Origin of the sequence: Nitrospira sp. KM1, assembly GCF_011405515.1 — a bacterium.
GTDB lineage: Bacteria > Nitrospirota > Nitrospiria > Nitrospirales > Nitrospiraceae > Nitrospira_C.
Window position 1 is genome coordinate 344,634 of sequence record NZ_AP022671.1, and the last position, 57,671, is coordinate 402,304.

The window sequence follows — 57,671 nt, forward strand, 5'->3', positions numbered from 1 at the left end:
TGACGGCGATGATCGGCGTGGGTCTGATTTCGGGCCTTTGCAGTGCCGGTGTCCTCGCATTGATCAATCGGTCCCTTCAGGGAGGCCGCGACCCGGAGGGGTGGTTGGTGCTGGGGTTCGTAGCCATTGTGGCCGGCAAACTGACGTCCCAGGTGGCTTCCCACATCATGTTGACCCGTTTCGCACAGGACACGACGCTCGAACTGTCGTTGACATTGTGCGACAAACTCCTCAAAGCTCCGTATCAACAGACGGAATCGCTGGGACCTGCCCGCATCTTCGTAATGTTGAGCGATGATGTCAGCATGCTGGCCTGGTCTATCCAGTGCCTGCCGCAGCTCGCTATGAACAGCGCGATTGTGGCAGGTTGTGGAATCTACCTCGCCTGGCTGTCCTGGCAGACGTTTCTTCTGGTCGTTGCGGCGACGATATCGGGAGCCGCCGGATACCACTGGCTTCATACGAGGGCCTTCAGCGCAATTTTTGCGTCCCGGGAGGCGCGCACGCAGCTGTTCAAACATTTTCGTTCTCTGACCGATGGATTAAAAGAACTCCTGATGCATCAGGGCCGCCGGGGAGAGTTTGTTCATCACGAAATCCGCGAGGCAGCGGAACGATACCGCCGTACCAGCATGCAGGGGGCACAACAATACGCCCTGGCAGAGGCCTGGTCCCATCTGGCGTTTTACGCCATGATCGGAACGATTCTCTTCATGTTTCCACATTTCCTGGCCCTGTCTCCCGAGTCCCTTATCGGATATGTGGTCGTGCTGTTGTATATGATGGCACCGATTTGGGGCATCATCGGATCGCTGCCAACTATTGAAAAAGGGCAGGCGGCTTTCGATAATATCAAACGGCTCGGTCTCATGATGGACCAGCAGTCGACGGAGTCGGACGTTCTTCCCTTACAACAGACACCCAAACGAACATCCGTGGCATTCCGTGACGTGGTCTTTACCTACCCTCAGGATGAGAAAAGAACTCAGGCATTCTCGCTGGGTCCGATTAATCTGGAATTGCATGCCGGGGAAGTGGTATTCGTCATCGGAGGCAACGGTAGCGGTAAATCCACCTTCGTCAAGGTGTTGGCCGGCCTGTATGTTCCCACGCGCGGAACCATTTCATTGGCCGGCACACCTGTCGGAACGGCCAATCGGACATGGTACCGCGAGCACTTCTCGATCGTCTTTTCAGATTATTATCTTTTTGAAAAGCTGCTGGGTCTCGAAGAGGCGGCGATCAGCACGGCGGCCCGGTCCTATCTGACACGATTGGAGATCGATCATGTCGTCTCGGTTCAGGATCGTGCGTTTTCGACGGTCAATGTGTCACAAGGTCAGCGCAAGCGTCTGGCATTGGCCACCGCCTATCTTGAAAACCGACCCGTGTACGTTTTTGACGAATGGGCAGCCGACCAGGATCCACAATATAAAGAAGTGTTCTACAAACAGGTGCTCCCCGATCTTCGTACTCGCGGTAAGATCGTCGTGGTTATCACCCACGACGACCGATACTTCCATCTCGGGGACCGGGTAATCAAATTGGAAGATGGAACCGTCACGGAACAGCACCGGCCTCCGGCTTCTCTGCTGCATGCAGGAGGCGACGGCCGATGACCGGTCCATCCGCGACGGCACGTAAACGCATTGACTTCCCGTTCGTGTCTTGTGATCGGGCTATTGGGAACTCCGCTCCGATCATCCCAATTGAGAACGATCAGATTCATCTCTGGGGATATAGGCTGGATGGAACCGCAACCAGCATCGAACGATGTCACGGTTGGCTTGATCCGTCCGAGCAAGCACGAGCCGCCAGGTTCATTCGTCTCCTTGATCGAACCAGATTTATTCAAGCGCACGGCCTGTTAAGGACCGTGCTCGCGTCTTACGTGGCTTGTCGACCGGAAACGATCCGTTTCGGATACGGTCGGCACGGAAAACCGTTTCTCCTCGAGCGAGAAACAGCCGATTCGTCTATCAAGTTCAATATGGCGCATTCCAACGGCCGCATGCTTGTCGGTGTGACAAAGGAACATGAGATCGGCATCGATCTCGAACAGGCCCGCGACGGCGTTGAAATATTGAAACTGGCCGAGCGCTTCTATGCAAAGTCCGAGCATGCGGCGCTCGCACGGATGCCGGCATCGGATCAGCCCATTCGGTTCTTTAAATATTGGGTCGCCAAAGAAGCGGTACTGAAAGGGCAAGGGGTCGGACTTCAGTCATTGCAGGAGTGCGAGCTGATCCCTTCATCCGATGACTGCCATGCGCTCGTGCGCACGACCTCCGGATCCACCCTTCAGCCAGACTGGACAGTTCGATGGTTACCGTGCGGAAACGAGTGGGCAGGGGCTCTTGCACGGCAAGGGTCGCATTGGAAACTGACGATCATTGATATAAACAGCTAGTCCCGACCCAAGCAATCATCAGCGCTCTCTCGATCGCAGTTCCTGGAAGAACTGCTGAAGAAGCGACTGGCACTCACCCTCAAGCACGCCACCCACGACTCTGACCCTGTGGTTCAATCGCAAATCGTTCGCAAAATTGAGCACGGAGCCGCACGCGCCTGCCTTGGGATCCGGCGCACCGAATACCAGCCTGGGAATTCTCGCCAGAATGACCGCTCCCAAACACATCGGACAGGGTTCTACGGTCACGTACATCGTCGTACCGGTCAATCTCCAGGTGTTCAACTCTCTTGCAGCCGTACGAATCGCAATGACTTCGGCATGCGCTGTCGGATCCTGCCGGGTTTCACGAAAATTATGCGACCGAGCGACAACAGTGCCCTCCCTGATAATGACCGCTGCGATCGGCACTTCTCCGAGTGCGGTTGCCAGCGCGGCTTCCTTGAGCGCCTCGCGCATGAAGCCCGTATCATGTGAGGAAGGCTCTTCGATCATATCGTTGCTCCAGTCTGCGCTCGTGAAACGTCCCGCACGGCAGACGGACATTTTGGGGTGTGACGGTTGCAGAGAAAACCACTCAGATCAAGACTATGGGTTCTAGTGCTGACTGACAAGATAGAGTGCACCGCTTGGTTGCGGTCGTCCTCCGGGAGGTTCAAGGCTGATGGCAAACCTCTTCGCGCGTTCGAAGTCCGGCATTTTTTTCATGAGAAGATGCGCCGTGTCTCCCGAATTGATGTGAAAGATCCCGACGCTCTTGGGCGATTGGTCTATCGCCCATACCTGATAAACCATCCCGTTTTCACACTCCGGAAGATTCACGGCATACAGCCACATCTTCTGCGAAGGCTTGTCGAATAGAACAATGCCCGAAGCGGTTTTGGCCTTGTCAGATCCGGCCATGGAAACAACCCGGACATCCGGCTGACGCAGCAATGCGGCAAACTCGTCTCGCGGCAGGCTTCCTCGGCCGCCGGCAGAGGGGCCTCTCGCCAGAAGAGTATGCGCCTGCTCGAGATCCGCCTCCCGCTGCACCGCTTGTTGTTTCAATTCCGCAATGTCGTTGGATTGTTTCTCAGCCTCAACCTGCAGAACCGTCAGCGCCTGCTCCTTCTCTGAAACCTCGCGCTGCAGTCGAGCGACCTTTGCACTCTGCTCCTGGAGAGACGCCTCGAGCTGGTAGAGTTTCGCCTCGTCGTCGGCAACTTTGGTGGTATAGATCCATCCTGCATAGCCTGCCACGAATAGAACCGCGGCGGACGCAAGCCCGATCGCCCAAGGCAGGGAAAGCGATCGGGCTGGAGCCACAGGAGGAAATAAATGATTCATCCATTCGCCGGGCTCGAGACTGGATTTGGTCTGCGGTTTTTGCGTCTCTTCCGGCACGGCGGCAGCGGGATTTCTGGCCGCCATGATCCTCGCCTTGAGCGCTCGGGGAGGCTGCGTCGGGGTCAAACCGAACGGCAGCAACCCGGCCAACGATTGATATTCCTTCAACGCCCCGTGACACGTAGGACAGCCGGAAAGCAAGTGTGCTTCCAAAGCCTGCCGCTCCGACCGATCCAGAGCACCGGTGGCATAGAGTGGGACGGATTCTTCCAGTTCTTCGTGAGTCATAAGAGATCGCCCTGATCCCAACAATGTCGCAGCGCGTCGCGCAGCTTGGACATCCCCAATTTGATCCTCGTCTTCACTGTTCCAAGCGGTTGATTCAGCCGCGCCGCAATCTCATGGTGCGAGAGCCCTTCATAATAGGCCAGTTCGATTGCCTGTTGCTGAGCGGCAGGCAGTCCCGTCATGGCGTTCCCAACCGCCAGTCGTACGTCCTGATCAGCCTGAGTCTCAAAAGGGCTGGGGCCCATATCGCGAGCGCGTGATGTCATCGCATCGTCCAGCGTCGCGGTCTGCTCCGGACGGGCCGCTCGTGAGCGGAGGCGGTCGATCGCCCTGCTGCGGGTGAGCGTGATGAGCCACGCCACCGGCGTCCCGCGGCCCACATCATAACGCGACACTTTACGCCATACCTCCAGATAAACATCTTGGAGGAGTTCCTCGGCTTCGTCTCGGTTTCTAAGTATCCGATACGCCAGGGTGTAGAGCAGTGTGCTGGAGTGATCATACAGTTGACTGAACGCCTGCTGATCTCCCTTCCCAACGCGCACAAGCAATGCCGGATCGATCTGCGTTGTGGCGCGCCGGGTAGGGATGTCCATAGGCTGCATCAGGAAAGCAGGAAACGAATCGCCGCACGTTTCGCCACAACTATAACATCTACGGACGGATACGACAAAAGGATCTTCGATTAAGTGGTGAAGAATATTGATGAAACGTGCAGGCAGACAATCGCTGTGAGGTCAAAAGTACCTGGCAAGGTAGTCCGCCGCGTCTTGAGCCCCGGAGCAGGTTGGAGGAGAAGCTGGAGATGACGTCTCCATGGAAACGGACAAGGCCATCTCCCAGCGACCGGCAAGAAAGTCCTCAAGCAACAGTTCATTCGAGCGTCCATATCGTCGCATGAAATCCACGAGGGGCTGCTCATCTGCAAAATTATGCCGGCGTACATAGACAATTGGAATATCCAAAGCCACCGCTTCCACCACGGTTCCATAGCCTGGCTTGGTCATCACGACATCCACCGAGGCAAGGAGTGTCTTAAAGGAAAATGGCATCGATGACAGCTGACGAATGCCGGAATACGCATGAGGAAGAACTCCATCGACGATAAAGCGGTATCCCTTCATGTTGTGCATGGCATTCCATGGAAGGGTAGTCAGCGGAATTCCGCCGAACCCCACTAGAACCAGCCGCTCCTCCGCCGCAAGACCCAAATATTCGCGGACTTCCTCGCGTTGTGAGCGAGACGGTTCTGCGATCGGACGAATGTCCGCTACCGTCTTGTACGGACTCAGGGGCAAACCGGGCGCGATTCGAAGCGCAGAATCAGCGCGGCCGTAATGATTCTCGATTGTGGCAACCAGCGCCTGCTCCGATGCTGCATGAGGCATTATATACGGCTTCAGAATTTCGGCCCACGTGAAATTGGCAACGCCGATCGTAGGAATTCCGGTTTCTCGACCGGCCGCGCAAGCCAGATAGGGAGTGTCCGCGATGATCACACTCGGACGAGCGGCTTTGAGGTCTCTCACCTCGCATGTGAGACGCTCGTCCCATTGGGTATGAAAATGACGGTGCGCCTCCCATGTTGCCGGCACATCAATCTTCAACGGGCCTTGTTGCACACATCCGATATCCTGTTGAACGGAGTGCAATGTCCAGGGAATAGTCAGCCGATCATGGAAAAAAGAGGTCGGAACGCCCGTTCGGAGGATGACGTGCAATCCGGGAACGCTCCGGCCCAATGCATTCAACACAGGAACGACCTGTGCGGCATGTCCAAAGCCGTGTGCAGAGATGGCGGCCCAAATGAGCGGCAAGGGTGGGTTCTCTTGTCTATCAACTGCTGGAAGCGTCCGATTCCATAGGTGCGATGTTGTACATCAGCTCGAGGTCGAATTCTTCGACCAGTTCGTTGAAGGCCCCTGCCCCCATATCAGACCGTACTTCATTCATCACCAGGTCGATTGCGGGAGCAGCGTGTTGCCCGTACTGACTCACCGCATGCTCAATCCGTTTCCTCGCATCGTCCAGATTCATGATGTCCTCCGCGCCAATTCATCCGAGTGTCCTGATCAAATGCTGCATCTCGGGAACGAGATCTTTTCCCCCGTTGGAGCGCCCGGAGAGCGCCGCGTCGATTCCGGCCTGAATAACAGGCTTGGCTTCCGCTTGTCTCCCAAGTCCGATGAGCGCCCGGCCGAGAGCAAGATGCGAGGCGACGTGGGTCGGATCCAATTGAGTAGCGACCGTGAGATGTTCGACGGCCTCCTCGACATTGCCCCCTTCCTGCAATATCTTATTGCCCAAGCCGTATCGTCCGAGAAATCCCTTTGGATTTTTCTCGACCATCTGACGAAATGCAGCAATATCCATCCTGTCACCTTTCTCAAAAAAGATGACTATAGCATTGTGAAACGGCCATCGGCCAGACGGGATGCGGAGAATGTTCGGCGGACTTATGGTTTGGTGACGGTTGAGACGGGCACTTTGGATGAAGTTCCTGGTGCAGTCCGGCGGGCCTTGACTGTCACGCTCCGTATGGCCGGATCCGGCAGAGGACTGCTGCTGGCGACATAGAAGCCTGTGTCACGGACCATTTGACTCATCAGTTGACCGAGACAAGCCTCGGTGACCTGACCCTTGAGTTCATCGATCATGATAGGCGATGCGGCGAACAAACTGTAGTGCGCGGTACCGGCGGAATTGGCTTCATACCGCTTCACCTGTCCGTCCCAACGCTCGAGTTCGAGCGTGACGTGAGCGGCAAAATCATATTCGAGACCGATGGCCGGCGAAAGAAGAAACATCGACGCTCCGATCAGAAATCCTTTCCATGCCGATTCCCCCGAGTGCGGGTCGATGCTTTCGTCGAATGAAATACGGGCATTGATGATCTTCTCTCCTGATGAAGGGAGGTTTCCCCCGAGCGGGACAAGGGTCGAGAAAAGGCGTGTTTCCTGAATGGTATTCAGGACGCGTCGTTCTACCTCGGCGGGAGGGTTCTGAGGCGCCCCGTTTTGAGCCACCCGTAACCCTTCAATGACGAGAGGCACGCGTTCAGCAGTCGGAATCGCGAGTGACGGCGACTCAGACTGCGGCGACATCGGAGGATTCACGTCGATCCATCGCAGACAACCGGACAGTGCGGCTCCAACCATGATTGCCATGACGGCATGGCGGACTGAACGATGTGGCATGCTCATAATTTCCTCAAAAGAAAAATGAGAATCCTCCGAATGGAAGGCTCGCGTTCAAGCCAAGATTCGGGTATTTGGTTCCCGCATTGGAGATATGGTGGAAGCGGTACCCCACGTTGATCGCCGCCTGTTTCGTAATGAAATAGGAAAATCCGAACCCGGCGGTCAGAACGAAATTGAACTGCGTGGATTCCTCTGGGATCTTACCTCCGAGGTCCGTCCAGAATGGCCCTCCGGCGAATTCCATGTATGGACGGAAGCGATCGAGTGCCACGAACATATATTTGATTTTTGGCGTAAAGCCGATGCCGTGAGTCAGGATCGGCTCCTGGAACTGGATGTACACCATTTCCGCCCCAATGGAGACTTGTCCGCGATACCAGCTATTACCGACGGGATCGGTGATGGTGATCATCCAGGAAGGCATAACGGCCGGTCCCTGCTGCTTGGTCGTATGATCTTCGGTCAGTCGGTGTGGAAGGAGGTACCCGGCGCTCAATCCCACCTCCTGGGTGCCGATGGTAATGTGCGGTCTGTCCTCGTCAGAGGCGTGAGCGACGGTCTCTGCCATGAGCAATCCCGCAATCAAGACGAACAGCGCTCGAAAGATCAAAGGCATTCCGACATCCGTGTCAGTGTCCCGGCAGCGCGTTCTCGGTACTATCGACGCAGCAGGAGAGTGTTATCGCCAACGTACCAGACAGGCCCGCACAGTCCAGAAAATCTCAATCTTTGGTTTGTCCGGAATGCAAGAAATGCTGGACGTGGTACGATGATCTTAACTCTGCTAGGAGGCTGCGGAAAAACCCTGTGGGTACGCCGGAATTGCACTGGCCGAGACGTCTGGAATAACAGGCGTACGCCATGCAGGATACTCAAAAAGGCCAGATTTCTCACCCACCCAACCCCGGCGCGCCAAGACGCGCCATTCCACGAACAAGGCCGCAGCGAGGTCCGCGGCGCGAAGAATAATGAGCGCCACGTTTACGGACGGGCGCGAGTCGGTGAGCGCCCAGTGTCTTGAGGCGAAGCGTAGCCTTTCTCACCCACCCGCCCACCGACTGTGGGAACAGTCGTTTTCCCGGTCTCACCCGCCTGCCCACCGACTGAGGGAACAGTCGTTTTCCCGGTCTCACCCGCCTACCCACTGACTGGGGGAACAGTCGTTTTCCCGGGCCGTACGTTGAGCCTCTGAGGTTCACGCCGTGCCGAATAAGGCACGGCACGCCTGTGAACGCCGCCGAGATGGTGAGGCGGCAGTGTCCCGTGAGAACGCCGCTTGGTGAAGACGCGTCTCGGCGCGTCCGGGCGGGTGGGTGATATGAGCGACTTTTTCAGCATCCTGCTAGGAGGGATCGGAAGGAGGCGTGGTGCGTGTGATGGAGGCGAGCCGTTGATTGTCGGTGTGAAATTCAGGAAGGTGGTAGCGTGAGTCGATGGCCACGACGCGTTCCAAACAGCGCCGGACCGAGACCGGATCCTGCAGCGCGTCATACACTCCGGCAAGATGGCGGAGGACTGCGGCTTGCGCAGGCTCATTTCCCAATTTGATGTAATGTTCCCACGCATTGTTGAGGCTGCGTTCGGCATCCGTGAGGTTGCGTTGGTCGAGCAGACATTTACCGAGTTGACTGTATGTGGCAGCCAGCCCCTCTTCATTACCGACCGTGCGATGGCACGCCAGGGCCTTCTTGAACGACTCGATCGCCTGCGTCCATTGGTGATCGCGCGCCTCCTGCAGTGCAAGGTTGTTATAGAGAATGCCAAGCGCCCGGTCGTCCTGCAACCGGGTCAAGAGATCCAGCGCTTCGAGGTAATAGGGTCGGGCCTTTTCCGGATGGTCGCCCCCAAAGAAGAGATTACCCAGATTGACGAGCGTGTGAGCGATCGCGTGCGTATTCTGCTCTGAACGTTGGAGGGAGAGAACTTCTCGGTAACACCGTTCCGCCTCAGAGTAATCATTCAATAGCGCGCAGGCGTTTCCGAGATTCCCGAGCGAATTGGAGAGTTCGCGCCGATTAGCAGAGAGTCGATCGTCGGCAACGGCCGCCTCCCAGGCGGCACGGGCTTGGACGAGGTCGCCCCTGTGAAGAAAGATTCTTGCGCGATGCTTATGATCATCAGACATGGAGGATGTCCGGATCTCGCCTAACCGTCATCAAGTCAGATGGATCGAGTCTGCAATGGGTCGTCCGCGTTCCGATCTCCTCTTTTGAAATACTCCTTTGTTCGCATAGTGGTCAGTTCCCCAGCTAGTCCCCGCCCTTCGGCGTATCACGACGGAATTCGATTTGAATCTCATCCTCCTCCGTCAGACCAAGTCCCGCTTTGAACGATTCGTGTAGTTCCGTGATTTGCTCACGATCGTCATCCAGATCACCGTCAGACGCCGCGAGATAGGCCTCACATAAATTGATGCCGGTTTGAAAATGACGGGCAATGGTCTCCTCTGTAACCTGTTGCCACGTGATGTAGATACAAAAGGCTTGGAACGAACGTGCCCTGGGATGACAGTCGGCAAGGGCCAACAGTTCCAGATGGGCGTGCCGGGCAATCTCCCCGGCGTTGGACGAAAAGGTGTCTTCCAAATCCACTGCGGTAGACCAATCCGAACCCAACTCAGACTTGCATCGTTCAAATGCGGCACGAGCGGCGAGTGCGGGATCAAATTGCATAGATCATCCGTCGTGGTTTGAAATTGCCAATGCTCGCACAAGCTCTTGAGCTACAAGAACCGGCCTGCTAGAGTCATCAAATGTAACAGGCAGAGTGCACGAGGACAAGCGGGAAGCGAGAGAGAACCGGCGGTCAGAGCGCTACCCGCGGTTTCGACGGCCTCTCATTCAACACGAACTGAGGAAATCATGGCAGTCGCATCGGTAATGCTTCCCATTGGGACCTCGGCTCCGGCATTCAGGTTGCCGGACGTGACAACCGGCAAGACATACTCTCTCGAATCATTCTCAGGAAAAACCGCTCTCCTGATCATGTTCATCTGCAAACACTGTCCCTATGTTCAGCATATTGAAGAGGAACTTTCCAAACTCGAATCCGATTATATGAACACGGATCTTGGGATCATCGCCATCAGCAGTAACGACCCGTCCTCATATCCCGATGACGCGCCGGAACAGCTCAAGGCAATGGTCGCACGTCTCCATTGGAGTTTTCCGCTGTGTTTTGATGAGACACAGGGAGTGGCAAAGGCTTATCACGCAGCCTGCACGCCCGATTTCTACCTGTTTGATGCCGAACGAAAGCTTGCCTACCGTGGGCAACTCGATGACAGCCGTCCGGGAAACAGGACACCAACGGACGGCCGACACCTTCGTGCGGCAATCGATGCCCTCTTGAGTGGTAAAAGTCCCTCGAAGGACCAAAAAGCGAGCATCGGATGTGGCATCAAGTGGAAACCCGGCAACGCTCCTCCATATGCGTAATGTCCTGTTGATGTTGCGCGATGATCTCCGCATCCATCGTCGTCACTTTACCGTTTCGCCTTATATGTTGCTGGTGATCGGGATAGCCGTGTGCGCCTGTGGCGGGTCCGTCCAATCGGTCAGAATCACGGCGGAGGATTTTCGATTCGTACCAGAAGTACTTCGTGTCAAATCGTCTCGTCCCCTCGTTATTTCTATATATAACGGCGGGCGCGAAGAGCATGAATTCGACAGCCCCGTTTTGATGTACAACAATCAATCCGTGTCTGGCAGATTCTCCGGTTCATCTGTCGGATCCGGAGGATCTGGCGGGATCGTCCTCCGAGCCGGGGAATCGTTTCGTTTCGTCATGTCGCCGCCAGCCGGTACGTATCTTTATACCTGTCGCCGGAAAGGGCATGCCAATATGACCGGCACATTGATCGTCGAGGAATCATGACCGAGTGCAGCAAGCATATGCCTGTCCAGACCGTCGCGAGTGCAGATGAGTGACGATTCCTCGAGCTCCGACGGGCTGTCCGAAACCGGCCGCGCGATCCGCTACCACCTGCAAACGAAGCATCATTTTCATCGTTATGCGAAATCACTGGGGTATCTGGATTGGACCAATCAACCGAATCCGTTCAGGCGCTATGCAGGAGCGAAGCTGTGTCCGCTGCCTCTCCTTAGACCGGACGATGAACCGCCATCGCCCCGCTACGACGAGTTGTATCAGTGGCACACAGTTCCTTGCCGACCGCTGACGATTCGGTCCCTTTCACGATTCTTCGAACTCTCGCTGGGGCTGTCAGCCTGGAAACGTGCAGGGGAATCGGAGTGGGCGCTGCGGATAAACCCCTCATCGGGTAACCTGCATCCTACGGAAGGCTACTTGCTGATCCCGGATGTGCCGTCGCTCCAATTGGACCCCGGTCTCTATCATTATGCCCCAAAGGAACATGGTTTGGAGCAACGATCGACTATCGAAGGTGCATTTGTGGCTCAAATGTTGGAACCATTCCCCAAGGAATCATTCTTTATTGGATTCACATCGGTGCAGTGGCGGGAGGCCTGGAAATATGGAGAGCGGGCATTTCGCTATTGTCACCATGACATCGGCCATGCCCTGGGTGCCTGCCGCATCGCCGCCGCTTCGCTCGGCTGGAGAATGCTGGTGTTGGATGCGATCGATCAAACCGCATTGGCCGCGTTGCTTGGCACCGATCGCCGTGAAGATTTTAGCGACGCAGAACCGGAACATCCGGATTGTCTGGCGGTCGTGTGGCCGCAGCCCGCCCAGCGGAAAAGCGATGCCATCATTCCATGCCATCTGGATGTCCGCCAAGCCTGCCCCCCATCCCGTTGGGCATGGCACGGAACAGCCAACCGCCTTTCACCTCAAGAGCCTGTACGTTGGGATATCATCGACGACGTCTCGCAGGCTACATGGAAAAACGAGACACGACAATCAGCGGGGAGGACTCCGTCAGCGGATATCCGGTCTTTCGGCGAACAGGATTCCCCGAACTACGAGCACCTTGCTGCATCGATCATTCGACAGCGGCGCAGCGCTGTGGCATTCGACGGACTCACGTCTCTTTCGGCCGCCTCATTCTTCCGCATGCTTCGACTCACGGTCCCCGGCATTGAATATCCGGTGTCTAATCGGCGGGTGCCATGGGACGCCTGGCCGTACGATCCCACAATGCACCTGCTCTTGTTCGTTCACCGAATCGAGGGATTGACTCCCGGCCTCTATTGCCTGGTCCGCAATCCTCGCCGGATGGATTTCCTTCAACAATGCATGAACTCCGAACTCAATTGGGTCATTCCTCCCAATTGCCCGTCGGATCTTTCACTGTATTGGCTCCTTGAAGGAGATGCGAAACGGCTGGCAAAACAGGTGAGCTGCCACCAGGACATTGCCGGTGACGGCGCATTCTCGCTGGGAATGATCGCAGAATTCGAGGGGACCTTGCAGGAACGCGGTGCATGGTGGTATCCACGCATGTTCTGGGAGTCTGGGATCCTTGGGCAGGTGCTGTATCTGGAAGCCGAAGCGGCCGGTGTCCGCGCGACAGGAATCGGCTGTTTTTTCGATGATCCAGTTCACGAGATTGTCGGAATCAAGGGTATCAGTCTGCAATCACTCTATCATTTTACGGTGGGCGGACCGGTGGAAGATGTACGTCTGCTTACCTTGCCGGCGTATTTCCATATGAGCCAATGATCAGCTGAACCAATTTCATCAAGGCATAGACCTCATGTTTAAGATAAAGAAAAAGACCGAGAGACAGAAGCCGCCCGTCTTGTATAACGTCATCGAAGACTATTCGGAGTTCGACGCGCCAGGAAACGTGACGGCCTGCGCCACCACATTGCCTGAAGATCCCGCCATCCATGCAAAAGTCTTGTCGGAAAGCTACGACATTCCTTTGGAGAGGATGATGAACCTGCTTACGGAAGGCGGGGTGTACGTCTATCCGAACGTCGAAGGCCTGTTGACCCGAGGACTCTTCGCCTGCGTAACAAAGGAAACCTCCGGCGGCCCGAAACAGACGTTCGTGTTGGATGTGATGCAGTTTGCCGATACGGAACTCTTGGCTCGAAGCCGTTCAATTCCACTGCTGGATGCTGCATGGGAAGTGTTCCGGCGGACCCTACCACCGGAGCTGAAGGATAAACTGGATCAGAAAAATCTGGGGTTGGATTACCGGACATTGGACCGGGCAGTCGCCAAAGGCGGTGACATCAAGTACATCGACTTTCGCAAGGACTGGTCTCCACACTTCAAGCGGCTCTGCATCATGCCCGACGGCCGCCTGGTTGAAACCGGAGGCCTCGAAGAATTCTCCAGACTCCATGGCATTACAACGGCGCAGGCCAAGCTTCTCGTCGAACAGGGAGGCACACTGGATGTGGGAGACGAAGTTCTTGCCTGCCAGATCATCAATGGCCAGCCCGCCGTCGCCAGATTCAGCGCGAACAATTACAACAAGGCCAAAGAACTCGTTGCCTCTAAAAGAGTTCACTTGATGGATGCGTTAAGCGAAGTGGCGTATGCCGATCCGGCCATGATGAGGGGCCTCATCCGAAAAGAGCTGTCCGGGGCTCCCTGAGACAATTCTTTTATTGTGTCTATGATCGTATCGCCCGACTGGCAGGGGAGGCAGTGCGAGCGCGAAGGTCGTCGGGAGCCGCCTGACCCCGCAGCCAGGCTATGCGTGCTCCCAAAAGAGAGCCGCTGGTATTCGTCACGACGTCGAAAAGGGAAGGAAAGCGATTGTGGCAATACACCTGATAGTACTCGATACTGCACGACAGCAGGATTCCGGCGCATCCGGCAAGAAGCAGCTGTCGTCCCGGTGCGCGTGCGCGTGATCCAGACACACAGTTGATCAAATAGCCAAATGGCGTAAAGAGCAGGGTATTTCCCGCGACATCGATAACAATCTCGACCAAATATTTGGGAGACTGCAGATCGTCAATGGTAGGCATCCACTTGATGAACTCCCAATGTGAATGACCTACGAAGTTCCTGAGCGGAAGGATCCCCAGTCCGATGATGACAACAGTCCATGCGACCAAGAACAGTATGTGGCGCATGAATTGACCCTGTGGATCATTGTGCATGGCGTGAGCGATCACAGAGTGGTGACGACCTCGCCGATGAGGTCCGGAGGGGATTCTGGGCAATCGTGATAAGAGGAAACTATCGGCGGCGTGTTTCGCTATCGAGCAAGCTCTTCTTTGACCGCATCCACCAGTTTGTTGAGATCGAAGGGCTTTTCGAACACCCGTCTCGCCCCGAATAGCTTGGCCACGTCCAAAAAATTTCGGTCTCCCTGGGCACCGGTCATGGCAATGACTTTGGCATCCATGTATTCACGCGTCAGTTGCAGCGTAGCCTCGAGACCGTCCGTTCCCGGCATGAGGATATCCATGATGACAAGATCCACCCGATTATTTTGGTACGCGGTCAATCCCTCTCGGCCGTCTTTTGCCTCGATGACGTGATGTGTGGCCTTCTCAAGAATCTCTTTGAGTAGATGCCGGATGGAATCTTCATCGTCGATGACCAGGATTGTAGCCATAGAAATAGCGCTCCTCAGTGCTGAATAGTACCTGCAATGCCGCAAGGTGTCTAGGAGAAATCAAAACCGGCAATGATTGAGTTTCGAAATGATTGTGCCGATATTCAAAACGTGGGTTGTGCTCATATTCACCGCGTGCGCCAACGAACTCAATCGTTGTCTTTGACATCTCAGCGCCGGCATCGAATTTCCTCCCACGCACGCGGGACAGCATCTCAGACTTCGATAGCACGCATACGTCAATATTGTGACTGTGCAATACCCGTCTGAACCCGGTCAGAGAAAAAATGATTGACCAAGTGTGCACGGTTTGATACAAGCCAGTGGACCTGCAATCCGCACGAGCCTCTTCTCGGAGTCTTCGCGTGTCCCCCGTTGAATGGAACTGGACAAGACGAACGCTACTCAAGACCTCTGTCGCAGGGCTCTTCATGCTCTTGGGCAGAATGGGGCGCCCTTCTCCTGTCTATGCACGGGAATTACCCGAAGGAGAGCTCGCGTTTTACAATGTTCATACCGGTGAGCGGTTGCGCGTCCGGTTTCGCGACGAACAGGGTGGCTACGACCTCTCCGCGCTCGACGACATCAACCATATCTTGAGATGTCATCACACTGGTGAGGTGGCCTCGATGGACACCAAGCTTGTCGAGCACGTCAACTTGGTGCAAAAAACCCTCGGTGGAGATGGCGAGATTCATGTCATCTCCGGCTATCGATCTCCCGAATACAATGCGATGCTGGTGAAGCGAAGTCGTCGCGCCGCCCGCCATAGTTTTCACGTTGAAGGTCAGGCGCTGGATTTCTACATTCCCGGCGTCAAACATCGTGCCATTCGGCAAGCGGCGCTGAAACTGCAATACGGCGGCGTCGGCTATTATCCAAGGTCCGGATTTATCCATCTCGATTCCGGCCCCTTCCGTTCCTGGTAATATCCGTCATCATCGGTCCAACGAAGGAGTCATGGGTATGCGGCAATTGCGGTTGGCGACACAAGCATCGACTGTCGCAATCTTGTGTCTCTGCATCGTTGGGGCGCAGGCGATGCCTGACCTGTCGCTGGCGTCTTCACAATCCGCCGTGCAAGATGGAGCCCAAGTGTCCCTGGAATATACCCTGAGCCTTGACGATCACACCATCCTTGAATCCAATGTTGGAAAGGAGTTGGTTACCTATCGACAAGGAGGCCATGAAATCGTGCCCGGACTCGAAAAAGGGTTACTGGGTGCGAAGCCTGGTGACAAGAGGCACGTTGTCGTCGCCCCGGTCGACGGATACGGAGAGGTGGATACCAAGGCGATTCAAACGGTCAACGCATCGTTGGTTCCGGAAGAAGCCAGGAAGGTGGGTGCTCAACTCGAGGCAAAAGGGCCGGACGGCCAGTCGGCATTTCCACGCGTAACCGCAGTCTCCGGCGACACGGTGACTCTCGACTTCAATCATCCCTTGGCCGGCAAGACCCTCATCTTCGACGTGACGGTCGTGAACGTCACGCCGGCGGCGCCATGACCTCGAGGGCCTCACTCGGCTTTCAGCAGCAGGACTGAGAGCGGGGGAATTGTCAGACTCAACGAAGCCGGCAATCCATGAGAAGGAACGCCGTGAGCTTGAAGACCTCCGCCGTTGCCGATATTTCCTCCGCCATAGATTGATGCATCCGTATTGATCATTTCCCTGTAGTATCCTTCATGAGGGACCCCGATCCGATAGTCATATCGGGGGACCGGCGTGAAATTGCACACGCACAGCATGGTCCGATGAGGCTGCTTTCCCTTCCTCAAAAATGCCAAAATGGAGTGGGCCGCGTCGTGAAAATCCAGCCATTGAAATCCGGTCCACTCATGATCAATTTCATGGAGGGCCGGTTCTTCACGGTAGAGCCTGTTCAGGTCCCTCACCAGGCGTTGGAGTCCTGCGTGTGACGGGAGTGCAAGGAGATGCCAGTCGAGACTGGAATCATGATTCCACTCCCGCCATTGCCCGAACTCGCCGCCCATGAACAGCATCTTCTTTCCCGGGTGGGCAAACATGAACCCGAACAGCGCGCGCAAGTTTGCAAAACGTTGCCACTCGTCGCCCGGCATCTTGTCTAGCAGAGATCCCTTCCCATGCACGACTTCGTCGTGTGACAGCGGCAGCACGAAGTTTTCATTGAAGGCATACAGTAAGCCAAACGTGAGTTGATTTTGATGATACATCCGATGGATAGGTTGCCGGTGAAAGTAATCCAGCATGTCGTGCATCCATCCCATGTTCCACTTGAACGTAAATCCGAGCCCTCCGCTGTACGTCGGGCGTGACACGCCGGCCCACGAAGTCGACTCCTCCGCCAGCATCATGGCTCCTGGAAAGTCTCGATGTACCAGGACGTTCAAATCTTTCAAGAACAGCACGGCATCGAGATTTTCGTGCCCGCCGAATTGATTTGGAATCCATTCACCCGCCTTTCTCCCGTAATCCAAATACAGCATGGACGCGACGGCATCGACGCGCAGCCCGTCTATATGATACCGGTCGAGCCAGAAGAGGGCGCTATTCATGAGAAAGTTCCGAACCTCCACTCTCCCGTAATTGAAAATTCTGCTGTGCCAATCAGGATGATAGCCGAGACGCGGATCCGCATGATCATAGAGATGAGTTCCGTCGAATTGGGAGAGGCCGTGCGGATCATCCGGGAAATGCGCCGGCGCCCAATCCATCAATACGCCCAGTCCAGCCTGATGGGCCGCATCGACGAAAGCCATGAAATCTTCCGGCGTCCCGTAGCGGCAGGTGACTGCAAAATATCCGGTCGATTGATATCCCCAGGAGCCGTCGAACGGATGTTCGGTGATGGGCATGAGTTCGACGTGGGTATACCCCATATCAACGACATACGGGATCAATTTGGCCGCAAGTTCCCGGTACGTCAGCCACCGGTGGTCCTCTTCCGGGACGCGCATCCATGAACCGAGATGCACTTCATAGATGGAAATCGGAATTGACAACGGATCGTTGGTCGCCCGCTGTTGCATCCAGTGACCGTCGTTCCACATATATTGCGAAGTATCTCTTGCGACGGATGCGGTTTTCGGGCGCAACTCTGAGGCGACGGCGTATGGATCGGCTTTCAACAATACGGCATCACGGTCACGCGGGCGTATTTCATATTTATAGAGTGTCCCATCGGTGAGACCGGGGATGAACAACTCCCACAGTCCTGTTGCACCCCGGCTGATCATAGGATGCCGGAGGCCGTTCCACTGATTAAAATCCCCGACCACGCTGACCCTGGCGGCGTTCGGTGCCCAGACGACGAAATGCACACCCTGCACTCCATCCACCGTGCGGCAATGAGCGCCCATCGTGTCATACGCACGGAAAAACCGCCCCTCGGCAAACAAGTGCAATTCAAAATCGGTCAGAAGAGGTTGAAAGCCGTACGGATCGTACCGTTCCGACGTGTTCCCGTTTCGATCGGTCACGCGCACGCGGTAACGATGAACAGGTACACGGGGAACCGTCGCTTCAAACAAGCCCGACTCATGGATCCGGGCCATGGGGACGGACGAACCGTCACGGTGATCCAGGAGAATCGAGACAGCCGCAGCGTCGGGAAGAAAACAACGGATCTGTGTTGTTTCCGCTCCGGTGGAAGAATTACGATGAGGTCCCAGAATGGTCAGCGGATCCCAATGGCGCCCGTTTGCCAGCCGTTCGATCTGCTCAGAAGTCAAATTGGACATAGGTCTCATCCCCTCATAATGATCTATCGGTATGGTACGGACATGGAGCCGGTAATGAAAGAGAAAAACAGTCGGCGCCTACGCATCAGCGGCAGCGGACGTGCGGAGCGGTTCTCACAATATCTTCTCCTCAATTGTGCTCAACGTCATTCGATCGTCTTCCCCCTTCTGTCTTCTGCACGGTGTACACATGACTGACGTGTCGCTCGCCCTCATCATTTTCGGCGTCATCTATCTTGTGATCGTGACCGAACGGATTCACAAAACCATCATGGCGTTGACCGGCGCGGCACTGATGATTGCGCTCGGTGTGCTGACCCAGGAGGAAGCATTCTACTCCCGTGAGTTCGGAGTGGATTACAACGTGATTTTTCTCCTCATCGGTATGATGGTGATCGTCAATATCGTACGAGAGACGGGACTGTTCGAAGTATTAGCCATCTGGGCGGCTCAGCAGGCTCGAGCCCAGCCCTTTCGCATGGTTGTCCTCCTCGCCGTCATGACAGCCGGCCTGTCGGCCATGCTCGATAATGTTACGACCGTGCTCCTCATGGCTCCCGTCACGCTTTCTATGACCTCGCGGTTGAACTTGAATCCGGTCCCTTTTCTCCTCATGGAGGCCATGGCGTCAAACATCGGAGGCACGGCAACGCTTGTCGGAGACCCGCCCAATATCATGATCGCAAGCAAGGCACAATTGGGCTATCTCGACTTTCTCGTAGTGCTCGGTCCAATCGTCTGCATCATCTTGGCGGTATTTCTTGCGGCGATGCGCGTACTGTTCAGCCGAACGCTGCACGTGGATGATGGCCTCAAACACGCCATGCTGACCATGCGCGCGGCCGATGCCATTCAGGATCGCACCCGGCTGGTCAGGTGCATTTGGCTGCTTGGTCTCGTCAATCTTGCGTTCTGCTTTCACGGATGGCTCAATCTGGAGCCGGCCACCATCGCCTTGCTCGGGGCCAGTCTGTTCATGTTGCTCGGTGGACAGCCGCATGGGCAGGACAGGGCCGAGGATCTGGCCTATCTGACCGATGTGGAATGGAAGACGATCTTTTTCTTCGTTGGGCTGTTCATCCTGGTCGGCGGACTGGTGAAGGTCGGGGTTATCCGCCACATCGCGGACCACCTGGTTCAGATGACGAGAGGTGATCTCGCGGGATCAACGCTGGTCGTGCTGTGGGGATCCGCAATTCTTTCATCCTTCCTCGATAACATCCCTTATGTGGCGGCTATGAATCCGTTGATCGTGGATATGGCGCGATCTCTTCATCCGGAAATCGCGGACTATACCGTCCTCGTGCATCAACCGGATATTCTCCCGCTATGGTGGGCATTGGCACTCGGAGCCTGTCTGGGAGGAAATGGTACGATTATCGGAGCAAGTGCAAACGTGGTGGTGGTCGATATGGCCAGAAAAGCAGGCTTCCAGATCAGCTTCTGGGATTTCTTCCGATTTGGGTTTCCCGTCATGCTGGGTTCGGTCGCCTTAAGCAGCGCATACCTGTGGCTGCTGTTTCTGCGCTAAGACCGCCTGCCCACAAGAGCAGGCGGCCTTCAACAGAAGATCGGCTAAAGCGAGGATTCGGCGGCGCGACGGCCATACTGGACCAGGCGATCGTATGAGGCGCTGCAATCCGGGCAATAACTGTCTGAGAGCAATATATCCTTTTCATGAACCACATACCGTTTGGCGTAGTCCGTAATGCTACACCACTGGAGGTGGGCGGAACCGTCCCAATGCTCATCCTTGACCTTACGGCAGACCGTGCAACAGAACGAAAGATGGATATCCGACATCAATGACTCCTCTGTTCCTCATGTGGAGATGCAGCGTCTGAATCAGACCGATGGCCCAACCAGTCGGTCTGCCGGAATCGTCGACCCTAGAGCGCGGCAATCGGAGGGCGGAACAAATTTAATTCGTGGAGACCTGGGCGATACGTCATTGCCAAAATGGTATCAGACGTCACCACAGGGATAGGGGAATCTATCGAGATAGTGGCGGGAACTGAAAACTCCTCTAACGCCTGCGCGTCGATAGGATCGAATTGAAGCTGTAAGTCCCAGAGCGTCATCGTCGTGCCGAACATCTGCATCGCGATACAGACACAGACGCAGACGACAAAAATCCATCTAAGCGGGCGGACCGAAAGACCAGGTGCAAATCGCATCAAATGCCCCCAGGACGGGGCCGATTGTAGGTATTGGAGGGCCGTCTGTCAATGGGATGATTGGGTATTTAGGGTAGGGACTTCACTGCAGCCAGGACCACGTAGACATAATCGCATGGCGTAGTCGGTCTCACGCCCCCTTCTGATTGCAGTTCGGCATCGTCGAGATGGATGAGCGGTAACAGTGAGCGCACAAAAGACCAGGACAACTTGGTATTGTACCCGGTTTCCTTCAATGCCTCAGTTCGGCAAACTGATGCCCGTCGACATCCGTCCTGTCGGATCGGTTGGCCTCCTGAAGTCTGAATCGTATCGGTGCGGTTTCCTTGGTCGATAGTCTTATATTGTTCCCCCGCTTGAGCCGGAGTGCGTCAGAAGAGCGAAGTCATTTCGCCTCTGGTGCCGGGGGTTCCGGTGCGCCCATGCCAGAATCTGAAGATCCCTCCTCGACGCCACGCCGCATGATGGGAGCATTCTGCTGAAAGTTCGGCTGGCGTGTTGTTCCGGGATTTCTTCCAGGATCGAGCACAGTCGCACGAGGGCCCAAGAGGTTCTTGAGATCCGAGCTAATCGCGCTCCGAGTAGGTGGCGTCGCCTTCGTGCAATCGTATGTGCCGTCCCCGTTCGGAGGGCAACACATCCAGTCACCACAGGTCCCATCGGAATACTTGGGCCGAACTAACAAATGATCATCAGTAGGACAACTTTGCCCTAGCCCGCCTCCTGACTGCTGGTTACACATGTCGCGGATGATTTTTGGCTTGGCCTCTATGACGGCAATGTTGATCCCGGCGAGAAATACAGCAGTCATGATTCCCAACAATACGAGGCGAATCGGTTTCACGGTTGTCCTCCATGTGTTTGAAGCGTGACGGTCTCCTCAGCCATCTCCTATCAGGCGGGATGACTCCGACTTCGGTTCGCTTGTGCCATGGAACAGCTATTCTTTGATTGCCTCCGATGGATCAAAGGGACTCGGTTGAATAAGCACAGGTTCAGACACGGCCTCACCTTCGACGCCACGGCTCAAGACCTGCGCGTTGGTGCCGGTCGTTGTGCCGGTGATGGGAGTCGTGATTTGGCAGGTAAACTCACGCGTGGCTCCAGCCGGCAACGAGCCAAAATAACTGACCGTGTTGCTCGTCGCCGGAATCGTTTGAACCTGAGAGCTACCGTTGATAGTCGTTCGCATCGTAAGACCGGAGAGCGTCGGCACCATGACGCCGACATTGCCCTGATTCTTATCCAGATTGCACATGATAGTCTGGGTCTGACCGGCTTCACAGGCGATTCCTTCTTCCACCCCGACGACATTCAGCGGTCCCCACAACGTCATATTGTAGGGGTTCACACAACCGAGCCCCATCGTGCCTCGAGCCGCCCGGCCGCTCCAGCGCACGCGGGTGCTGAATGTGTCGCTCTTGCCCATCGTTTGAAGAATCCAACCTCGGAATGCAAACACATCTGTAAAGACGGCCTCACCGGACGGAGTCATGCAACTGGTAATCGTGCCTTGAGAGGCGATGCCACGTACGGTGGCGCGGCCATTCTCGACGGTGACGATTCCAGATCCGCTGTCACCCTTGCATAGGGATGCGTTGGCCGCCATGGCCGTAATGTAAATCTTGGGCGGATAGTCGCCAGGAGGAATCGGGGCGTGAAAGGTGGAGAGCTGTCCTGGAGGAAGCTGGGCCGTATGATCAATCGAGGCAAGAATGGCCTTCATACCTGCGTGACGGAAGTCTCTCGGCAATCCGACGGTCTGAATATACGGACTGATGTCGAACGGTCTCTCCAGCTTGATCAACGCAATGTCATTGGCCTGATCCATGCTCGGGGCATAATTCGGATGCATGTACACACCGGGGTTGGGACGGGATTCATTCATGGGCCCGCGTGTTTGCGTGTGCACGGAGCCGCTGTAAGGGTCCACGCGGCTGAAGGTGATCTTGCCGAATCCAATGTTTGGCGTGACGCAATGCGCTGCTGTGAGGACCCATTGAGGATCGACGAGGACTCCGCCGCAGCCGTTCATGCGCACGACCCAAGGATATCGATAGTCCGGCTCGAGGGTGCCTCCGACCACGGACGATGTACCGCCGGCACCGGTGTTCGGTATCGTCTGAGGAGGAATGGGAATCGGCGTCATGACTTTCGGAAGTGCGGGTTTTTGAGCGGGAGTGAAGGGTTCCGTGACCGTTCTGTGGTCGCGGATGACGGCGCGTTCTTGGACGTCGCCTGGGTCTCCGGACGGTTGAACAGTCTCGTCCGCAAGTCCCGTTGGAACACGGACGAGGAGTGTGACGATCAGCACCAGTGGTGCGGCATGCCGGACGTGGTGCAACACATGGTCAGACGGCTTCATGGAGTGCCTCCTTCTGTCACAACGCTCGTTGCGATGATGCCCTTCCATTTATGTTCAGGCTCCTTCAACATCACCTCTCGTCACTGAATCACGACCGGTGACGCCAGACCGAAAACTACAAGATGAAACTTCTCGTTTGGCGTCGGGGCCCCGTCGCGTCGGGTCGTCAGGAGCATGACGCCTGAAGCATCCTTGTAGATGCCCGCATAAAATCCGCTCGACGTCTGGATCGCATAGGTGCAGTTCCCTTGGTCCACGATCCGGAATTTTTCCCAGGCCTGGATCTGAGTTGCATCGGTATGGAAAATGGGCGCAGACCCGCCGATACAGGGACTGAAGATGCCGCAATCGGGTGTGTAATACTTGCTGTTGTATTTCTCGACCTGTCCCCCGCCGCCGAGAGCTGTGAGATACCTACCGCTTGCGGTTTGGAGCGCATAGGTTCCGTCATTTTGACGGACAAGCTTATACTTCATCTCGGCCTCGGATGGACGGGCAGCCAAACCGAAGCCTAGTTTGTTCTCATAATTCGTCGATGCGAGAAACTCTCCATCGGCGGCCATTACCGCATACTCGTACCCAGATCCAGGGTCTCCACACTTGGTGATCCGGAATTGTTCCCAGCCTTTAATCTCTCTTGCATCAGTATGGATGGCGTCTTGATATCTTCCTCCTGCACCTACGGCCGTCATATAAAATCCCTTGATGGTTTGAATGGCATAGTAGCCCGGTGTATATCCGCCTAAATTCAGTAATCTAAACCGTTCCCAATCGTTGGCCTGAGTCGCGTCCGAGTGTAGGACATTCGCTGACATCCCTCCGCCGTTCACTGCGGTCAGATAGTTCCCATTGGCAGTCTGAAAGAACTTGTCGTGAGACGTCTGCGGATTGGCGATCATGATTTTAAATTTCTCCCATGGGCCTGCCGCGGTTGAGGATGTCACCACGATGGGGTCGGTTGTGCGTCCGCCTCCATTGATCGCAGTGAGGTAAAACCCATTTTGCGTGCGCACGGCAAATTCACCGGGATACACCGGAGCAATTTCGATGAGTCCGGGTTTCACGATGCGGCCTGGAGACACCTGCATACCCAACGCTGCAGCTCCCGGCGCTTTTGACACGCCTCGATCTTGCACGTCGCCGGCGGCCGTTTCTCCCAATGCCGCGGGTGACACCTGGCCTTCTGCGCCCACGGTATCAGTCGGTGGGGGAGGCGATGCGCAAGACATCGTGGCAATGGACGCACTCAGAATCCAGACGATCGCATGGTTCCGTAACATGAAATTTTCCCTCCAGCACCCAGGTTGGCACGCTCTTCCATTCAAGATTTTCCTATTTTGTTTCTGGAGCAGAATCTGCCGGGAACGTCGGACCGGTATCCATCGGTTCACCCGGCTGTCTACCTTCGATCCCACGCCGCATGACGGGGGCATTCATCCCGGGCTTCACCGGTGTCACATTGCCGAATGTATTCCCGGGCGTCCCCGTTGAACGAAGCGGCTGGCAGATGACCCAGTCATCGGTGCATTTGTCTTTGCATCGTTTGATATTATTATCGACGTCGATCAATTGATCGCAGCTCTTATTGCATTTATCCCGATCGTCTTTGCATTCTTTTTCCGTTTTCTGAGCGCCGTGGCCGGTATTGGGGGCCGCCGGAGCTGCCGACGCGGCCATACAAACTATGACGATCGCCACGAACTTGGAAATCAATAACTTTACGAGCATGGCGATCTCCTTCCCAAAGCCATCGGAACGTGCTGGAGGCTACTTTGCCTCGGCGGACGAATCAGTCGGCCCATAAGGCCCCGGGCCGGGTTCGGCAGATGGCGCGTCTTCTACGCCACGCCGCATGACCGGACCGTTCTGCAATGGTGCTGCGGCGGCTTTGATCCCACTTGGCTTATACGCAGTGCACCATCTCGTGGTTCCCGATCTGATCCCCCCGCTGGCCGGGTCCTCATAGTTACACGTCTTGCCGTTATACGCGGCGCAAGCAAAGCCGCCGACATTCCTGATGTCGATGATGGCGCCCCCGGTTGGTCCATCGCAGGCACAGGCGCACTCATTGTAGATCGACTCTTTTTTGGGCAATGCGAATCCCGTTTCCACCCACATAACGGAAATGGCAAGACTGACAATCATCACCTGGAACATGGCGACGTACCGGAAAGCTGCGCAATCATAGCTGTTTGTGAACCGGTCCATACATCCCTCCCACTGCTTGTAGATTTCTCGGGTCGTTATCAAGTTCGATCGCCCGCACAGCAAAGTCTTTCATTGGTATCGCATCCAGCAAAAGGGAATCCGCGCAAAAGGTCGTGACTGGTCGTTTGAAACATCTTTGGTTATGTCACTTCATCGTCCTCTCCGTAATGGTGTGCATGTACAGCTCTGACTTCCGGCAGGGCAGGATCCTGGACAGTAGGGCGACAACAATTGGCATTCGGCTGCGTTTTGGCACGAGCATTGGGTCACAGAAAGCGGCACCTGATATCCACAAAGCGGCTGAGGCAATGGAGGCGGCGTCCCCCGAAATAATGGCACGCACTGGCAACTACTACTGCCAGACGGACAAGAGCCCGCGCAGATGGCAGTCAAGCTTTGACAATCTGTCTGATTGAAGCATTTGCACTGTGTCATCATTCGAGTTTCTGTGTGGCAGAGGTGAGCCGGCGGATCTCCCCCCGCTTGGGGTGGACTCGATTGCTCCAGAGTTTTCTCAGGTAACTTGCGAATAGCGTCCTTTGTTATGCCCCGCTCCTGCACTTCAGCTGCGGCTTCTTCGGTAGAGGATGACCCGTCAGAAACTGCGGACTCATCTGCAGCCGCCCATGACGCCAATACGATCCCCATCACTAAAGTGATAAGCATCGGACCAGCGAGGATTCCCGACTTCTTGCGATGAATAGGCGAAGTACGATGTGACGGCGTCATGTCAGATATCACCTCCGCCGATGCCGCATACTTCTGTTTCTGTATGAATTGGGAAAGCGCCTGTTGCAATGGTCGCCCCGCCTCATTTGTTTTCAGAGGACGAGGAGGGAGGATTAGGCATTGTAGTATCTGTCTGCTCGCCCTCGACCCCCCGACGCATGATCGGAGCCGTCGGGACCCCGGATTTTGGAACTCGGGTGGTCGGCGGCGGTGTGGTAGCCGGGCTCATTTGCAGGTTGCCAAGCGGCGCTTTCAATCCGCCCATTTTTCCTCCAGCCTTTCCGCCCGATGTTGTATCCTCAATCTGTTCGCAGTCTTTACCGCCTTGCGAATTGCCGACACAACACATGTATTCCCCACCCGGGAGACACTCAACCCAGTGTCCGGGTTTATCCGGACAGGTGGCGACTCCAATCGTCACTGGTCCTTGGCAATTGTCCGGATTCTTGATCGGGACCGCGTGTGCCGAAGTGGCGGAGACAATGCCGATGCCCAGTAGTATTAGGATACGAGCGGATTGACGCACGAATATCGTAGTCATGATCATCTCCTCGGTTGATGTCTTGGTATTTGCTGTCAAGGCCTCATTATCCCTTTGCCGCTCGTGCGATCAATGCCTTGAGGCCGTTGACATCCAGCGCTCCGGGCACCAGTTCCGAACCGACGATAAAGCCAGGTGTCCCGGAAATGCCAAGTTCTTTCGCTAACGCACGGTTCCGGTCGATCGCAGCCTGCCATTCTGGATTGGCCATGTCGGCCTCGAGCCGGTGCGCATCGAGGCCAACCTCACCCGCCACGGTCAGAATCGTGTCCTTCGTCAGATCTCCTTTGGCGGCGAGCAAGGCCTCGTGAAAAACTTGATGTTTCCCCTGAACGCGAGAGGCAAGCGCCGCCTTCGCGGCCAGTTCGGACGTTTCGCCCAGAATAGGGAAGTCCTTGTAGACGACGCGGACCCGAGGATCCTCCTTTTGCAATTGCGTGACCGCACCGGCCGCCCTCTTGCAGTAGCCGCAGCGATAATCGAAAAACTCGATCACCGTGACCGCACCGTTGGGATTCCCGCTGACTGGAGAGGTGGGATCGTGCAGCAATTCCTGTTGTCGCTTGTCGATCATGGCCTTCTGCCGCACGCGCTCCAAGGCCTCACGCTTGACCTCCAGGGCCTGGAGTGATTGCTCGATGACTTCGGGATGTGCCCGGATGTAGTGTTCGATCGCGGTGTCCAGGGCATGTTGCGACGTAACTGCAGGGGACTGAGACGCGCTGTCCGGCGACGCACAAGCCGTCATGCCGACCGAGAGCATGGTGGCCATCACTGTGAAGAGTAAGCGAATAACCTTTCGAGAAAGCGGATTCGTCATCGCGCAAAATCCTCCGTTGTCAATTGATCAAGGCCTTCAGGGACAGAGTATTGTCTTCCGCGTAATCTCATTGAAGAACCCATTTGTCCACTCTCGCCGCCATACAAGGGATGCGACCCAGACGTTCGGCGTTCAGTGGCATATGTGCTGTCCCACATTGTTTTGCTCGTTAGTCTCCACCACCTGGTTGGCGGCATCCACTTGCACCGTCGAAGGCGGTTGGCCGTAATAATTACCGAATACCAACCCGTGCAGCTGGCCCGGCTGTAGTGCCGGAACGGCCTGCGTATTGCCGCCGTTCTTTGCCTGACTGGGCCCTGCGGCGGCAGTGCCTTGATTCAAAACCCCGGTCATGAGAGTGCAAGTCGTTCCTCCGAACGGCCCACCGAAACAGAACACTCTCCCACACGTCGGCACTAAGTCAGGGAGCGATTGAGGTTCAGCGGGCTGTATCGCCAGCATGTCAGCCTTGAGAACCACCATCCCCTTCTGCGCACCGAAACCGCCACGCGAATGTACACCGCTCACCGACCCATAAGTCTCCATAGCAGTGCTGCCCGGCAAGAGGAGAATCAGGTGATATACCTGTGACTCGTAGAGCGTCCCCATGGCAATCGGCTTCGGCACATCAGGTGTCGAGCGTGTTGTTTGTGCGCTGAGCAAGATAGGCGAGATGGCCGCGGCCGAAACCAGACGAAGTTCTGAATCGGAAGCCTGTTGAAGCTGATATGTTCCAGATTGAACAACTACGTCGCGGCCATCCGGACCGGAAAAGTACAGAGGCTGGTCAATCACGATTTTGGTCGAGTCTTGAGCCGAAGTATTCTTGTCTGTCCGCGGCGTATCCACAGAGCTGCAGGCCGATATAAGGATCGCACTGACAGCACCGGCGGCGGCCTTGAGCATGGGGTTCATCGTTCCCTCCTTCACCCTGACGTCTCGCGTCCTCGAATGGTTCGATTGAGTGGAGTGGCCTATGTCTGCTTATTTGGTGCGCATACTTCGGCTTCGGCACCGTCACCCGCCATTCCGATCGCCCGATCACTTGAGTTCCTCCGTCGTCGTTTGTTCCGGAAATTCAGGAATCGGGCATTGTATTCCGCGTGATTTCATCTCAGAGCCCGCAAACCGGTCGAGCAGTGCTGTGATGGTGCCGTGCGTTGCTTCTTCACCTTCACAGTCAGGAAGGGCGGCCCGGCTGTCTCTCTGCGACTCTTCTGATACGGTCATGGAGGCTCGAGTTGTCCGTTCAATATTCCGATGAGTCCTCGCGTCGGCGCCAACGGACAATTCTACGGCCATAGCCGACGTCATAGAAAACGTGAACTGGACCAGTGCGAGAGAGAGGGAGAGCCGTATCGATAGAGGCTGCTGCATTCGACTCTCCTTTCAGAAACGCCAAGCGCGCGATCGTGTTTCTTGTTGAGTGAGTCGAAGCGATGACCACCGAGGTTCGATGGTGCGGGAGACACCTGCCTGGGAGAAACAACGTGCACCGATGGGTGGCCCGACTCTCAAGGCAAGCCTCCGTGCCGCCAGGGGCTTCGACCCGTGGCGATGGCCCATCCGACGAATCCGAAGGGGACGCAAGAATATGCGACAAAAGGGCACCGGGTCAATCACGGAATGGCAAATACCATATATTTATAATGGGCGTTCCGGGCTAGTCCGCAGGGTTCCGGGATCAGCCCTTAGGGATGCCTGTTGCAGCTGGTGTACGGCACGATGCGTTGGAGACAACCCTTCAAGAGAGGAGCGACTGATAGCCGTACATAGAATGGGACGCTCCCGCAACACGGGCAATCGAAACATGATGGAAACGTTGTATCACCTTTCCCATGTGGCGCTGAAGTGGGCTATCCAAGGGCCAGATGCCCATCAGAGGGTGCCTACGGTAGGGAAGGAAACCGGTTTAGATCCAGGCGGAGGCTTCGCTATATCCCGCACACCAGCCTACTAACATCTCTGTTGCGTGACGTTGTTTTGCTCGTTGCTTTCGACCACCTGACTTGCCGAATCTACTTGGACAGAAGAGGAAGGCGGCGATTGAACTCCAAATGAGAAAACGAGGGGTTGAAATTGTCCCGGCTGAAGTCCCGGCACAGGAGTTGTGACAGCTCCATAGGTTGCCTGACTCTGTCCGGCGGCAGCGGCGCCTTGATTCGAAACTCCGGCATGAACGAAGTAGAGTTGCTGAAACACCAAGTTGATTTGTTCGACTCTCCAACATGTGGGCACCAAATCGGGGCGTGGCTGAGGTTGGGTTGGCTGCAGAACAAGTTTGTTGGCTCTCATGAATACGATGTTCTTATCGAACCCTCCGCGCGATTGGACTCCGCTGACTGTGCCGTGAGATTCAAGCGCGTGATTTCCTGGCATGAGAAGAATCAGATGATACACTTCCGATTCGAACAATGTACCGAGGGCGATGGGCGACGGCACATCGGATGATGAGGTCGTCGCGTGGGCGCTCAATAGAATAGGCGGAGCATCTGCTCTTGAAACGAGGCGAAGCCGGGAATCGGAAGCTTGTTCGACCGTGTACTTTCCGGGTTGAACCGTCACATCAGTGCCGTCCGGTGATGAAAAGTGGAGCGCCTGATCAATTTGAACCTGAGTTGGTTCATGAGCTGCCGCCTTTGCTTGCTGCGGCGGACTAGGGGTGCTGCAGGCGCCTACGAACATCAAACAGGCAACCGATAAAGCGCACGTGAATAGGCGTTCCATTTTCCCTCCTTCTCCAAAGGTCCTCACGGTTGTCTCTTTTTCCACCGAGTGTTCACCGTCTGATTGCTCCGCCCACTGCTCTCAATCTAGAAGCGCGCCAGTAAAAGCTCCCTTGTAAGATAGGACATTTCTCAAATTCCCGCAGGGCCGCATGCGGTCAAGAAACTGTGCCTCGACCGGGATCGTCCAATGATGGAACGGTATGAAGACTCAAAATCTTCCGACCGCTTTTTGAGCCAGCGTTTTCAGTTTGTCTTCGTCGCCTGCGCTTTCCTTGAGCGAAAGCTTCACCGTCACACCCTGTTTCTTGATGAAGAGATTTACATAATCGAGCCCATGCATTCCGCGGTCCATGAATGCGTCGTCGCCGAGGCCTTTCACAGTGACGGGTTTTTTCGAGACTTTGCGTCCTCGATTGATGCCGTCCGCAGGGAACACCCAGACTTCCATCGCATCCTTCCCGTTGGCGAATTCATAGTTGCACCAGCCGGCCTCACCTTCCTTGTCGCCCGTCGGCGTGCCCTTGAGCTTACCGACAACTTGCTCGACTTCCGCGGTCGTGAGGACCTTGCAGGGATCGACGGCGGGCGGAGCGGCAAGTACGAATGGGGCCAAGGCGGCAGACCATGCTACGACCAGACAGCACGCAAGAGCCCAGTAATTCTTCGGCGATACCATAGGCACTCCTTCACGGTTTCTTTTCGATTTCTGTCATTGGCTGCTGGGTCTTATTGCTATCCGAACCGGTTTCCTCTCCAATTCCACGCGGACGGACCATTCCAGAGAACGCACCGGAGCCTTGCGACTGCGTCGTAGGAGGACGCAACATTGGCGCGGCCGCGCTGTTGCCTTGCGAGGGGGGTGGTGCGACTGAGGACGGGGAGGATTGCGCTGGGGTCTTGGTCAGGGGGTTGACTTGCGTGTCAAAAGGCAGGGTTCGTTTCGGCGGGAAAGGGCCGCAGATGAGTCCCACGGCGTCGAGGAAGAGTCCGGCTCGCCCATGAATTCCTACCGCCGCTTCACCGACAGGACAGACCTGGTCGGGATTCGATAATCCAAAGGGCTCATTAAAAGGACGATTGCTTGGTGCACTTGACGATCCAAAGACGAAGGTGCCTGGGGGGCCCGGAGGTCCAAGTGCGACGCATTGGACCCCAAGCTTGTTGACAAAGGGCTTATCCGACCGGAGAACCGTGACAGACCAAGAGTGGATGGCGCGGTTCTTCACACTTCCATCATTACAATTCCCAAATGTGGTACGGCCTCCACGGCTGTCTCCGAATGAGCCCACTACCGACGACGGGCCAAAGATCTGACCGGAGTGCATCCAGGAGGCACAGAGCATCTCGATGCGGTCTACCCAATCACCGGCCTTACCTTGAAGTCCAACAAGGTAGGATCCTCTGGGGCACTCAGCCCTGAACGCATTCCCTCCAGAGGATCCATAAGGGCCCAAATCGGTTGTCGCACCAACGAGGACCGGGAGTGTGAGAGCGATCACGAATAGCAGCATGGCTAGGACGTGGTGGAATCGCAATGACGAAAGCGTTTCACGCATGCCTCCTGCCCGTGTGGGTGTCTCAAACATTAGTTTTCTCCATATGTCAACCATCTTTATGGACTCGGAACCTCGGCAGTCAACGTCCGAGGGACGGAAACCCAACGTGGAACAATTTCTTGCTAGGTCTAGTTTAGATGTGTCGAAAAGATGGAGAGAACGACGCCGATGCAAGCACAATCCATCTCGAAAAACTATCCACTCGTGATTCTGAATAATGACTAGTATGTTCGAATCGGTATCTTGCAACTTGTGCATCCGGCATGATGTCGATTGCATCGGCGTTGATTTCTTATCTGCTATTTGGAAAAACCTTTCGGTGCTTGAAGCGCGTTATTGGTGACAGGCGCTAGGACGACAAACTCGACCCAGTCGCTCCACCCCGTTTCCGTGGGTGAAGAGATTTGAGCGCTCAACCGCCAGGCACCTGGAGTAGTGATCCCGCTGGGAGGAACGCCAGCGCCGAATCCTGAGTATCCGGCCGGGGACTCAGCCTGAACGGCTCCAACAGGAATGGTGGTATGGGAGATCCAGTTACCGGCGGGATCTTTTCGCTCAAGGCGGACCATGTAGATTCTCCCAGCAATCATCGGCGTACCATCGAGATTGACTTGCGTCTCAATCCAACCTTTGGGGGTCATAAGTTTGATGGGAACAGGAGACTGATTGAGAAACCGTTGGCCGGCGGTCGGCGCGAGCACGACAGGAGATAAGGAAGTCCGGAAAGGGGTTTCCTGTTGAATCCCACCTTTAAGTCGCTTATCAGTGCGTCGTTTTTCTTCCCTGAGATCCGCGTCGCGTTTGGCGGCCAGAGCTTGGCGCTCAGCGATTGACAGCGTCCAGGCCGTCATGGGCTTGGCCGAACTCCAGAGCGCGAACAGTTGCCCAATGGTCGGTAAGGATTTCCCATCCGGGCCCTTTCTTGGTCCTTCTTGAGCCGGTGTCGGCCCTGTACGACTGACAACCGGACATTTCACTCGAAGGAGAGAAGCTTCGTATGGAGGGCCATCGGGAGTCAGCCAGGGATCGGATGCGCAGGAATATCGGGTCGTCCATTTCCCATAAGGATGACTTGGCTCGGAGGTCGAAGGCGGAGCGATCTCAATGGTTTCTTCTGCAATGCTGCCGGAGTACTTGCCGTTGACGGTATAGGGAAAGGTCCTCGGTGCACCGAGCGATCCATACGTGGTGCATTGTCCGCCAGCGGTGTATCGCGCTGCCGCCATCGAAAACTGGCCTTGAGGCGATGACCACTGGCTGCATGGTGCAGTGCTTGGCCCGTCGAATCCTGCGCCCATTGTATCGATCGGCATGATGAGGAGAGCCGGGACGAAAATACGGAGCGCGAGGGTTCGATGCCTATTCATGTACCGCTCCCCTCGTCATGATTGAGATACCGGTGAAAGTCGTGGGAATCGGGAGGCGGGTGGAGCAGCGAGATGGAAAAGAACGATGTCCTCTCCAAGGCATACGATCTCCTTCTGATGAGGCGACAGCGCTGAATTGTCGCCCGCCGCGAGACGACCCCTCTCCTTCATCCCCTCGAGCGGGCGTTCATCGCTCGCTGCTCGGTCCTGTATCGCACGGCGGACGGAGAGCGTTCATGTCTCGCACCGATCACTTACCTGCCGCCCGTACAGTCTCCGTCCATGACTTTGCCGCTTTCACATCGGTCGGAGCCGGCTTTGTGCATTTCTTGCCGCGGACGCCATAGCTGATAGTTTCTGTCTTGATCGGGCAGGTCCCGAATGGCGTGCCGAATTGCACCACTCCTTCAATGACCGTGAGGATGCTTTGGCCATCCTCCTGCACTTTCAGATTGAACTCAGTTTCCTTCACGGATGCCGTGGCAACCGGCGTTTCTACCTCGAACAGTTTCGGTCCGCCGCTGGTCTTCGCCCAGACTTCGCCCTGTTTGAGCCTGAGGATGCGAGTGGTAGGTTTATCTTTTTCCCAACGAGATAGAAGCTTCAAGCTCGTACTTTCGTTGAGTGCGACCTGTATCCCTTCCTTGAACTCGATCAGCGCCTGACTGGTGCCGTCGGTCTGAATGATGTCTCCTTCATAGAGTGGCACATTGCCCTTTCCCTGCAATCGCTGCTGCACACCGTCCGTTCGAATGATCACGAGCGTACCGATGGCATTTGTGGCGGATCCAATTGCGACATTCTGCGCCTGGCTGATTCCGGCCGAGCCGGCAACACACGCGATCATACAAACCGTGATGAGCCTAAGCCTCATGATTGGACGCTCCTTCTTCGCATCAACGAGTTGCTCGACTTGACATTGTCGGTTACCGGGACACCACGACACGGATCGGTTTCCGGCCCACAGGAACCGTTGCCAGTGTTTGCCCGGTTCCGGTGTCGATCACTCGAATTTCGTTTCCCTTATCATGGGCGACGAACAGCCTCGTACCCTCCGGATTGGACCAGATACCGTTGGGACCTTCGCCGACTGCAATTTCATCTGCGACCTTGAGGTTGCCCGGGTCTCCGCTCAGACCTATGATTTTGTTTTGGCTGCCGACGGTCACATAGGCCAGCGGACCTTGGGTGCCTTTGTAGGCAAAGGTAATCTGCTGCGGTTTGTCTCCGACGGTGAACGTGCCGACCTTTTCGTGATTCTCAGGATCCAGGACATAGATATCGTTCTCACCGGTGTTGACCCCCCACACATGGCCGTCACGACTTACGACGAGGAAGTGGGGATTGGCTCCAACCGGGATCGTCTTGATGACCTGGTGAGAGGCCGTGTCGATGACCCCAACGGTCTTTTCTCCCTGGCTGCTCACGAACGCGAACCGACCATCATGTGAAAAGGCAAGCCCGGTCGGTCCCTTTCCCACCGGAATCGTACCGAGGATCCTGAATGTCGTGGTATCGACGATGGATATGGTGTTTTCACCGATATTGGCGACCCAGAGTTGGCTGTCGTCGTTGCTCAATGTCACCACGTGACATCGGTCACCCGTATAGATCGACGCGATGGTCTCCTGTTTGGCCGTATCGATCACGGACACCCGGCCGGAAGCCAGATTGCTCGCATAGACTCGGCGGCCATCGCGGCTCACCGCCAAGTCATGGGTCGAATGATTTTTAGACGGAATCGTTCCGATGGACTGGAACGTGTTGGCATCGATGACGCTGATGTCGTTGCTGCTTTCATTGGCGACGTAGATGCGTTGCGGGATCGATCCCGACGGCGTTGCCTCCTGTTTGAGCGCGTAGGATCCGATTTTCGACGGCTCGAGCGCGCTGCACGCCGCCATGTGCAACACGAACCCCGTGGCGAGACATGCTTGAATCATCCGACTCATAATTCCTCCATCGATAAAGTGGCCCGTATAAGTGGCTATCGAACCTGCCCCAGTACCAACTGACCTTCGACCTCGCCCTTCTTCACCGGATGCTGATTCTGGCCGGTCACTTCCGGCACCCGCTTCGAAACATAGCCGTATGCCTCATCGACCGTGATGATGCCGTCTTTGTCGGAATCTGCCTTGCCGCGGAGTCCCTCAAGCAGATAGTACGTGAACACGCCGTGACCGAGATCCTCGCGTTCCTCGCTGACCTCACTGGCTTTGCTGGCGCTCAACACAATGCGCCCTTTCCCTTTGGACAGCCGCGCGAGAAAGTTCTCCGACACCATGGCCCGCCGCGAGGCGGTGGCGAAAGTCCGGCCGGCGGTTGCGCCGCTGTAACAGGAATCGCTGATAAAAATGACCCGCTCAGGCATCAGACGCTGAAAAATCGTTTCAATTTCGCGCATCGGAAGACCGGTCGTGTATAAATCACGAGGGTCTGCGTCGAACGGCACAATGTACTTCTCCAATCCGTCGTCGTCCCCCGCCGAGGCGTCCGCCTCTGGCGCGCCATGGCCGGCATAGTAGACGATCACGGTATCCTTTTCTCCGGCCTTCCTCCTGAGCTCGGTCCCCAAGGTTCGCTTGAGATTCATCAGCGTGGCCTGGTCGTTCAGGAGCAACATCGTTTGCTCTTGCGGGATGCCGATGTGATTGGCCAAGTATTCGTGAAACGCAAGCGCGTCTTTGTCCGCGTATCGAAGCGGTTGCACCGCCTTGTATTGTGAAATCCCGATGACCACCGCCCAGATTTTTCCACGGTCCGAGGTGCGGAGCACGCGCACGGCACGCGTCGCCGACAAGTTCTCCTGATCGACCGCCGTCACGACGATCTCGTTTTTGCCCTCGCGAAGGCTTAGGCGCTCCGCAAATTCCAGGTTGGTTTGCACATCGCTACTTCCGGGTTTGACCGCAATGCCGCGACTTTCACGCTGCGTGACGAGTTGTCCGTTCAGGCGGATCTCGATGCGGGAGATACCTTTTTCACTGGCCGCTGCACCGGCCAGATTGATCCTTTCACTGCCAACTTCCATCCCGTCGTAGGGCGTCGCGAGCGCGATCAGCGGAGGAGCGTTTTGAAACAATTTGACCGGTGCGCCTGAAATTGCCGGAACCGGCATGTCGGCCTTGCCCGCCTCTCTCATGTCGCGGACATCGGCCTTGGCCACCCAACCGGTTTCCGTCGGCGACAGATGCACGCGATACCATTCGTCGAGATCGCCCGAAACCGCGAGTTCCTGCCCCTTCGCCCCAGACGCGATGACTGATGTCTCCGAACCGGCGCCGCTATGAATCTTGACGGAAGGTGATTCGATTACCACGAGTTTGTTCGTCGCAATGATTTGTGGAATAGCCCGGTGATCGACGGCCAGTTTGAGGGTTTCATCCAACGTGACATTCGATCCACGTTCCCTGACGAAAAGACGAACCGAAATCTGTTCGTCGCGGATCTCTCTCCCCACGAAGAGGTTGGCCGTCGCTTGCTTGGCTTCATCGGCCTTCAGCGAGCCGTAATCCAGCAGGGATTTGTTCAACCGGAGATTGATGCTCGGCGGCACAGAGAGGTCGATCGACGCATGCTGGGCCGGAACTGTTCCGACATTCTTCAAGGTGACCAGCAGATCGACGGCCTCACCTTTTTGAATACGTCCATCCCCGTTGCCGACCGACCCGCCCCGGCCATCGTCGATGACCTGCAGCGTATACGCAAAGCGAGGACGCGGAAGCCCCTTCATGACGACCAACGCTTTCATCTGGTCGGGAACAAAACCATTGTATTCCTCGAATTCCAGACGGATCGGAATGGTCCCGTCCGGACGATCTCTCGGGATAGTTATCGCGATCACGTCCTCTGCCGATTGACCGCCTTCGACCTTCCCCAGATAAAACACGTGACCGTCCAATGCAGGATCGTCGCTCTTGACTCTGCCCTGAAACCGAAAGAGCGGACCCTTTCCTTTGTTTTTCAAAGTCAACGTGAGGTTCACTTCATGTCCTGCTTTCACTTCCATCGGACGGATGGCAAGATCGGCTTCCGGTAATGGCGGTGGGGAGGGTGGGGCGCCGATTTCGTCTCCACGCCGTTGGATTTTCTCGGCCAACCTGGTGGTCAATGACGGTGGAGTAGGGGGTTGAAGACGAACGGCCCGGTCTCGTCCCCCGGATGCGACCAAACTATCGTCCGGCGCAAGGGCGATGGCATGGACAGGCCCTTTATGTCCTCCGAGCATGTGTCGTTCATTCCCCGACGGGACATCCCACACACGTACCGTGCCGTCCGCACCGGCGGAAATGATCGTGCGGCCATCGGACGAAAAAACCAACGCAGATACCGCGCCCTTGTGGCCGCTCAACGTGAGGTGCTCCTGGCTGCTTTCAAGCTCCCAGATTCTGATCGTCCCGTCGGCGCCGGCGCTGGCAAGCAGTTGACCGTTGGGATGGTAGGCGACGCCGTGGATGGCTCCGGTATGGCCGGTTAGCGCTTGTCGCTGCCTGCCGGTGGCGACATCCCACACGTGAACCTGGGAATCGCTGCTGCCGGTGGCAATTGCTTTTCCGTCTGGCGAGAATCGGATGGCAAAGACAACGCCGAATTGGCCCCGCACGGATTTCAACTCCCGACCGGTTGCTGTGTCCCACAACCTGAAACTGCCGTCGTTGCCACCGGTCGCAATCGTTTTCCCATCTCCGGAAAACGTCACGGACCTCACCGTTCCAAATGACGACGTAACGGCGTGAAGCTCGCGCCCGGTCGTCACGTCCCAAATTCGAATGGACGTATCGGCGCCTCCTGAAGCAAGCTGTTTGCTGTCAGGAGAAAACGCAAGGGCATGGACAGCTCCCATATGGCCGCGGAGCACGCGCAAGTCTCGCCCTGTGTCGGTTTCCCATAGGCGAATCGTTTGATCGGTTCCAGCCGACGCGACGAACCGACCGTCCGGGGAAAAGGTGACGGCAAGGACCTCATTCGTGTGACCGCTAAGAAGGCGGGTTGCTTGTTCGAGAGCCAGAGCGGAATAGGGAAAGAAACAGAAGATGAAAACCGATAATCCGATGCCACCGGTTCGGCACATGACGCGGATCAACAGTTCTCCGCTCACGGCACTCTCCCTCTAGCGGACCTCATTGTGCGGTGCAAAGAACATCGAGCTAATCCTCTAGTTCAGGTCGGCATGCTCGATTCGCACTGCGGCGTCGCTCCATCTGTCGGATCAACACTCGAAAAGGTTCAAGACGGGCGAGGGGTGCTAGTGTAGGGATGGGATTAGCGAGAAGTCAATGATTCAAGGACCTTGGGGGATACAAACACCTAGCTAAAGAAACACGGCTCCGATAAAACGGGGCTCCTTCGAGCCCTTCCTATCAGGTAAGTTCGTCAAAATATCATATACATGCAGGGCTCCATGTCCGGCACTCAAAGATACAGCGGATCTTTGAATGCATACTGTTCAAGAAGTCTGTCGGTTAGATGATAGGAATAAGTGAGTCAACGCCGGGTCAGGTATCGACTTTTTTTCGTTTCCTCTTTTGCTTCCGCGACGCCCGTCCGGCCTCGAACGCTTCGCGCAACACTGATTCCTTGGCCTCTGCCAAGTCTTTTCCTTCGTCGACGAGATCTTCGAATACCTCGCCGGCACGGCCGGCTAACTCACGAAGCCCATCACCCGCACGGCGTGCATAGCGACGCAGACTTTTTCGCGATCGCCATCCCGACTGGGGGGCGAGCAGAAGAGCTCCAGTCGCTCCGAGTGCGATACCGCTGAATAGCAGCATGAGCATTGACGCGGCCGACCGATTGTCACTCATTGTCATGAACCTCCTTGAATGGTTCGTCTACGCGTGAATCCACCTTTTCAGGGACACCTATTCGGGTCTAGGAGGCTGCGGAAAAACCCCGTGGGTACGCCGGAATTGCACTGGCCGAGACGTCTGGGATAACAGGCGTACGCATGCAGGATGCTCAAAAAGGCCGTCCAGCAAGGCCGCAGCGAGGTCCGCGGCGCGAAGAATAATGAGCGCCACGTTTGCGGACGGGCGCGAGTCGGTGAGCGCCCAGTGTCTTCGAGGCGAGGCGTAATCTTTCTCACCCGCCCGCCCACCGACTGTGGGAACAGTCGTTTTCCCGGGCCGTACGTTGAGCCTCTGAGGTTCACGCCGTGCCGAATAAGGCACGGCACGCCTGTGAACGCCGCCGAGATGGTGAGGCGGCAGTGTCCCGTGAGAACGCCGCTGGCGGACTTTTTCAGCATCCTGCTAGAAGACGGACCGATAGCATGCAAGCTTGTGACAAGGCCCGCAGCGTCCACTTCGGCATTGACTCGATCCCCCTGTTTGAACGTGCAAAACCCGATCTGGACATCTGCCGCCTCCGGTTCAGTCTTCACGTATTGTTCGTATTCTGGCCGGGTACCTTGCGGTCTCAGCGAAGAGCCTTCAGCGGAACCGCAATTTGGTCGGGTCCTGTCACTGACCAAGACATGGATATGTTCGCCATCTCCAGCCTTGCGAATAGTCAGTTTGTTTCCGTCAATCCTATGGATGTCGCCGTTGAGGATGACAGGCGATCCTTCAACCATGGACGGTTTTGGATACTGTTTTAGTTTCTCGTCAAATTCGCCGGCGTTGAGGAGATCCGGGAGGAGGAAAAGAAGTTGAAATAGAGTAACCAAAACAACCGGATGATATGTTTCGATAGAACAGTGAGAAGGCCGTTCTATTTTACGCCTTCGATTCAACCGTCTGACTTCATTCCATCTCATCATCTATCATTCATTGTACGTATTTCGCGACGATCTCTGGAGGGCGGACCTCCGCTTTGTCCGGATCCTGCCCAGTTTCACGGAGGGCACGCCTTTGACGGAGCCAATCCCAATATTGATCGCGCTCCACCTTGATGTCTTTCAGTCTCAGCTCCTCTTCTTGCGTGATGACCGCTGCAAAGCGGAGTTGCTGCTCTTGTTCAACGAGCTCTTGGATATGGTTGAGCAATGAACTATCGGTTGTAGGAAGTGACATGGGGGGAAACCTCCGTCGTGAGTTCCAATGAACCGGCCGTACAATTTCCTGCAGAATGTTTTCGCTTTGAGCAAAACCGGTACCCAGTTCATCCATGTCTAAACGGCTGAAACAATGTGCTTATTTAATAGATACCGTTCAATCCATTGGGGACAGTTCGTCTGCACGAGACACTCTGTCTCAGACAAGCCGTCAATCTCACCTAGATCATCAGGCAATCTACCTGTCAATCCGCAACTGGCAGGGAACCCGTGCCGGTCACACGGCTTGACCATGGGGACCGAAATAGCGAAAAAGTGGATTTCTAATTAGACTTAGAAGAGCAGATACTGGGGGGCTAAGAGGAGACGGCTACTGATCTATTCTAAATCTCACCAGGACTATGAGGCTGCCCAGGTTGCGCGAAAGCACGAAATGGGTCAAAACCCTGGATGACTATTCGCTGGCAAGGTCGATCTATATTGATTGACCTGAAGCATGCCATCTCCTCCACAGATGATAGGGCCACCATTGCAGCACGACCCATTTATAGATGTCGCGAGGCGCTTTTTCTATCGAGGCAAATAACCGCACGTCATACGAAACTTCTGTCAGCCAAGCAGTCACGCAGGCTCCTAGAACGCCATTGACCGCAAAACCCAATGCCAACCAACCAAGAAATTCACTCATAATCTCGATCATTGATTGTGAGATTGAGACGGTTCGATGACGGTATAGCCATGGCCTCGCAGGTAATGAATGCATTGCTTGAGATACACCGCATTAACCGGCTTGAATCGTCGTGCAGGATATTTGCCATCGCACCTCACACCAAAATAGCGGCAGAGCTCCCGGTAGGTTTTCGTGCCGATGTTAGAGAGGTAACAGATCTCGCCCGACTGAACCAACTCGTACACCCTCGTCGACTGGCCGAGTAGGCCCGCTCTCGACAGAGCATTTCTGGCCCGCGGTGTCAGTTTATGAGGGTCGATATTCACAATATCGTAGCTTGAGTCCAGGCACTCAAGAAGTCCAGTCCAATGGGACCTAGCAGGATGGTCGATTTTGGCCCTGCTGTTCCGACCTTCCGTCACTCAAGCATTCACAGCTACCGACACATCAGCCGTTAGAGAACGCCTCGACCCGGTCCGTCTAAGATGGGTCGTTCAAGGGAACGGACTAATGAATGTCAGAGGCCGAATCCTGTGATTGGTCTCTCGATCCGACCGGTGTAAGGAGAAACTCAAGCGCCGTCCTTAGCAAGCCTGGCCAGAATCTGTTTCAGCTCTTGTTGCTCTCCTGCGGATAGATCGGCGGTCTAAGCACGTTCGCAGGAGCGGACATGTTCCCGCGCCATTTACCAGCGGGCGTTATGAAAACCGAGGAAGGTGTCTGATGCCGCGTTTCTGCTTCCACCCGTTGATGAATATCTGCAACGCCGACATGGTCAATGCGATTGATCGCAATTCGGAATCTGTCAGCGCTCCTCCGTCCATCAGATATTTTTCCAGGGGAACACTTGCGGAGACGAATTGAGAGACGAGACGCTTCGCGTTTCGACCATCGTCCTTTCGCGCCATGTGACCTCCGGTCCTAAGAGTACTGTACACCTGCCATCCGGCTCAGACAGCTAGAATCTCCACACATACGATGGTTTTTTGCACCTTGTCACGCGCAACCCGGAAGGTCGGGCGGTTGAAAAAGATATGGCAGTTTGACCCTAGGACAGATGCGTGTTCTTGATCCGTTCGGCCCTTGTGGTCCAGCGGACACCCATCTAATATCCCGACCGTTTTCAGACTGAAAATATCTTAGGGGACACCATGAACTATGACTTGATGAAGGATCTGGTCGGGATGGGCGCCAACCTCACCATGAATACCACGGTGAACTACGATCAATTGATGGACCTGCTGGCAATTGCCAAAGTATCGGGTTCCCACATCACAATCGGGTTCGCGGTCTCCTATGACCATCTTCGGGAACTCGCAACTATCGGAGGAAATCAAATCACATTTGTATTGTGACCGCCTTTCTCCTGTTCGTTCTCAGTTCACTCCGTCAGCGCGTTTCAATTGCCACCTTCCTCCTTTTACAATGGCCCAGTGAAGAGAAGCGGGCGTCTTTCTGTCAGATCATCGTCGGCAACATCCTTATCAAGAAGAGGTGCCTCGTTCCGTAAAGTCCGGCCCACCGGCACCTTCGTCAAGAACCGACTTCTCCACTCATACTACGTTCACAAGCAAAAGTTTTGGATCTGTTTTGGATCCGATCAACTTGTGTTTTGATACAGTCAGAACCCGGTTCGTCCCCTTCATATAACCCTAAGTACAAATCCATATCTAACATTTTCGTCCATAAGCAGCTATCCTAGAGTCATTTATACCTGGGGGTGCCTATGGCCGAAATTCTTATCGTCATGATCCCGGTCGCTCTCGTACTCATTGGAATCGCCGTCACCATCCATCCAGACAACGGTGCAAGAAACAAGATCCCCATCATCATGGTGCTTTCTGCTCTTGGCGCATTGGGAATTTGGCTCAACTACGTGGAACTGATAACCATCAAAGAAGAACGCACGAACCTGAGCATCGCCATCGATGACCTCCGAACAGTCAATGCCGGCCTCCGCGCAACCAATGCCGACCTGAAACAGCAGGCTGAAAACGTTGTCCGTGAAAAACATTCTACAGATCAGGTAACGGGCGAACACAAACCGCTCGTAGCGCCGCGAAAGGCTGATCAAGAGAAACGCAGCACTGAGACACCCCAAGGCCGTGTGACCGGTCTATGACCTTGTAATCTCCGCCGTTATGTTTGCGGTTTGGAAACGGAATCGGCTCTCCTGTCACGAATACATGATTATTTAAAGGCATACTTTGACCGCCGTTTGCACTACGTCCCCACTCTACAGCGGATGAAGGCAGTGCACACCCACAATAGAACGGCGCGGTGGCTTGAACTTCATGCCCGGCGATCTTATCGTTGAGGCAGGTATAGATATCGAGGAGAAACCGGACGGGGTTTCATGTGGGTCAGTCTTTTTAAAGTGCTTTGCATCGCCACACTGATGTCAATGTTCAAGCGCCTGCTGCTACGAAAACGTTCCTCGCGACCATACCGAAGTCCCGAGGACAGAAGAATACGCCGTTCCTACCGGCCTCCCTCATAAACCTGCGGCGCTTTCCGGCGGTCTCGGAGCGCAGACCCCACACCGAATCATCGACGGCATCCTGTTCTGCCGCTCAGGGAATCATCATTCGCATCCTCACGGGTTGGGGATCAGTCAGGAATTCGCGTACGCTACGGCGGTGATCAGGCGTGTCGAAACCTCGTAGAAGAAGCTGACCCGGAGAACCATCTTAGAATGGCCGCCGCAGCGGTCGGTGCGCGAGAGCCGTCTAGGCACAAGCGGAAGGAGCGATGTTACGAAGCACGATCGCGTGTCAGATCGATCGATACCTCGTGTCCGGATTCACGAGGATTGAGATTGCCTTCTTCTTCCCCGGTCATTTCGTGCGCCTTGGCAAGACGGTCGAGAAACCAGCCAAGAACGAGCGCATAGATCAGAACGAGGAAACCGATGATGAAGTATGTCAGCATGGATCATGCGCGCGGATTGTTTTCTCCCGAGTCTCTATCGTTACGGACAATAGATGTCCCGTCAACGAAAGGAGCATTTTTTATGGCCGGCATTCGGCCCTATTGCAGCAAGGTAAAAGAGCGTGAGGGATACCTTGGGTTGGGCCCTCAGCAGTGAGATTAAGAAGGCGCTACAGCGGACTGTTGTGGTCGAGGGGGGGCAATCCGGCAAGGTGATGTGAAGTGTCAGCCTCACCGGTGCCCGTTGAACCTCGCGGTCGATGGCTGGATCGTTTCGATCAGAAGGATCGAAAACCGTACGCCGCGTTTTTTACCGGCTCTGATCGAGTGCCTTTGGAGGCTTCGAGCCGGCGGGCGATGACTCCATCCAGAGCCCACTTCCCTCCGCCGGCGATGACCAATGCCGCACTCATGGCAATGACGAGAACATGAAACTCAAACCCTTCTCCTTGCTGCTGTCCGAACCAATTCATATAGAATCCGTGCGGCCAATGCACGGTGGCGATGGCGCCAAGCATGATGAGGATATAACTCCCTGCAGTGAATCTCGTCAGCAGTCCGGCGGCCAACGCGAGACTTCCGATGGACTCTCCGACGATGACGAGAAAGGCCACCAGCCATGGCAGTCCCATTTTCTGGGTCATGGCCGCCATCGTTCCCTCGAATCCAAATCCCCCGAACCAACCCAATAACTTTTGCGCACCATGTGCAAAGATCACGCTGGCAAGTCCGAGCCGAAGAATGATGCCCGCCCACGAATCATCTGTCTTGAAGAATGACATGTTTCCCTCCTATTAGATGTATGGTTGATGGTTGATTGTCGAGAACCGTCGGCTGCTGGTAACGACTCTCATCAGTTGTTTGATCAGGAACCCTGTCACGATCAGAGGGACGGGTATGAGTAGCCCATACCCTGGAGCCCAAAGAATCATGTCGTTCATGGCGTCACCTCTTGTTGAATCAGTGCCAATGCTACGACACTCAGTGGCAAGGGACGTTCCACTTGGACCATGACGGGATCGCAATGCTAACGCATTGAATTTGCGTGGAGTAATCTCTTCTGTCCCAACTCCATCGGGCGCGGACTTGTCGCGTGCCGAAGATCCAGAGACGAGGGATCGTCAGGTGACGAAGGAAGTTCGTCACCGAGGCGGTAAGACGGCCATGCGCAAATGAGTTGTGAAAGACGAAGGGAATGTGGGGATTCTGACGAAAAGCGGTGACGATGCTTCGTCATCTGACGAGCCTCACGTCACTGGATGGGACGGGTGATTCCCAGTCTCTTGATTTTGGAGGTGAGAGTGGTCCGCTTCATCCCGAGTCGGGCGGCAGCGCCATCAGAACCGCCGATGACCCATTTCACCTCACGAAGCGTTCGCACGATGAGGTCATGCTCGTTGTCCTTCAGGGTCGCGGGAGTCGCCGTCGCACGATGATCGTGACGATGAACTTCGATGAGCGGCATCTGCAAGTCGGTTCCCTGCGTCAGAATGACGGCACGCTCGACAAGGTTTTCCAGTTCGCGGATATTTCCCGGCCAGGCATAGCCCGACAACATCTCGAGCGTCTTGGTCGGGACCGTAAGAATGTCCTTGTTCATGCGTGTAGCATAGAGCTTGGTGAAATATTGAACCAACGCCGGAATGTCTTCACGACGCTCACGTAAAGGCGGCATGGTGACCGGAAAGACGTTCAGCCGATAGTACAAGTCGCTGCGAAACTGATTGGTCTCGGCAAGACTCCCGAGGTCTCGATTGGTAGCTGCAATGAGTCGTACGTTGACGCGGAGCGTTTTTGTCCCGCCGAGGCGTTCGAATTCCTGTTCCTGCAACACCCGGAGCAGTTTTGACTGCAGTTCGAGCGGAATCTCTCCCACTTCATCCAGAAAAATCGTCCCCTTGTCTGCGAGTTCGAACCTTCCGACTTTTTGGGCCAGCGCTCCCGTGAATGCCCCGCGTTCATGGCCGAACAGCTCACTTTCTAACAGGCCGTTCGGAATGGCCGCGCAGTTGAGCTTCACGAACGTTCGTTCCTTGCGCCCGCTCAAACGGTGTATTGCACGGGCAACCAGTTCCTTTCCGGTTCCGGTCTCTCCTTGAATGAGCACCGTGGAATCGGTCGGCGCTACCACTTCGACCTGTCTAAGGACCTCTTTCAATGCGCTGCTGGAGCCGATGATGTCTTCGAATCCTGCAGTGGAGCGAAGTTCCTCCTCCAAATAGGTCTTCTCTTCGGTCAGCCTGTCTTTCAGCGCCGCGATCTGCTGGAAGGCTAGAACGTTTTCCACCGCGACGGCCACTTGCTTGGCCACTTGCTCGAGAAATTCGACATCGTGTTCGCCGTAGGCTCCGTCCTGCACGCTCAAAAATCCCATCGCACCCAGGCGTGCCCTGGCCGTCGTAAGCGGCACGAAGCAAAACGACTGAGTTCCGTCCTCTTTCATGAGATCGATCACCGCCGGCCAGCGCTGTTCGTCCTGTATGGCAGGCACGATCAGCGGACGCTGACTTCGCCATACCATGCCGGCAGGGCATTCGTCCGTCGGTGGTTCGTGACCGCCGACAAGTTGAGCCGGAGTGTTGGCCTGTATCGTGTGCAGACGCATCACGTCTTTCACTTCGTCATGAAGGGAAAGGTCAACGTAATTGACCTGGACAACTCGAGGAAGCCGGCGCGCGAGATCGCCGAAGAGGTCATCCAGGTTTCGATGAGCAGAAATCGCCTGGCCCACTTCCAACAGGGCTTGGTATCGTTCCGCAAGACTATCTTCAGCACATTCAGACCGCCTGTCCATTGGCGCACTATGGCGCATTGCATTGCATTCCTCAAGATGAGGATCATGGCTGCCCCCATATAGAATAGAAGTCTGACTGCAAAGGTGAATTCACCGTTTCGGCATTTGCCCATGACCAAGTAGAGGCGATGGATCGTCCTCGGCACATTCGTACAGGAATGGAAATACCGCACAGCTTCGTAGGATGCTTCAAGTACCCACCGTGCACGCGAGGAAACATTTTTGTAATGTGGCGATTCGGAAGCAGGATGATATGCTGATCGACCAGGTCAAGGTGATGGTCCCAGAATCACATTTTAATCGCAACCAGCACAGCCACTGCAGGACGAATCGGTGTTTCGGCTCCTATGGCTGGCACGGACCGTACGACTTCGGAGATTGTTCGCAACCATTGCTTGGAGTTCCATTTCCACGATACAACCTCAGCACTCTCTGTGCCGATAGACGTTCCTTGATCGTGCCGTGGCAAAGGTTGAATGCCGGCAGCACCATGAATCATGTTGTTGGGGAGGAGACATGCGGACGCTTGCAGCGCTTGCTTTGATCATGATGACGAACGTGGCCATGGCAGATGATCTGTTGCACCTCGAGCCCGGAGCGAGCCTCGGTGAAGCGATCGGTTTGTCTGCCACTGGCAATCTACGCGATCTCGGTGGCTATGAAACGAGCGAAGACCGGACCGTCGTACGCGGGCTCCTCTACCGCTCCAACGTGTTCAATCCGATGAGTCAGGACGATATCGCCAAACTTCGGCTCCTCGCTTTGAAGACCGACTATGATTTGCGCACCGTTCAGGAGATCAAGATACAGCCGGATCAGATGCCTATCAGAGTCCAGCAGGTCCACCTGAACGTCCTCGCCGACGGGCAGTCGGCGGCCTCCGCACAGCTCGAGGCCCTGCTGCATGACCCGAAGAAGGCAAACGCAGTCCTTGGTGGCGGACGGCTGGAAGTGCATATCAAGGAAGGATACCGCGAGTTCGTTTCTTTACCGAGCGCCCAGCGCGCGTACCAAGAGCTATTTCTTTCGCTGGCGGATAAATCCAACCTCCCGGCGGTCTTTCACTGTACGACGGGGAAGGACCGCACCGGTTGGGCTGCGGCCGCGCTGCTCACGCTTCTCGGCGTGCCTAGAGAAACGGTGATGGCCGACTACATGCGCAGCAATGAGTACCTCCTGCCTGATTACCGGAAGACCATCCAGGCATTTGCCGCCGGCGGCGGGGAGCGGGGCATTGCGCTCGCCATCTTCGGAGTGAAACGCGAGTATTTGGAGGCGGCATTCGACGAGATGCAGCGGAGCTACGGCACGATCGAAAACTACTTTTCAGATGGTCTGGGCATCGATGAAGACCAGCAGCAGGTTTTGCGCGAAATCTATTTGCAAGACAGTCCACGAGCCAAGTGAACAAAACCCCGCGTGAACAGCACCCTACATTCGTTGAGTCATGGACGCCATTGCTAAAGGCCCGTCGACTAGCTGCCGTGCCGGACGAAGATGAAATCGCCCAGACTCTCATGTCCGGCCATATGGATGGGATCGTAGGTGGGAATCTGTTCGGCATTGAGTTTCTGCGATGTGCTGACTACTCTGGTACGGACGGCCCAGAACAGTCGCTCCGCTTCGAGCACGCTGCCGTTGTCCTCCAGTACGCCGAGAAACGCTTCAGCGAAGACGGAGTGCCCGCTTCCGCCTGCATCGAGCACCGGCTGAACACCGCCGGAAGTCATGGCCGTGCGGACGCGTTTCTGCGCCAGCGTCTTCAGGAGATCGAACCTCGCCTCATCGGTCAATCCCGGCTTCAGTTGTGCCAATGACGCACGCGTCAGTTTGCCTCCGAAGCAGGAATCCGCCACGACCATGACGTGCTTCGCCGAGATCAACTGCAGCATGTCCGTGATACCGGGGAGCAACACCCATTCGGAGTTGTCGTGGGTCTCCGCATCCACCGGAATCCAATAACCTCGATCGATTCCCTGATCGAGATGCCCGTGACCGGCATAATAAATCAAGAGATTGTCTTTCTCCGTGAGAATCTTGCGGTATTGATTGAGCGCCTTCATGATCTGCGCGCGAGTCGCATCCGTCAGCAGCGTGACTTGAAATCCGTAGTGGGCCTTGAGCACGTGTGCAACGGCAGTGGCGTCAGAGATGGCGTTCATAAGCTGCGGCCAGTGCTGGTAATGGTCGTTGCCGATGACCAGGGCGTGATAGCGGCCGAACGCCGTGAAGTCCGTGTCGGCGGCCCCTGCTGCTTTTCCTGAGGCCCGTGAATTCAGCGAAAATTTGAGCGTGGCCAGCTTGTTCTGAATATCGACCGCCAGAATCTGGACGTCGACGTCCTCGTGACCCGATCGCAGGGCCGGCAGAGACGTCGTAAAGACCCCGTCGGCGTTCGGTGTAACCGGCACGCCATTGACCGTGAGCGTGCGGAGCCCCGCCGGAGCCAGCACGCGCCCCGTAATCGACTGTCTGGCATTGATCCTGACGGCAATAGCCGTCTGGTCTGTTGTCACCTGAATGCCTCGATGGAGCGCCGTCGGCGGATCGATGATTTCCAGCGAAGGACCGTCGAACCCCAAGTCTGTCACCGACGCGACCTGAAGCGCCTTGGCCTGTTTCTCCGCCTCGGCTTCCAGCGAAGCGATCTTCTCCCTCAGCAGGGTGACTTCTCTAGTACGATCGTCGGTTTCGCGCCTTGCCTGGCCCATGTCCTGCTGCAGAACTCTGATCGTGTCTTCGTACTTCGTCATCGCTGCAGCCTGGTCGGGGTTGGCGCGCAGCTGTTCTAATTCAATACGTGCCTGATCGTATCTCTCTTCGATTTCCCGGCTCTTGCGCTCTTGATCTGACGCAATCTGTTCGCGTTCGGCAAGTTGGCTGCTCAACTGCACGAGATTCTGATTTGCCGCCGTGAGCTTCGCCCGGAGGGCTTGAGTTTCACGATCCTTCGCAGCGACAGTGTGCTCCAACACCTGGATGCGCCCGGCGTTCTTCTCGAGCAGCTTTATGCGACCCTGGAGTTGAAGTACTTCGGAGTCTCGCTCCGCCAGACGCGTTCGGTCTTGTGTCATGGAAGATGCGAGGATTTGTAATCGGCGCTCGAGTGCAACAGCCTGCGGATCCTTTTCAGACTTTCCCTTCAATGCCGTCAGCTCAGTCTGCAGCCTATCCGATTGTTGCTCTCGCTGTTGCAGTTTCGCTCGGGCCTGCTGCGCCTGAGCGACGCGATCGTTCAATTCGAGCCGCAGGACAACGACGTCGCCGTTCACCCGTTGTACCTCGCTGCTCAGTTTCTTGATTTCTTGATCCTTCCCAACAACGGCCCGTTCGAGTTCCTCGATGCGCTTGGCCGCTTGCCCGTCTGGCTGCCACGTTCTGGCCAGACCGGAGAGGGCCGATTCGCTCAGCCCGGAGGCGCGCGCAAACCATTTGGAAGCCTCACTCGGATCTTTCGCCACACCGAGTCCTTGTTCATACAGGCGGCCCAGCCCGATCGCCGCACGCTTGTCCCCCTGATCGGCGGACTTGCGATACCATTTCGCCGCCTGGTCATAATCCGGAATGCCGCCTTGGCCTCGTTCGTAGATCGTGGCAGCGTAATATTGTGCTTCAGCCGACCCTTTCTCCGCCTCGCCCAGCCAGATTTTCAGCGCCGATCGATAGTCGGCTCGATCGGCGGCGACATATTCGCCGCCGCGAATGGCACAGTCCTCTCGAGTCGTCCGAACCGGCCGTCGTTCCGTCACATAGGTGGACATGGTTCCGAGCTGGCGGATCTGTCCCGGCAGCAGGCAGTCGACGACTTCGTAGTCATCGGAATTCCCCGGCGCGCTGACGGCACTTGCGACCGAACTCGAGGAGTCGAGGGGAGGAGCCTCCGTTTTACAGGATGAGAGCAGCCCCACCATGACGGCGGGAAGGATGATGCGTGCGGTTGATTTGACGGAAAGGAAGGTCATAGGAAGTCGCGCACAAACATGATCTCTTTTCGTGGCCCATACCCAGCACTTACATCCGGAACAGCGGTGATTCCAGCGCCATTGCAGGGGGCAGATAGTCTACCTATAATACGGCGCCTGCGCCAGGGGGCTAGCGAGTGCGTGAGATCACGTCACCGTGAACGTTCAGCACCGTGGCATCGACTCACCGTGGGCACGCGTCACATTCAAAGGAGGAAGCAGATGGATATCCCTCACCAGTGCGACAGCAGGATGACTCTGGCTGTATTGCGATCGTCCATCAGAGGAATCGCCTGCGCGCTTTGCCTCGGCCTTTTCTTTCCAATCACCGCACAGGCACAGGTACTGAACCAGCGCGTCAATCAATTGCTGTCGAATAACTGTTCAGAACTGCTCAGAGGAGATTCCTCCAATGTATTGGGAACCAATCTCCAGGCAGCCTGTACGTCGGCGCCAGGTGTGACTGGTTCCGGCAATTCGAACGGAGGCGGGGCGGCGACCATCCAAACCGCGGCCATTTCGATTCTCAACCGCAACCTGATGTCCCGTCTCGACGACATCAGAAATGAAAGCACCGCGACAGCCGCGCAACCTTCCCAAATGATGGCGATGAATCCGTTCGGGCTGCTGTCGCCGGGAATGATCCGCGGTTTCGGCGCCCTGGCTCCCGTCAATCCAAGCGGAGACTCATCCAGTGCTGGTTTTGCCACCGGCAGTCACGGTCGCATGAAAGGGCTCGGATTGTTCGCGTCGGGCCTGGTCGAAGCGTTGAACCGCGACGTCACGACGTTCCAAGACGGATACAAATCGATGATTCTCGGGGTGACGGCCGGTGCGGACTATCGGTTCAATCAACGGACGGTTGCCGGTGTGGCGCTGAATTATGCCAATACGCACGGCGACCTCAAGAACGGAGGCGATTTCAACACGAACAGTTTTGGAGCCACACTGTTCACTTCCTACACGCCGACCGATCGGACCTTTATTCAGCTAACCGCCGGATACACCCACGACAACTATCTGGTGTCCCGCAACGCCCAGGCGTTCATCCCCGGATTGGCCGGCACGCCGGATCGCAATCTCAACGGCGTGGCATCGAGTTCATCCAATGGCAATATCATCCGGGTAACCGGATTGACCGGCTACGATCATCCGATCGGCATGTTTACTCTCGGACCACGTCTCGGTTTCAACTACACCAACACGCATATCGGCGATCACGCCGAAACGAGCGGCGGAGGCCTCGGTCTGAAATATGACGACCAATGGATCAACTCCGTGCAAAGTGTCGTCGGCATACAGGGTCAGGCGGCGGTGAGTACATCGGCGGGCGTTTTGGTGCCGCAAGTCAATGCGGACTACATCCATGAATTTGCCAACTCGCAACGTTTCATTACAGCCAACTTTGTCGAGGATCTGCGTCTGGACGCGACCCGGTTCACGTTCCAGAACGATGCACCAGTCCGAAATTACTTCAATGTCGGCACAGGTCTCATTATGGTCATGCGCAATGGCTGGCAACCCTTCATCAACTTCCGCGCCATGGTCGGAAACGAACAGTTCGAAAACTACGCCGGTACCGTTGGACTGAGAATGGAGCTGTAAGCACTATCCGCGGGCCTTCTTAGACCTCACGAACTATTGCCGGCATCGTCGGCTACCGGCTATAAGAATTCCTGCGCTGCCGCGCGTAAGCGGCTGATACACTGGAGGTGCTTCCATGCCAAAGACCGATGCCGGCGATCGCCGCGCGCTCAACGTCAAAGCCTTCGAACAAATGGACGACGCCGCGAACGTCCAGGATTATATGCACATCCTCGACGTCTTCGACGCACTCGACGGCATTCAACGACTCAAGAAGACCGCGATCGAACGAAGCCGGATCCGCCCTGGGATGTCGGTGCTCGACAACGGCTGCGGTATTGGACTGGAAACAGTCAAACTTGCCAAGCTCGTGGCCCCTTCAGGCAAAGTCGTCGGCATCGATCGAAGCCGCAAGTTCTTGGATGAAGCCCGGCAACGGCTGGCCAACCTCAATCTGCCGATCACCTACCAGCAGGGGGATGCGCAGCAACTGCCTTTCTCAGACCACACCTTCGATGTCTCAAGAAGCGAGCGTCTGTTTCCGTATCTCAGTGATCCGCAGCACGCGGCGAGTGAACTGGTCCGGGTGACGAAGCGGGAAGGATGTGTGTATCTGATCGAGCCGGACTTCGAGACGGTGACGATCAATTTGGCCGATCGAAGTCTGGTCCGGAAGATCCTTCACTTTGACTGTGACCACCATACTAGGAACGGCTGGATCGGTCGGGAACTGCCTAGGCTACTTACATCTTGCGGGCTGGTCGATGTCGCGGTCGAAGCCAGTGTCGTCGTATTCGAACCCAAGAGTTTCAGCGACTACTTCCTCGAGATCGGCCGTGCCGCCTTTCAAAACCAAGTCATCTCCGCTCAAGAGCTTAAACGATGGGAAGATGACATTCATCGATTGCTCGACACGCATGAACTGTTTTGCACGATCAGTTACTTCATGGCCATCGGTCGCGTACGCAAACGATCCTCATAGAGGAATCGAGTGCTGCGACATACGAAGCAGCATGTTGGCCCGTTTGTTCTGACGTGCAACGGTCTCGTACTCGTCCCGAGGGTAACGATAAGAACCAAGCTAACGGTCTAATCCGCGGGGAGATCGTCCTTGCCTGGTACCTACTGCCCGCAGGAGGCCCGTCAGGATTTCTTTTTTTTACGCTTCTTCCAAGCCATCCTTTTAAGAAGCTCCCGAGTGGCGATGAAGAGCGCAGCCTTCTGCGGATCGGTCAGCCTGCCTCCATCGTCTAAGAAGTGTTCAAGCGCTTCACTGGTCGTCAGGAAGGTTGAGACGAGTCCTTGTGGATCCGAACCGCTGCCTGCCATAGACGCTCCGTGACTGTGGACTGTACAACGGAGCAGACCACTAATGGAATATAAGTATTCCTAGGTAGTCAGAGCCATGGCTGCGCTTGAAATCCGAAGGTTGGAATTCGACGCCCCTTCATCTGACGATTCATCAACAGCAAGCTCCTTGCGGCGAACAGGCAACCGCGTCTCCCGTAGCCGGCTCGCCGGCGCGATTGATGATCGCAAAATGCCTGACGTACCCCTCTGAGGCGAGAACGGAGGTTGTTTTCGAACAGACTTCCATCATCCACCGCGTCACTGAACGGCCCGCTGAACGTCGCATAGCGCACCACTGGTAACGCGGCTATCGAAGCAGGGCTTGAACCCCGTCAGGGTGACCGAGAAGAAATGGATACTATGACCCGCCAGGGAGAACACTTGACGAGATGGACGCCGCGAAAGCCGGCCTCCGCGATTCCCGCAAGATAATCCGCCAGCGTAAGCGCCCCGGACAGGCAGTCGCCCCATTTGGCAGAATCAAGAACAAGATACTGAGGAACGATCTGATCGGTGACGATGTCGGTATAGTAAAACGCCCTCAGGCTTTCACCACGCGGAACATCTCGTGAAAGACTCTCTTCTTGTCAGGAACGAGGTTGATGACGCAATTGGAAATGACCAACTCGATCGTGCGTCATCGATCGGCATCGCGTCGGCCATCTCTTTTCGAAATTCTACGTTAGTGGACGCATGGCCGAGATTGGAGGCAACGGTCTGGGCGTGATGTCGTGCCACTGCCAACATGCTATCGGTTATATCGATGCTGATCACGCGGCCCGAAGGACCCACGAGGCGTAGAGCCTCGAAACAGTCGATGCCGCCTCCGGATCCGATATCCAACACCGTTTCACCCGGCCGGACTGACTGCAACCCGGCCGGAGTTCCACAACCGTACGAGATGTTCAAGACGGCTTCGGGATAAACGATTTGAGATTGGCGAAGTCATAGTGGGTTGGACAGCACATCCGCTCGCCAACACTGACGGCTCTGGCATAACGTTCACTCACCGTTTTAACGATGGCTTCGGCCGGCGTCATAAAAGTAGGCCTCTCTCAAAATCGTATTGACCAACTTCCATGTGTCACCAGGTCGCCCCGAGGTCAATCATCGCTGCTCTGTTACCGGCCGTCACGCCAAGGAAGTTGAAATCGGAACGGCAATCGATGGAATCGAAGAAAACTTCGCGTCTTTACCTTCTTCTGATGACATGGAATGTGATCCGTTTGAATCGTGGTTACTCAGTGTGATTTCCAAGAACCATATTCACTTGCTCTGTCGTTGGCAACATTCCTGAGACACGGATAATCGGGCAAGACAAAGTTCTCATCCATTGCTCGTGCCTGGCGCGTGTCCGCAGATCGAGACGATCAGACTCATAGGCCGTTGCCCATTCCATAAAGGCAAGGTGTGTTTGGTACATATCTCCCCCGAGGGCAATGCGGTCACCAAAACGGAAATGTTCCCGCTGTTTAAGCCTTGCGAGACGCTCTGATTGCTCCAACGTGAGAAAGATCGCGAGAGTCAGTCTGGGTACGACGGCATCAGTTCCCCACTGATCCAGAGAGCCGCCAAGAATCCATTTTGGTGCTTGGGAATCCCTCGTGAGCATGGCAACCCGACCTGCAAGAGGACGCTTGGTTTGATATGGCGGTTCTGTGGGCATCCATAAATAGTCGTCAGTGTCGCGGTAAGGCAGGCAGAGCGCTTCGGCCAGTGCCTTGCTCAATGTTGTGACACCTGAGCCTGAAGCTCCGAAGACATGAATCCGAACGAGGTCCTTGGAATGGTTCATCTGCATAGGGCGGGGTAGACTTTAGCATACATACTCGACCGTAGACGGCGTTTTCTAACCGAGCACGCTTGTAATTGGCTATAATCGCTTACTCGGTTCAGTTTTGAAGCACGTTCACGAAAATGATCTTTTCTGTCCGAGCTGATCCTCTTTCAGCTCGGCGCTGCTGCTTTAACGTCGTCTCATGCGTATTGCGGCCTTTCAACGCCATGCGATTTTCGACAACCTTGATCAGGTGTGTGACGTACTGGAACATGATCTTCGCTGGGCGGGGGATGAGGGCATTCAGATCGCCTTATTTCCTGAGACCTTTTTGCTTGGGCATTCCTACGATCCACTGATCATTGCCGCACGGGCCGAAAGATTGGTCAACGGTGGGCTGGAAACACTCTGCTCTCGTCTTGCTTTCGCAGATCCGACAGTCATTGTCGGAGCATTTGAACGGCAGGGTGAGGTCGTTACCAACAGCGCGTTTGTGATTGAAGGGGGTCGCGTCATGGGGCGATACGCCAAGGCTTGCCCAAATGAACCCGGAGTTGTCGCCGGCGCCGATTACCCCGTCTTTTGGCACTCGGGACTCTGTTATGGAATCAATATCTGTAACGATGCCAACCGACCGGCGATTGCTCAACGCCTTGCTGATCAGGGAGCAAATCTGATTCTCTATCCGCTCAATAACATGCTTCCGTCCGAGACAGCGACTCAGTGGCGCACAAGGAGCATCGAAACCCTTCAAGCCCGTGCACGGCAGACAAGGTGTTGGGTCGCCTCGGCTGACGTGACTGGTCGTCAGGGCAAATTGATGAACTACGGCTGCACGGCCATCATCAGACCTGACGGCGAGATTGTTTCGCGGGCGCGCGAAGAGTGCGAGGACGTGGTCGTGTTTACCCTGCCGCCCATAACAACCAACCTGTACAAGTCGTGACTGAGTCAGAAGCGATCCGATAGCAAGCTTGATTATCGAAGCTGGGGTTGATTCCCGCTATAGAGACTCGTTCATTGTAGTGGCGTTTGATGTGTGCTGGCAGAGGTATCGGCGCATCCCTCTTTCACAAACGCGGCTGTCTTATCTCGGACCTGTCGGAGCCTGTTTTCCTCTTCCTCGTTTCCTTGATTCCGAGAACCGACTATGGCCGCATCGAATTTGGCTATATTCGCGATGGCCTCTTTGCACTTGCGCTCTTTTATCAATCGAACATACTGCTCCAGAAGCTCGTGCTGCCTTGCATGAGTGTCCTCCCGACTCGATTTCTGCCCTGCAGTGGCCTCTAAGTTTTTTGTGGCTTCTACCAACTCCTTGGGAATCGGTCCTCCCTCTAAGGTCTTCATCACTTCATCAGCGCTATGCGCCATAACGCGAGAGGGGACATCGAGCGAGTAGCCCAAGAGGAGATACAACATGCAGAGGATTTTCATATATTAGCCTCTTCCCTTGTCATTTTGACCTCACCTCCAGCTTTCTTGTACTTGAACACCACGGACTTACACCGGAGAGCACTGGAGATGAGAGACGTCACTAGTAGACGCCAAAAAAAGTCTTATCAGTCACGAATAGCATTGTGAGCGGGAGCAGCTTGCTGAACCGCTTTGGAATCGTCTTGGGATAGTAATTCATGATCAACTCGTTTCCCGGCTCAGTCGTGATCGGTTGCCAAATGCGATATTCATATCGAATCGGCGAATAGTTTAACGTCTTTGTTTTGTCGTCGTAGTCAAACTGCCAATCCCAGCCGTCCATGAACTCGTCCATCGTTTCGTAACCGGCCCGGACATACGCGGGAAACGGATGGCTCGGATCGAACAGCTTGATTGTTTTGCCCGGTAGGTACGGATGCTTGTATGTGCCTTCCAGCCACTTGCGCACGGCCGCTTTCCAATCTGCGGGCTTGCCGGTGTTTTTGGGCAACGGCATCGACTGTTTCTTTGGTCCCTGGGTGAACGGATCCCTATAATATGGAAACTTCTCGTTAATGAGGAACCTCCGTCGTGCAGAGGCTTTGGTCTTGATCACGGGCAACATGACCGGCGAGGGCAACGTAGGCGGATCTTTCGGCAGTTTCTTGCCGAGCACCGAATAGCGATGCTTGCGCATATCGCGCGGCACCCATGCCGCCCACGAGGTGGTTGGAACGTGCTTGCCGCTGCGCAAAGTAAAGCGTGGATCTTTCTTTTTTTCCGCAGCCTTGCTTTTGGCATCGAATAGCCCCAGCAGGGTCTTCCGGTCTTTGGCAGGCATCGGACAGTGCAATGTAAAGTCATATCCGAGATAAGCAATCGGGCCAGGTGGTGAGGCAATTTTGTCAGGCATAGCGAGAAACTTCGGCGCGATCAACGTAATCTTTCCCCCGAGGGCCTCTTTCAATTTCTGCATGTATGGCACCTGCGCACCGACCGAACACCCGAGCAGCCTGAGTTCCGCGGGGCCGGCGCCAGCCGGACGCGGCTGCATCAAGTCCATATCGACGACCAGATACTTTTTGGCCACAGCTTCTTCGAGTGCTTCATAGCTCACCGACGCATCGACGCTCGTTCCGGCCGAAATCGTAATACGGAACGCTCCGCTGCTGGACGCATGGCCGACCACCATCAAATAGCGGATCGGATAGATGAACTCATCGCTGGTTGCGATGCCGCTCA

At 55.7% G+C, this 57,671-nt stretch carries 58 protein-coding genes (2 of these 58 cut by a window edge); 15 read left to right on the top strand and 43 right to left on the bottom strand.

The window, feature by feature from the left end:
* Positions 1–1,619, top strand: the 3' portion of a protein-coding gene (locus tag W02_RS01565; RefSeq protein WP_173044138.1) for a cyclic peptide export ABC transporter. It extends 58 nt beyond the left edge of the window; 1,619 of the gene's 1,677 nt are visible here — the last part of the coding sequence; the start codon falls outside the window, past its left edge; it ends in the stop codon at positions 1,617–1,619.
* Positions 1,616–2,410: a 4'-phosphopantetheinyl transferase superfamily protein gene (locus W02_RS01570; RefSeq protein WP_173044140.1), complete on the top strand. Its 795-nt coding sequence runs from the start codon at positions 1,616–1,618 to the stop codon at positions 2,408–2,410. Before W02_RS01565 ends, W02_RS01570 begins: the two co-directional genes overlap by 4 nt.
* Positions 2,411–2,428: 18 nt before the next feature.
* On the opposite strand, the gene tadA is transcribed toward W02_RS01570, so the two are convergent.
* The 10 genes from tadA to W02_RS01620 all read right to left on the bottom strand — a co-directional run bounded on the left by tadA (position 2,429) and on the right by W02_RS01620 (position 9,899).
* Complete coding sequence (gene tadA, locus W02_RS01575; protein ID WP_173044142.1) at positions 2,429–2,905, bottom strand: tRNA adenosine(34) deaminase TadA; 477 nt, start codon at positions 2,903–2,905, stop codon at positions 2,429–2,431.
* A gap of 102 nt (positions 2,906–3,007) precedes the next feature.
* Positions 3,008–4,027, bottom strand: a complete 1,020-nt coding sequence (locus W02_RS01580; RefSeq protein WP_173044144.1) for an anti-sigma factor domain-containing protein — start codon at positions 4,025–4,027, stop codon at positions 3,008–3,010.
* Positions 4,024–4,623, bottom strand: a complete 600-nt coding sequence (locus W02_RS01585; protein WP_173044146.1) for a sigma-70 family RNA polymerase sigma factor — start codon at positions 4,621–4,623, stop codon at positions 4,024–4,026. The genes W02_RS01580 and W02_RS01585 overlap by 4 nt, the downstream gene beginning before the upstream one ends.
* A gap of 141 nt (positions 4,624–4,764) precedes the next feature.
* Positions 4,765–5,844, bottom strand: a complete 1,080-nt coding sequence (locus W02_RS01590; RefSeq protein ID WP_173044148.1) for a hypothetical protein — start codon at positions 5,842–5,844, stop codon at positions 4,765–4,767.
* 19 nt (positions 5,845–5,863) lie between these two features.
* On the bottom strand, positions 5,864–6,064 hold the full coding sequence (locus W02_RS01595; protein ID WP_173044150.1) for a hypothetical protein: 201 nt from the start codon (positions 6,062–6,064) through the stop codon (positions 5,864–5,866).
* Positions 6,065–6,082: 18 nt separating this feature from the next.
* Positions 6,083–6,400: a tetratricopeptide repeat protein gene (locus W02_RS01600; protein WP_173044152.1), complete on the bottom strand. Its 318-nt coding sequence runs from the start codon at positions 6,398–6,400 to the stop codon at positions 6,083–6,085.
* Positions 6,401–6,483: 83 nt separating this feature from the next.
* On the bottom strand, positions 6,484–7,224 hold the full coding sequence (locus W02_RS01605) for a hypothetical protein (protein WP_173044154.1): 741 nt from the start codon (positions 7,222–7,224) through the stop codon (positions 6,484–6,486).
* Between the two features lie 13 nt (positions 7,225–7,237).
* Positions 7,238–7,843, bottom strand: a complete 606-nt coding sequence (locus tag W02_RS01610; protein WP_173044156.1) for an acyloxyacyl hydrolase — start codon at positions 7,841–7,843, stop codon at positions 7,238–7,240.
* Positions 7,844–8,569: 726 nt separating this feature from the next.
* Positions 8,570–9,352, bottom strand: a complete 783-nt coding sequence (locus W02_RS01615; protein ID WP_173044158.1) for a tetratricopeptide repeat protein — start codon at positions 9,350–9,352, stop codon at positions 8,570–8,572.
* A gap of 124 nt (positions 9,353–9,476) precedes the next feature.
* Positions 9,477–9,899: a hypothetical protein gene (locus W02_RS01620; protein ID WP_173044160.1), complete on the bottom strand. Its 423-nt coding sequence runs from the start codon at positions 9,897–9,899 to the stop codon at positions 9,477–9,479.
* A gap of 189 nt (positions 9,900–10,088) precedes the next feature.
* On the opposite strand from W02_RS01620, the gene W02_RS01625 reads away from it, so the two are divergent.
* From W02_RS01625 to W02_RS01640, 4 genes are read left to right on the top strand one after another with little or no spacing between them, the layout of a single operon-like run.
* Positions 10,089–10,664 carry a thioredoxin family protein gene (locus W02_RS01625; protein ID WP_173044162.1) on the top strand — a complete coding sequence of 192 codons (576 nt, stop codon included), beginning with the start codon at positions 10,089–10,091 and terminating at the stop codon, positions 10,662–10,664.
* Positions 10,657–11,103: a hypothetical protein gene (locus W02_RS01630; RefSeq protein ID WP_173044164.1), complete on the top strand. Its 447-nt coding sequence runs from the start codon at positions 10,657–10,659 to the stop codon at positions 11,101–11,103. Before W02_RS01625 ends, W02_RS01630 begins: the two co-directional genes overlap by 8 nt.
* A gap of 45 nt (positions 11,104–11,148) precedes the next feature.
* Positions 11,149–12,873 (top strand): SagB/ThcOx family dehydrogenase, encoded by a 1,725-nt coding sequence (locus W02_RS01635; protein ID WP_173044166.1) that lies wholly within the window; start codon positions 11,149–11,151, stop codon positions 12,871–12,873.
* A gap of 34 nt (positions 12,874–12,907) precedes the next feature.
* Entirely contained in the window at positions 12,908–13,762 is an 855-nt protein-coding gene (locus W02_RS01640; protein WP_173044168.1) for a hypothetical protein, read from the top strand.
* A gap of 19 nt (positions 13,763–13,781) precedes the next feature.
* Here W02_RS01640 and W02_RS01645 read toward each other — a convergent pair whose 3' ends face one another.
* Both W02_RS01645 and W02_RS01650 read right to left on the bottom strand, forming a co-directional pair.
* Complete coding sequence (locus W02_RS01645; RefSeq protein WP_173044170.1) at positions 13,782–14,249, bottom strand: VanZ family protein; 468 nt, start codon at positions 14,247–14,249, stop codon at positions 13,782–13,784.
* Positions 14,250–14,374: 125 nt separating this feature from the next.
* On the bottom strand, positions 14,375–14,737 hold the full coding sequence (locus tag W02_RS01650; RefSeq protein WP_173044172.1) for a response regulator: 363 nt from the start codon (positions 14,735–14,737) through the stop codon (positions 14,375–14,377).
* 365 nt (positions 14,738–15,102) lie between these two features.
* Here W02_RS01650 and W02_RS01655 point away from each other — a divergent pair, with 365 nt between their 5' ends.
* Both W02_RS01655 and W02_RS01660 read left to right on the top strand, forming a co-directional pair.
* Positions 15,103–15,666: a DUF882 domain-containing protein gene (locus tag W02_RS01655; protein ID WP_232068619.1), complete on the top strand. Its 564-nt coding sequence runs from the start codon at positions 15,103–15,105 to the stop codon at positions 15,664–15,666.
* A gap of 37 nt (positions 15,667–15,703) precedes the next feature.
* Positions 15,704–16,243, top strand: coding sequence for a peptidylprolyl isomerase (locus W02_RS01660; RefSeq protein ID WP_173044173.1), 540 nt, complete (start codon positions 15,704–15,706; stop codon positions 16,241–16,243).
* An 11-nt stretch (positions 16,244–16,254) separates the two neighbouring features.
* Here W02_RS01660 and glgB read toward each other — a convergent pair whose 3' ends face one another.
* A complete protein-coding gene (glgB, locus tag W02_RS01665) occupies positions 16,255–18,459 on the bottom strand; it encodes a 1,4-alpha-glucan branching protein GlgB (RefSeq protein ID WP_232068620.1) in 2,205 nt (734 codons plus the stop codon).
* Between the two features lie 190 nt (positions 18,460–18,649).
* Here glgB and W02_RS01670 point away from each other — a divergent pair, with 190 nt between their 5' ends.
* On the top strand, positions 18,650–19,990 hold the full coding sequence (locus tag W02_RS01670) for an SLC13 family permease (RefSeq protein WP_173044177.1): 1,341 nt from the start codon (positions 18,650–18,652) through the stop codon (positions 19,988–19,990).
* Positions 19,991–20,034: 44 nt separating this feature from the next.
* On the opposite strand, the gene W02_RS01675 is transcribed toward W02_RS01670, so the two are convergent.
* The 21 genes from W02_RS01675 to W02_RS01775 form a co-directional block, all read right to left on the bottom strand.
* Positions 20,035–20,262, bottom strand: a complete 228-nt coding sequence (locus W02_RS01675; RefSeq protein WP_173044179.1) for a hypothetical protein — start codon at positions 20,260–20,262, stop codon at positions 20,035–20,037.
* A gap of 86 nt (positions 20,263–20,348) precedes the next feature.
* The gene (locus W02_RS01680; RefSeq protein WP_173044181.1) at positions 20,349–20,636 is read right to left on the bottom strand and encodes a hypothetical protein; all 288 of its coding nucleotides are present in this window, start codon (positions 20,634–20,636) and stop codon (positions 20,349–20,351) included.
* A 385-nt stretch (positions 20,637–21,021) separates the two neighbouring features.
* Positions 21,022–21,480 carry a hypothetical protein gene (locus tag W02_RS01685; RefSeq protein ID WP_173044183.1) on the bottom strand — a complete coding sequence of 153 codons (459 nt, stop codon included), beginning with the start codon at positions 21,478–21,480 and terminating at the stop codon, positions 21,022–21,024.
* Positions 21,481–21,576: 96 nt separating this feature from the next.
* Positions 21,577–23,001 carry a trypsin-like serine protease gene (locus W02_RS01690; RefSeq protein ID WP_173044185.1) on the bottom strand — a complete coding sequence of 475 codons (1,425 nt, stop codon included), beginning with the start codon at positions 22,999–23,001 and terminating at the stop codon, positions 21,577–21,579.
* Between the two features lie 80 nt (positions 23,002–23,081).
* A complete protein-coding gene (locus tag W02_RS01695; RefSeq protein ID WP_173044187.1) occupies positions 23,082–24,281 on the bottom strand; it encodes a hypothetical protein in 1,200 nt (399 codons plus the stop codon).
* 52 nt (positions 24,282–24,333) lie between these two features.
* Positions 24,334–24,729 (bottom strand): hypothetical protein, encoded by a 396-nt coding sequence (locus W02_RS01700; protein ID WP_173044189.1) that lies wholly within the window; start codon positions 24,727–24,729, stop codon positions 24,334–24,336.
* A gap of 39 nt (positions 24,730–24,768) precedes the next feature.
* Positions 24,769–25,209 carry a hypothetical protein gene (locus tag W02_RS01705; protein WP_173044191.1) on the bottom strand — a complete coding sequence of 147 codons (441 nt, stop codon included), beginning with the start codon at positions 25,207–25,209 and terminating at the stop codon, positions 24,769–24,771.
* A gap of 811 nt (positions 25,210–26,020) precedes the next feature.
* The gene (locus W02_RS01710) at positions 26,021–26,479 is read right to left on the bottom strand and encodes a hypothetical protein (RefSeq protein ID WP_173044193.1); all 459 of its coding nucleotides are present in this window, start codon (positions 26,477–26,479) and stop codon (positions 26,021–26,023) included.
* Between the two features lie 46 nt (positions 26,480–26,525).
* The gene (locus W02_RS01715) at positions 26,526–27,299 is read right to left on the bottom strand and encodes a DsbA family protein (protein ID WP_173044195.1); all 774 of its coding nucleotides are present in this window, start codon (positions 27,297–27,299) and stop codon (positions 26,526–26,528) included.
* Positions 27,300–27,431: 132 nt separating this feature from the next.
* A complete protein-coding gene (locus tag W02_RS01720) occupies positions 27,432–28,214 on the bottom strand; it encodes a CARDB domain-containing protein (RefSeq protein WP_173044197.1) in 783 nt (260 codons plus the stop codon).
* 126 nt (positions 28,215–28,340) lie between these two features.
* Positions 28,341–28,676: a hypothetical protein gene (locus W02_RS01725; protein ID WP_173044199.1), complete on the bottom strand. Its 336-nt coding sequence runs from the start codon at positions 28,674–28,676 to the stop codon at positions 28,341–28,343.
* Between the two features lie 579 nt (positions 28,677–29,255).
* Entirely contained in the window at positions 29,256–30,026 is a 771-nt protein-coding gene (locus tag W02_RS01730) for a CARDB domain-containing protein (RefSeq protein ID WP_173044201.1), read from the bottom strand.
* Between the two features lie 210 nt (positions 30,027–30,236).
* Positions 30,237–30,704 carry a hypothetical protein gene (locus W02_RS01735; protein WP_173044203.1) on the bottom strand — a complete coding sequence of 156 codons (468 nt, stop codon included), beginning with the start codon at positions 30,702–30,704 and terminating at the stop codon, positions 30,237–30,239.
* Between the two features lie 1,179 nt (positions 30,705–31,883).
* The gene (locus tag W02_RS01740; protein WP_173044205.1) at positions 31,884–32,951 is read right to left on the bottom strand and encodes a hypothetical protein; all 1,068 of its coding nucleotides are present in this window, start codon (positions 32,949–32,951) and stop codon (positions 31,884–31,886) included.
* A 250-nt stretch (positions 32,952–33,201) separates the two neighbouring features.
* Positions 33,202–33,825, bottom strand: coding sequence for a FecR domain-containing protein (locus W02_RS01745; protein ID WP_173044207.1), 624 nt, complete (start codon positions 33,823–33,825; stop codon positions 33,202–33,204).
* A gap of 52 nt (positions 33,826–33,877) precedes the next feature.
* A complete protein-coding gene (locus W02_RS01750; RefSeq protein ID WP_173044209.1) occupies positions 33,878–34,903 on the bottom strand; it encodes a DUF5074 domain-containing protein in 1,026 nt (341 codons plus the stop codon).
* A gap of 35 nt (positions 34,904–34,938) precedes the next feature.
* Positions 34,939–38,049 (bottom strand): caspase family protein, encoded by a 3,111-nt coding sequence (locus W02_RS01755; RefSeq protein WP_173044211.1) that lies wholly within the window; start codon positions 38,047–38,049, stop codon positions 34,939–34,941.
* A 397-nt stretch (positions 38,050–38,446) separates the two neighbouring features.
* A complete protein-coding gene (locus W02_RS01760; RefSeq protein WP_173044213.1) occupies positions 38,447–38,761 on the bottom strand; it encodes a YtxH domain-containing protein in 315 nt (104 codons plus the stop codon).
* 957 nt (positions 38,762–39,718) lie between these two features.
* Complete coding sequence (locus W02_RS01765; RefSeq protein WP_173044215.1) at positions 39,719–39,964, bottom strand: DUF2630 family protein; 246 nt, start codon at positions 39,962–39,964, stop codon at positions 39,719–39,721.
* A 456-nt stretch (positions 39,965–40,420) separates the two neighbouring features.
* Positions 40,421–40,633 carry a hypothetical protein gene (locus W02_RS01770; protein WP_173044218.1) on the bottom strand — a complete coding sequence of 71 codons (213 nt, stop codon included), beginning with the start codon at positions 40,631–40,633 and terminating at the stop codon, positions 40,421–40,423.
* A 680-nt stretch (positions 40,634–41,313) separates the two neighbouring features.
* Positions 41,314–41,523, bottom strand: coding sequence for a hypothetical protein (locus W02_RS01775; RefSeq protein WP_173044220.1), 210 nt, complete (start codon positions 41,521–41,523; stop codon positions 41,314–41,316).
* 243 nt (positions 41,524–41,766) lie between these two features.
* Between W02_RS01775 and W02_RS01780 the strand changes: the two genes are divergently transcribed.
* Together W02_RS01780 and W02_RS01785 are read left to right on the top strand one after the other, a co-directional pair.
* Complete coding sequence (locus tag W02_RS01780; protein WP_173044222.1) at positions 41,767–41,970, top strand: hypothetical protein; 204 nt, start codon at positions 41,767–41,769, stop codon at positions 41,968–41,970.
* 371 nt (positions 41,971–42,341) lie between these two features.
* Entirely contained in the window at positions 42,342–42,737 is a 396-nt protein-coding gene (locus W02_RS01785) for a hypothetical protein (protein ID WP_173044224.1), read from the top strand.
* A gap of 632 nt (positions 42,738–43,369) precedes the next feature.
* Here W02_RS01785 and W02_RS01790 read toward each other — a convergent pair.
* The 3 genes from W02_RS01790 to W02_RS01800 all read right to left on the bottom strand — a co-directional run bounded on the left by W02_RS01790 (position 43,370) and on the right by W02_RS01800 (position 46,358).
* Positions 43,370–43,546, bottom strand: a complete 177-nt coding sequence (locus W02_RS01790; RefSeq protein WP_173044226.1) for a hypothetical protein — start codon at positions 43,544–43,546, stop codon at positions 43,370–43,372.
* A 278-nt stretch (positions 43,547–43,824) separates the two neighbouring features.
* The gene (locus W02_RS01795) at positions 43,825–44,328 is read right to left on the bottom strand and encodes a DoxX family protein (RefSeq protein WP_173044228.1); all 504 of its coding nucleotides are present in this window, start codon (positions 44,326–44,328) and stop codon (positions 43,825–43,827) included.
* 470 nt (positions 44,329–44,798) lie between these two features.
* Entirely contained in the window at positions 44,799–46,358 is a 1,560-nt protein-coding gene (locus W02_RS01800) for a sigma 54-interacting transcriptional regulator (protein WP_173044230.1), read from the bottom strand.
* Positions 46,359–46,856: 498 nt separating this feature from the next.
* Here W02_RS01800 and W02_RS01805 point away from each other — a divergent pair, with 498 nt between their 5' ends.
* A complete protein-coding gene (locus tag W02_RS01805) occupies positions 46,857–47,747 on the top strand; it encodes a tyrosine-protein phosphatase (RefSeq protein WP_173044232.1) in 891 nt (296 codons plus the stop codon).
* A 68-nt stretch (positions 47,748–47,815) separates the two neighbouring features.
* Here W02_RS01805 and W02_RS01810 read toward each other — a convergent pair whose 3' ends face one another.
* Positions 47,816–50,302 (bottom strand): caspase family protein, encoded by a 2,487-nt coding sequence (locus W02_RS01810; RefSeq protein ID WP_173044234.1) that lies wholly within the window; start codon positions 50,300–50,302, stop codon positions 47,816–47,818.
* 222 nt (positions 50,303–50,524) lie between these two features.
* Here W02_RS01810 and W02_RS01815 point away from each other — a divergent pair, with 222 nt between their 5' ends.
* Entirely contained in the window at positions 50,525–51,907 is a 1,383-nt protein-coding gene (locus tag W02_RS01815) for an autotransporter outer membrane beta-barrel domain-containing protein (protein WP_173044236.1), read from the top strand.
* 115 nt (positions 51,908–52,022) lie between these two features.
* On the top strand, positions 52,023–52,868 hold the full coding sequence (locus W02_RS01820; RefSeq protein ID WP_173044238.1) for a methyltransferase domain-containing protein: 846 nt from the start codon (positions 52,023–52,025) through the stop codon (positions 52,866–52,868).
* A gap of 161 nt (positions 52,869–53,029) precedes the next feature.
* On the opposite strand, the gene W02_RS01825 is transcribed toward W02_RS01820, so the two are convergent.
* The 3 genes from W02_RS01825 to W02_RS01835 form a co-directional block, all read right to left on the bottom strand.
* Positions 53,030–53,215 carry a hypothetical protein gene (locus W02_RS01825; RefSeq protein ID WP_173044240.1) on the bottom strand — a complete coding sequence of 62 codons (186 nt, stop codon included), beginning with the start codon at positions 53,213–53,215 and terminating at the stop codon, positions 53,030–53,032.
* A gap of 570 nt (positions 53,216–53,785) precedes the next feature.
* Positions 53,786–54,145 carry a methyltransferase domain-containing protein gene (locus W02_RS21930; RefSeq protein WP_173044242.1) on the bottom strand — a complete coding sequence of 120 codons (360 nt, stop codon included), beginning with the start codon at positions 54,143–54,145 and terminating at the stop codon, positions 53,786–53,788.
* A gap of 328 nt (positions 54,146–54,473) precedes the next feature.
* Positions 54,474–55,037, bottom strand: a complete 564-nt coding sequence (locus W02_RS01835) for a hypothetical protein (RefSeq protein ID WP_370467952.1) — start codon at positions 55,035–55,037, stop codon at positions 54,474–54,476.
* Positions 55,038–55,215: 178 nt separating this feature from the next.
* On the opposite strand from W02_RS01835, the gene W02_RS01840 reads away from it, so the two are divergent.
* The gene (locus W02_RS01840; protein WP_173044246.1) at positions 55,216–55,959 is read left to right on the top strand and encodes a carbon-nitrogen hydrolase family protein; all 744 of its coding nucleotides are present in this window, start codon (positions 55,216–55,218) and stop codon (positions 55,957–55,959) included.
* 71 nt (positions 55,960–56,030) lie between these two features.
* Here the strand turns inward: W02_RS01840 and W02_RS01845 are convergent, their stop codons facing one another.
* Together W02_RS01845 and W02_RS01850 are read right to left on the bottom strand one after the other, a co-directional pair.
* On the bottom strand, positions 56,031–56,450 hold the full coding sequence (locus W02_RS01845) for a hypothetical protein (protein WP_173044248.1): 420 nt from the start codon (positions 56,448–56,450) through the stop codon (positions 56,031–56,033).
* 100 nt (positions 56,451–56,550) lie between these two features.
* A protein-coding gene (locus W02_RS01850; protein WP_173044250.1) for a hypothetical protein crosses the window boundary here: on the bottom strand, positions 56,551–57,671 show its 3' portion. It continues 406 nt past the right edge of the window; 1,121 of the gene's 1,527 nt are visible here — the last part of the coding sequence; its start codon lies beyond the right edge, outside the window; the stop codon is at positions 56,551–56,553.

Bases quoted from the DNA above. Each gene is read 5' to 3' on its own strand.
- W02_RS01570 (WP_173044140.1), top strand. From the start codon at position 1,616: ATGACCGGTCCATCCGCGACGGCACGTAAACGCATTGACTTCCCGTTC.
- tadA (WP_173044142.1), bottom strand. From the start codon at position 2,905: ATGATCGAAGAGCCTTCCTCACATGATACGGGCTTCATGCGCGAGGCG.
- W02_RS01580 (WP_173044144.1), bottom strand. From the start codon at position 4,027: ATGACTCACGAAGAACTGGAAGAATCCGTCCCACTCTATGCCACCGGT.
- W02_RS01585 (WP_173044146.1), bottom strand. From the start codon at position 4,623: ATGGACATCCCTACCCGGCGCGCCACAACGCAGATCGATCCGGCATTG.
- W02_RS01595 (WP_173044150.1), bottom strand. From the start codon at position 6,064: ATGAATCTGGACGATGCGAGGAAACGGATTGAGCATGCGGTGAGTCAG.
- W02_RS01600 (WP_173044152.1), bottom strand. From the start codon at position 6,400: ATGGATATTGCTGCATTTCGTCAGATGGTCGAGAAAAATCCAAAGGGA.
- W02_RS01605 (WP_173044154.1), bottom strand. From the start codon at position 7,224: ATGCCACATCGTTCAGTCCGCCATGCCGTCATGGCAATCATGGTTGGA.
- W02_RS01610 (WP_173044156.1), bottom strand. From the start codon at position 7,843: ATGCCTTTGATCTTTCGAGCGCTGTTCGTCTTGATTGCGGGATTGCTC.
- W02_RS01615 (WP_173044158.1), bottom strand. From the start codon at position 9,352: ATGTCTGATGATCATAAGCATCGCGCAAGAATCTTTCTTCACAGGGGC.
- W02_RS01620 (WP_173044160.1), bottom strand. From the start codon at position 9,899: ATGCAATTTGATCCCGCACTCGCCGCTCGTGCCGCATTTGAACGATGC.
- W02_RS01625 (WP_173044162.1), top strand. From the start codon at position 10,089: ATGGCAGTCGCATCGGTAATGCTTCCCATTGGGACCTCGGCTCCGGCA.
- W02_RS01630 (WP_173044164.1), top strand. From the start codon at position 10,657: ATGCGTAATGTCCTGTTGATGTTGCGCGATGATCTCCGCATCCATCGT.
- W02_RS01635 (WP_173044166.1), top strand. From the start codon at position 11,149: ATGAGTGACGATTCCTCGAGCTCCGACGGGCTGTCCGAAACCGGCCGC.
- W02_RS01640 (WP_173044168.1), top strand. From the start codon at position 12,908: ATGTTTAAGATAAAGAAAAAGACCGAGAGACAGAAGCCGCCCGTCTTG.
- W02_RS01645 (WP_173044170.1), bottom strand. From the start codon at position 14,249: ATGCGCCACATACTGTTCTTGGTCGCATGGACTGTTGTCATCATCGGA.
- W02_RS01650 (WP_173044172.1), bottom strand. From the start codon at position 14,737: ATGGCTACAATCCTGGTCATCGACGATGAAGATTCCATCCGGCATCTA.
- W02_RS01660 (WP_173044173.1), top strand. From the start codon at position 15,704: ATGCGGCAATTGCGGTTGGCGACACAAGCATCGACTGTCGCAATCTTG.
- glgB (WP_232068620.1), bottom strand. From the start codon at position 18,459: ATGTCCAATTTGACTTCTGAGCAGATCGAACGGCTGGCAAACGGGCGC.
- W02_RS01670 (WP_173044177.1), top strand. From the start codon at position 18,650: ATGACTGACGTGTCGCTCGCCCTCATCATTTTCGGCGTCATCTATCTT.
- W02_RS01675 (WP_173044179.1), bottom strand. From the start codon at position 20,262: ATGTCGGATATCCATCTTTCGTTCTGTTGCACGGTCTGCCGTAAGGTC.
- W02_RS01680 (WP_173044181.1), bottom strand. From the start codon at position 20,636: ATGCGATTTGCACCTGGTCTTTCGGTCCGCCCGCTTAGATGGATTTTT.
- W02_RS01690 (WP_173044185.1), bottom strand. From the start codon at position 23,001: ATGAAGCCGTCTGACCATGTGTTGCACCACGTCCGGCATGCCGCACCA.
- W02_RS01695 (WP_173044187.1), bottom strand. From the start codon at position 24,281: ATGTTACGGAACCATGCGATCGTCTGGATTCTGAGTGCGTCCATTGCC.
- W02_RS01700 (WP_173044189.1), bottom strand. From the start codon at position 24,729: ATGCTCGTAAAGTTATTGATTTCCAAGTTCGTGGCGATCGTCATAGTT.
- W02_RS01705 (WP_173044191.1), bottom strand. From the start codon at position 25,209: ATGGACCGGTTCACAAACAGCTATGATTGCGCAGCTTTCCGGTACGTC.
- W02_RS01710 (WP_173044193.1), bottom strand. From the start codon at position 26,479: ATGACTACGATATTCGTGCGTCAATCCGCTCGTATCCTAATACTACTG.
- W02_RS01715 (WP_173044195.1), bottom strand. From the start codon at position 27,299: ATGACGAATCCGCTTTCTCGAAAGGTTATTCGCTTACTCTTCACAGTG.
- W02_RS01720 (WP_173044197.1), bottom strand. From the start codon at position 28,214: ATGAACCCCATGCTCAAGGCCGCCGCCGGTGCTGTCAGTGCGATCCTT.
- W02_RS01725 (WP_173044199.1), bottom strand. From the start codon at position 28,676: ATGCAGCAGCCTCTATCGATACGGCTCTCCCTCTCTCTCGCACTGGTC.
- W02_RS01730 (WP_173044201.1), bottom strand. From the start codon at position 30,026: ATGGAACGCCTATTCACGTGCGCTTTATCGGTTGCCTGTTTGATGTTC.
- W02_RS01735 (WP_173044203.1), bottom strand. From the start codon at position 30,704: ATGGTATCGCCGAAGAATTACTGGGCTCTTGCGTGCTGTCTGGTCGTA.
- W02_RS01740 (WP_173044205.1), bottom strand. From the start codon at position 32,951: ATGAATAGGCATCGAACCCTCGCGCTCCGTATTTTCGTCCCGGCTCTC.
- W02_RS01745 (WP_173044207.1), bottom strand. From the start codon at position 33,825: ATGAGGCTTAGGCTCATCACGGTTTGTATGATCGCGTGTGTTGCCGGC.
- W02_RS01750 (WP_173044209.1), bottom strand. From the start codon at position 34,903: ATGAGTCGGATGATTCAAGCATGTCTCGCCACGGGGTTCGTGTTGCAC.
- W02_RS01760 (WP_173044213.1), bottom strand. From the start codon at position 38,761: ATGACAATGAGTGACAATCGGTCGGCCGCGTCAATGCTCATGCTGCTA.
- W02_RS01765 (WP_173044215.1), bottom strand. From the start codon at position 39,964: ATGTCACTTCCTACAACCGATAGTTCATTGCTCAACCATATCCAAGAG.
- W02_RS01770 (WP_173044218.1), bottom strand. From the start codon at position 40,633: ATGAGTGAATTTCTTGGTTGGTTGGCATTGGGTTTTGCGGTCAATGGC.
- W02_RS01775 (WP_173044220.1), bottom strand. From the start codon at position 41,523: ATGGCGCGAAAGGACGATGGTCGAAACGCGAAGCGTCTCGTCTCTCAA.
- W02_RS01780 (WP_173044222.1), top strand. From the start codon at position 41,767: ATGAACTATGACTTGATGAAGGATCTGGTCGGGATGGGCGCCAACCTC.
- W02_RS01785 (WP_173044224.1), top strand. From the start codon at position 42,342: ATGGCCGAAATTCTTATCGTCATGATCCCGGTCGCTCTCGTACTCATT.
- W02_RS01790 (WP_173044226.1), bottom strand. From the start codon at position 43,546: ATGCTGACATACTTCATCATCGGTTTCCTCGTTCTGATCTATGCGCTC.
- W02_RS01795 (WP_173044228.1), bottom strand. From the start codon at position 44,328: ATGTCATTCTTCAAGACAGATGATTCGTGGGCGGGCATCATTCTTCGG.
- W02_RS01800 (WP_173044230.1), bottom strand. From the start codon at position 46,358: ATGCGCCATAGTGCGCCAATGGACAGGCGGTCTGAATGTGCTGAAGAT.
- W02_RS01805 (WP_173044232.1), top strand. From the start codon at position 46,857: ATGCGGACGCTTGCAGCGCTTGCTTTGATCATGATGACGAACGTGGCC.
- W02_RS01810 (WP_173044234.1), bottom strand. From the start codon at position 50,302: ATGACCTTCCTTTCCGTCAAATCAACCGCACGCATCATCCTTCCCGCC.
- W02_RS01815 (WP_173044236.1), top strand. From the start codon at position 50,525: ATGGATATCCCTCACCAGTGCGACAGCAGGATGACTCTGGCTGTATTG.
- W02_RS01820 (WP_173044238.1), top strand. From the start codon at position 52,023: ATGCCAAAGACCGATGCCGGCGATCGCCGCGCGCTCAACGTCAAAGCC.
- W02_RS01825 (WP_173044240.1), bottom strand. From the start codon at position 53,215: ATGGCAGGCAGCGGTTCGGATCCACAAGGACTCGTCTCAACCTTCCTG.
- W02_RS01835 (WP_370467952.1), bottom strand. From the start codon at position 55,037: ATGCAGATGAACCATTCCAAGGACCTCGTTCGGATTCATGTCTTCGGA.
- W02_RS01840 (WP_173044246.1), top strand. From the start codon at position 55,216: ATGCGTATTGCGGCCTTTCAACGCCATGCGATTTTCGACAACCTTGAT.
- W02_RS01845 (WP_173044248.1), bottom strand. From the start codon at position 56,450: ATGAAAATCCTCTGCATGTTGTATCTCCTCTTGGGCTACTCGCTCGAT.